The sequence below is a fragment of the Saccharopolyspora sp. NPDC002578 genome (assembly GCF_053592695.1).
In genome coordinates this window covers 1-43,212 of sequence record NZ_JBSFWJ010000056.1, presented here as the reverse complement: position 1 = coordinate 43,212, position 43,212 = coordinate 1, and the positions used below count along the sequence as shown (strand labels likewise).

General features: G+C 71.2%; 44 protein-coding genes. 32 read left to right on the top strand and 12 right to left on the bottom strand.

Annotated elements, in window-relative coordinates:
* Positions 1–148: 148 nt before the first annotated feature.
* The 3 genes from ACWD38_RS23010 (at position 149) to nusB (ending at position 2,487) form a co-directional block, all read left to right on the top strand.
* A complete protein-coding gene (locus ACWD38_RS23010) occupies positions 149–1,258 on the top strand; it encodes a M24 family metallopeptidase (protein ID WP_184478142.1) in 1,110 nt (369 codons plus the stop codon).
* 92 nt (positions 1,259–1,350) lie between these two features.
* Positions 1,351–1,917, top strand: coding sequence for an elongation factor P (efp, locus tag ACWD38_RS23005; protein ID WP_184478143.1), 567 nt, complete (start codon positions 1,351–1,353; stop codon positions 1,915–1,917).
* A 90-nt stretch (positions 1,918–2,007) separates the two neighbouring features.
* A complete protein-coding gene (nusB, locus tag ACWD38_RS23000; protein WP_184478144.1) occupies positions 2,008–2,487 on the top strand; it encodes a transcription antitermination factor NusB in 480 nt (159 codons plus the stop codon).
* 433 nt (positions 2,488–2,920) lie between these two features.
* Here nusB and bldD read toward each other — a convergent pair whose 3' ends face one another.
* Complete coding sequence (bldD, locus tag ACWD38_RS22995; RefSeq protein ID WP_009943043.1) at positions 2,921–3,409, bottom strand: transcriptional regulator BldD; 489 nt, start codon at positions 3,407–3,409, stop codon at positions 2,921–2,923.
* A gap of 317 nt (positions 3,410–3,726) precedes the next feature.
* Between bldD and pyrR the strand changes: the two genes are divergently transcribed.
* From pyrR to pyrF, 9 genes are read left to right on the top strand one after another with little or no spacing between them, the layout of a single operon-like run.
* The gene (pyrR, locus tag ACWD38_RS22990; RefSeq protein ID WP_184478145.1) at positions 3,727–4,335 is read left to right on the top strand and encodes a bifunctional pyr operon transcriptional regulator/uracil phosphoribosyltransferase PyrR; all 609 of its coding nucleotides are present in this window, start codon (positions 3,727–3,729) and stop codon (positions 4,333–4,335) included.
* Positions 4,335–5,267 carry an aspartate carbamoyltransferase catalytic subunit gene (locus ACWD38_RS22985; RefSeq protein WP_184478146.1) on the top strand — a complete coding sequence of 311 codons (933 nt, stop codon included), beginning with the start codon at positions 4,335–4,337 and terminating at the stop codon, positions 5,265–5,267. Before pyrR ends, ACWD38_RS22985 begins: the two co-directional genes overlap by 1 nt.
* The gene (locus tag ACWD38_RS22980) at positions 5,264–6,562 is read left to right on the top strand and encodes a dihydroorotase (protein ID WP_450124880.1); all 1,299 of its coding nucleotides are present in this window, start codon (positions 5,264–5,266) and stop codon (positions 6,560–6,562) included. Before ACWD38_RS22985 ends, ACWD38_RS22980 begins: the two co-directional genes overlap by 4 nt.
* The gene (locus tag ACWD38_RS22975) at positions 6,562–7,092 is read left to right on the top strand and encodes a PH-like domain-containing protein (protein ID WP_184478148.1); all 531 of its coding nucleotides are present in this window, start codon (positions 6,562–6,564) and stop codon (positions 7,090–7,092) included. Before ACWD38_RS22980 ends, ACWD38_RS22975 begins: the two co-directional genes overlap by 1 nt.
* Positions 7,089–8,210 carry a glutamine-hydrolyzing carbamoyl-phosphate synthase small subunit gene (carA, locus tag ACWD38_RS22970; protein ID WP_184478149.1) on the top strand — a complete coding sequence of 374 codons (1,122 nt, stop codon included), beginning with the start codon at positions 7,089–7,091 and terminating at the stop codon, positions 8,208–8,210. The genes ACWD38_RS22975 and carA overlap by 4 nt, the downstream gene beginning before the upstream one ends.
* Complete coding sequence (locus tag ACWD38_RS22965; RefSeq protein ID WP_184478150.1) at positions 8,210–9,367, top strand: AAA family ATPase; 1,158 nt, start codon at positions 8,210–8,212, stop codon at positions 9,365–9,367. Before carA ends, ACWD38_RS22965 begins: the two co-directional genes overlap by 1 nt.
* The gene (locus ACWD38_RS22960) at positions 9,364–9,999 is read left to right on the top strand and encodes a DUF4276 family protein (protein WP_450124879.1); all 636 of its coding nucleotides are present in this window, start codon (positions 9,364–9,366) and stop codon (positions 9,997–9,999) included. The genes ACWD38_RS22965 and ACWD38_RS22960 overlap by 4 nt, the downstream gene beginning before the upstream one ends.
* Complete coding sequence (carB, locus tag ACWD38_RS22955) at positions 9,983–13,300, top strand: carbamoyl-phosphate synthase large subunit (protein ID WP_450124878.1); 3,318 nt, start codon at positions 9,983–9,985, stop codon at positions 13,298–13,300. Before ACWD38_RS22960 ends, carB begins: the two co-directional genes overlap by 17 nt.
* Entirely contained in the window at positions 13,297–14,139 is an 843-nt protein-coding gene (gene pyrF / locus ACWD38_RS22950; RefSeq protein ID WP_450124877.1) for an orotidine-5'-phosphate decarboxylase, read from the top strand. Before carB ends, pyrF begins: the two co-directional genes overlap by 4 nt.
* Before the next feature lie 82 nt (positions 14,140–14,221).
* Here pyrF and ACWD38_RS22945 read toward each other — a convergent pair whose 3' ends face one another.
* The 5 genes from ACWD38_RS22945 to ACWD38_RS22925 form a co-directional block, all read right to left on the bottom strand.
* Positions 14,222–15,505 carry a WXG100 family type VII secretion target gene (locus tag ACWD38_RS22945; protein WP_450124876.1) on the bottom strand — a complete coding sequence of 428 codons (1,284 nt, stop codon included), beginning with the start codon at positions 15,503–15,505 and terminating at the stop codon, positions 14,222–14,224.
* A complete protein-coding gene (locus tag ACWD38_RS22940) occupies positions 15,502–15,801 on the bottom strand; it encodes a type VII secretion target (RefSeq protein ID WP_184478155.1) in 300 nt (99 codons plus the stop codon). Before ACWD38_RS22940 ends, ACWD38_RS22945 begins: the two co-directional genes overlap by 4 nt.
* Positions 15,802–15,820: 19 nt before the next feature.
* Entirely contained in the window at positions 15,821–16,231 is a 411-nt protein-coding gene (locus ACWD38_RS22935; RefSeq protein ID WP_184478156.1) for a YbaB/EbfC family nucleoid-associated protein, read from the bottom strand.
* Positions 16,232–16,437: 206 nt separating this feature from the next.
* The gene (locus ACWD38_RS22930; protein WP_450124875.1) at positions 16,438–17,364 is read right to left on the bottom strand and encodes a DUF6346 domain-containing protein; all 927 of its coding nucleotides are present in this window, start codon (positions 17,362–17,364) and stop codon (positions 16,438–16,440) included.
* 239 nt (positions 17,365–17,603) lie between these two features.
* Positions 17,604–19,187 carry an alpha/beta fold hydrolase gene (locus tag ACWD38_RS22925; RefSeq protein ID WP_221315740.1) on the bottom strand — a complete coding sequence of 528 codons (1,584 nt, stop codon included), beginning with the start codon at positions 19,185–19,187 and terminating at the stop codon, positions 17,604–17,606.
* 160 nt (positions 19,188–19,347) lie between these two features.
* On the opposite strand from ACWD38_RS22925, the gene ACWD38_RS22920 reads away from it, so the two are divergent.
* Positions 19,348–20,511 (top strand): histidine kinase, encoded by a 1,164-nt coding sequence (locus ACWD38_RS22920; protein WP_184478158.1) that lies wholly within the window; start codon positions 19,348–19,350, stop codon positions 20,509–20,511.
* Positions 20,475–21,188: a response regulator transcription factor gene (locus ACWD38_RS22915; RefSeq protein ID WP_184478159.1), complete on the top strand. Its 714-nt coding sequence runs from the start codon at positions 20,475–20,477 to the stop codon at positions 21,186–21,188. Before ACWD38_RS22920 ends, ACWD38_RS22915 begins: the two co-directional genes overlap by 37 nt.
* A 33-nt stretch (positions 21,189–21,221) precedes the next feature.
* Here ACWD38_RS22915 and ACWD38_RS22910 read toward each other — a convergent pair whose 3' ends face one another.
* Complete coding sequence (locus ACWD38_RS22910) at positions 21,222–21,434, bottom strand: hypothetical protein (RefSeq protein ID WP_184478160.1); 213 nt, start codon at positions 21,432–21,434, stop codon at positions 21,222–21,224.
* A gap of 65 nt (positions 21,435–21,499) precedes the next feature.
* Here ACWD38_RS22910 and ACWD38_RS22905 point away from each other — a divergent pair, with 65 nt between their 5' ends.
* From ACWD38_RS22905 to ACWD38_RS22890, 4 genes are read left to right on the top strand one after another with little or no spacing between them, the layout of a single operon-like run.
* Positions 21,500–22,501, top strand: a complete 1,002-nt coding sequence (locus ACWD38_RS22905) for a helix-turn-helix domain-containing protein (RefSeq protein WP_450124874.1) — start codon at positions 21,500–21,502, stop codon at positions 22,499–22,501.
* Positions 22,476–22,754: a DUF397 domain-containing protein gene (locus ACWD38_RS22900; protein WP_184478162.1), complete on the top strand. Its 279-nt coding sequence runs from the start codon at positions 22,476–22,478 to the stop codon at positions 22,752–22,754. The genes ACWD38_RS22905 and ACWD38_RS22900 overlap by 26 nt, the downstream gene beginning before the upstream one ends.
* Positions 22,748–22,972, top strand: coding sequence for a DUF397 domain-containing protein (locus ACWD38_RS22895; protein ID WP_450124873.1), 225 nt, complete (start codon positions 22,748–22,750; stop codon positions 22,970–22,972). Before ACWD38_RS22900 ends, ACWD38_RS22895 begins: the two co-directional genes overlap by 7 nt.
* 31 nt (positions 22,973–23,003) lie before the next feature.
* Positions 23,004–23,273: a DUF397 domain-containing protein gene (locus tag ACWD38_RS22890; protein ID WP_450124872.1), complete on the top strand. Its 270-nt coding sequence runs from the start codon at positions 23,004–23,006 to the stop codon at positions 23,271–23,273.
* A gap of 16 nt (positions 23,274–23,289) precedes the next feature.
* Here the strand turns inward: ACWD38_RS22890 and ACWD38_RS22885 are convergent, their stop codons facing one another.
* Positions 23,290–24,234: a cupin domain-containing protein gene (locus ACWD38_RS22885; protein ID WP_450124871.1), complete on the bottom strand. Its 945-nt coding sequence runs from the start codon at positions 24,232–24,234 to the stop codon at positions 23,290–23,292.
* Between the two features lie 73 nt (positions 24,235–24,307).
* Here ACWD38_RS22885 and ACWD38_RS22880 point away from each other — a divergent pair, with 73 nt between their 5' ends.
* Positions 24,308–25,312, top strand: a complete 1,005-nt coding sequence (locus ACWD38_RS22880) for an SDR family NAD(P)-dependent oxidoreductase (RefSeq protein ID WP_450124870.1) — start codon at positions 24,308–24,310, stop codon at positions 25,310–25,312.
* Positions 25,313–25,389: 77 nt separating this feature from the next.
* Here the strand turns inward: ACWD38_RS22880 and ACWD38_RS22875 are convergent, their stop codons facing one another.
* Positions 25,390–26,349 carry a TIGR03564 family F420-dependent LLM class oxidoreductase gene (locus ACWD38_RS22875; protein WP_450124869.1) on the bottom strand — a complete coding sequence of 320 codons (960 nt, stop codon included), beginning with the start codon at positions 26,347–26,349 and terminating at the stop codon, positions 25,390–25,392.
* Between the two features lie 228 nt (positions 26,350–26,577).
* A complete protein-coding gene (locus tag ACWD38_RS22870) occupies positions 26,578–27,318 on the bottom strand; it encodes an SDR family oxidoreductase (RefSeq protein WP_450124868.1) in 741 nt (246 codons plus the stop codon).
* A 94-nt stretch (positions 27,319–27,412) separates the two neighbouring features.
* Here ACWD38_RS22870 and ACWD38_RS22865 point away from each other — a divergent pair, with 94 nt between their 5' ends.
* The 3 genes from ACWD38_RS22865 to ACWD38_RS22855 all read left to right on the top strand — a co-directional run bounded on the left by ACWD38_RS22865 (position 27,413) and on the right by ACWD38_RS22855 (position 29,739).
* A complete protein-coding gene (locus tag ACWD38_RS22865) occupies positions 27,413–27,973 on the top strand; it encodes a TetR/AcrR family transcriptional regulator (protein ID WP_450124867.1) in 561 nt (186 codons plus the stop codon).
* A gap of 91 nt (positions 27,974–28,064) precedes the next feature.
* Positions 28,065–29,255, top strand: coding sequence for a glycosyltransferase (locus tag ACWD38_RS22860; protein WP_450124866.1), 1,191 nt, complete (start codon positions 28,065–28,067; stop codon positions 29,253–29,255).
* Positions 29,256–29,514: 259 nt separating this feature from the next.
* Positions 29,515–29,739, top strand: a complete 225-nt coding sequence (locus ACWD38_RS22855) for a hypothetical protein (protein WP_450124865.1) — start codon at positions 29,515–29,517, stop codon at positions 29,737–29,739.
* A 193-nt stretch (positions 29,740–29,932) separates the two neighbouring features.
* On the opposite strand, the gene ACWD38_RS22850 is transcribed toward ACWD38_RS22855, so the two are convergent.
* Complete coding sequence (locus tag ACWD38_RS22850; RefSeq protein WP_450124864.1) at positions 29,933–32,620, bottom strand: BTAD domain-containing putative transcriptional regulator; 2,688 nt, start codon at positions 32,618–32,620, stop codon at positions 29,933–29,935.
* Between the two features lie 351 nt (positions 32,621–32,971).
* On the opposite strand from ACWD38_RS22850, the gene ACWD38_RS22845 reads away from it, so the two are divergent.
* The 10 genes from ACWD38_RS22845 to metK all read left to right on the top strand — a co-directional run bounded on the left by ACWD38_RS22845 (position 32,972) and on the right by metK (position 42,422).
* Entirely contained in the window at positions 32,972–33,715 is a 744-nt protein-coding gene (locus ACWD38_RS22845) for an ESX secretion-associated protein EspG (protein ID WP_450124863.1), read from the top strand.
* Between the two features lie 687 nt (positions 33,716–34,402).
* Positions 34,403–35,734, top strand: a complete 1,332-nt coding sequence (locus tag ACWD38_RS22840) for an amino acid permease (RefSeq protein WP_184484994.1) — start codon at positions 34,403–34,405, stop codon at positions 35,732–35,734.
* Between the two features lie 140 nt (positions 35,735–35,874).
* On the top strand, positions 35,875–36,930 hold the full coding sequence (locus tag ACWD38_RS22835; protein WP_450124862.1) for a serine/threonine-protein kinase: 1,056 nt from the start codon (positions 35,875–35,877) through the stop codon (positions 36,928–36,930).
* Positions 36,927–37,535, top strand: a complete 609-nt coding sequence (locus tag ACWD38_RS22830) for a hypothetical protein (RefSeq protein WP_450124861.1) — start codon at positions 36,927–36,929, stop codon at positions 37,533–37,535. Before ACWD38_RS22835 ends, ACWD38_RS22830 begins: the two co-directional genes overlap by 4 nt.
* Positions 37,536–37,724: 189 nt before the next feature.
* Positions 37,725–38,033 carry a hypothetical protein gene (locus ACWD38_RS22825; protein ID WP_184478178.1) on the top strand — a complete coding sequence of 103 codons (309 nt, stop codon included), beginning with the start codon at positions 37,725–37,727 and terminating at the stop codon, positions 38,031–38,033.
* Between the two features lie 587 nt (positions 38,034–38,620).
* Complete coding sequence (gene mihF, locus ACWD38_RS22820) at positions 38,621–38,938, top strand: integration host factor, actinobacterial type (RefSeq protein WP_184484996.1); 318 nt, start codon at positions 38,621–38,623, stop codon at positions 38,936–38,938.
* Positions 38,935–39,537 carry a guanylate kinase gene (gene gmk / locus ACWD38_RS22815; RefSeq protein ID WP_184478179.1) on the top strand — a complete coding sequence of 201 codons (603 nt, stop codon included), beginning with the start codon at positions 38,935–38,937 and terminating at the stop codon, positions 39,535–39,537. The genes mihF and gmk overlap by 4 nt, the downstream gene beginning before the upstream one ends.
* A 106-nt stretch (positions 39,538–39,643) precedes the next feature.
* A complete protein-coding gene (gene rpoZ, locus ACWD38_RS22810) occupies positions 39,644–39,937 on the top strand; it encodes a DNA-directed RNA polymerase subunit omega (RefSeq protein ID WP_184478180.1) in 294 nt (97 codons plus the stop codon).
* A 13-nt stretch (positions 39,938–39,950) separates the two neighbouring features.
* On the top strand, positions 39,951–41,204 hold the full coding sequence (gene coaBC / locus ACWD38_RS22805) for a bifunctional phosphopantothenoylcysteine decarboxylase/phosphopantothenate--cysteine ligase CoaBC (protein WP_184478181.1): 1,254 nt from the start codon (positions 39,951–39,953) through the stop codon (positions 41,202–41,204).
* A gap of 45 nt (positions 41,205–41,249) precedes the next feature.
* On the top strand, positions 41,250–42,422 hold the full coding sequence (gene metK / locus ACWD38_RS22800; protein ID WP_450124881.1) for a methionine adenosyltransferase: 1,173 nt from the start codon (positions 41,250–41,252) through the stop codon (positions 42,420–42,422).
* 121 nt (positions 42,423–42,543) lie between these two features.
* On the opposite strand, the gene ACWD38_RS22795 is transcribed toward metK, so the two are convergent.
* Positions 42,544–42,975 carry an NUDIX hydrolase gene (locus ACWD38_RS22795; RefSeq protein ID WP_450124860.1) on the bottom strand — a complete coding sequence of 144 codons (432 nt, stop codon included), beginning with the start codon at positions 42,973–42,975 and terminating at the stop codon, positions 42,544–42,546.
* Positions 42,976–43,212 lie beyond the last annotated feature (237 nt).

The window sequence follows — 43,212 nt, the reverse complement described above, 5'->3', positions numbered from 1 at the left end:
TTTCCCTCGTGGCGGAGCCACTCGGGAAAAAGATCCCGCAGCGAGAGACCGACTGAGGTTCCGCCACTCGATCCCCGAAGCAGAACGACCCGTGGCGCCTTCCCGCTACGAAAGAAACAGCAGGGGGCGTCTCGTTAGGCTGGTGCGTATGCCCGAGACCCACTCCCGCCGCCGCCATGCCCTGCGCGAACTGCTCCGCGAAGCCGACCTCGACGCCCTCTTGGTGACCGATCTGCTCAACATCCGCTACCTCACCGGGTTCACCGGTTCGCAGGCCGCGGTGGTGGTGCACGCCGCCGATGAGCCGGGCGCGGAGCGGGCCACCGCGTTCAGCACCGACGGGCGCTATTCGACGCAGGCGGCCGAGCAGGTCCCGGATCTGGAGCGGATCATCGAGCGGCCCAGCGAGCTCGTGCTGGCCGAGCACGTCGCCAAGGCGCCCGACCGGTACCGGCGAACGGGTTTCGAGAGCCAGCACGTCACGGTCGACGGCCGCGATGCGCTGGCCGAGGCGGCGCCGGGCATCGAGCTCACCCGTGCCCCCGGCCTGGTCGAACGCCTCCGGCTGGTCAAGGATGCCGCGGAGGTGGACGCGATCCGGATGGCGTGCGCCGCCGCCGACCGGGCGCTGGCGGATCTCATCGAGCACGGCGGGCTGCGTCCCGGCCGCACCGAGCTGGAGGTGGCCCGCGAGCTGGAGGCGCGGATGCTGGAGCACGGTGCCGCGGGTCCCGCGTTCGACACGATCGTCGCGGCGGGCGCGCATTCCGCGATCCCGCACCACCGGCCGACTTCGGCCGCGTTGGCGGCCGGGGACTTCGTGAAGATGGACTTCGGCGCTCTGGTCGACGGGTACCACTCGGACATGACGCGCACCGTGGTGCTGGGTGCTCCGGCCGACTGGCAGCGCGAGGTCTACGAGCTGGTGCACGCCGCGCAGGCAGCGGGTCGCGGCGCGGTCCGGGTGGGCACCGATGTGCGCGACGTGGACGGGGCGGCGCGCCAGGTGATCGACGACGCGGGGTACGGCGAGCGGTACCCGCACAGCGTCGGACATGGCGTGGGTCTCGAGATCCATGAGGCACCGGCGTTGTCGCAGCGGGGGGACGGTAGGATCGAAGAGGGGATGGTGGTCACCGTCGAACCCGGCGTGTACTTGCCGGAGCGTGGCGGGGTCCGCATCGAGGACACCCTGGCCGTGCGCGAGAGCACGCCGGAACTCCTCACCTTGACGACCAAGGAGCTCGTCGCCGTCTGAGCGCGGTGCGCGTGCGGCCGACATGCAGCGGCGGCGCCGCACTCGACTCAGCGAGTCAACCGCAGCCCGCATCACATGGAGAGACCGGACACGTGGCATCCACGAACGACCTCAAGAACGGACTCGTGCTCAAGATCGACGGCCAGCTCTGGTCCGTCGTGAACTTCCAGCACGTCAAGCCGGGCAAGGGCGGCGCCTTCGTGCGCACCACGCTGAAGAACGTGCTCTCCGGCAAGACCGTGGACAAGACCTTCAACGCAGGCGTGAAGGTCGAGACCGCGAACGTGGACCGCCGCGAGATGACGTACCTCTACGACGACGGCACCGATTTCGTGTTCATGGAGCAGGACACCTACGACCAGGTCCAGGTCTCGCGCGGCGTGGTCGGTGACGCGGCGGACTACATGCTGGAGAACAGCAACGTGGTCATCGCCCGCCACGAGGGTGAGCCGCTGTACGTCGAACTGCCCGCCTCGGTGGAGCTGCACGTGCAGCACACCGACCCCGGCGTGCAGGGCGACCGTTCGACCGGTGGCACCAAGCCGGCGAGCCTGGAAACCGGCGCGGAGATCCAGGTGCCGCTGTTCCTGAACACCGGCGACAAGGTCAAGGTCGACCCGCGCGACGGTCGCTACCTGGGTCGCGTCAACACCAAGTGATTCGTTCCCGCCGCACCCGCGGCCCCGCTGGTTCGTCCGGCAGGGCCGCGGTTCGTGCCGGGCGGGGAACAGTGGAAAGAGAGATGTGAGTTGGGCTCACGGAGCAAGGCCCGCAAGCGGGCGGTGGACGTGCTGTACGAGGCCGACCTGCGCGGTCTCGACGCGGTGACGTTGCTGTCCGAGCGGCTCGCCGCGCCCGAGGCCGCGCCGGTCGGGGACTACACGGTCACCCTCGTGGAGGGCGTCGCCGGCAACCGGCAGCGCATCGACGACGTGCTCGTCGAGCACTCCGAGGGTTGGACGCTGGCCCGGATGCCCGCGGTGGACCGGGCCGTGCTGCGGCTGGGGCTCTACGAGCTGCTGTGGAGCGAGGACGTGCCGCCCGCGGTCGCGATCGACGAGGCCGTGGAGCTGGTGAAGGCGCTGTCCACGGACGATTCGCCGCGGTTCGTCAACGGCGTGCTGGGCCGCATCGCGGGTATCAGCGATCGGCTGCGCACGTCGATCCGCAACCTGGAGGCGGCCGAGGCGGCGGCGAAGGAACGCGCGGACTCCGAAGCCCAGAGCTGACCCGCGCCCATCGCGGGGTTCGCCGATCCCGGCGTCCTCCCGCGATTTCTCGCGCCGGTCCCGGTAATCGGTTTCTCGGCCACCCATGATCTTGCTGCTCCCAGTGAGCGGGCCTTTTGGTCGTCGCCTTCTCAGCGGGTGAAGTCGCAACGGCGGCAGAAGTCACGCTTGCCTTCGCCTTGCTGCCGAAGGCCGTGCCTAGCGGCGTAGCCGTGCCTTTGGGCTGCGGAGCAAGCCTGCCTTGCGGCGAAGCCGTGCTTGGATTCGCGAAGCGAATAGCCCACGTCGAAAAGCCGCTCACCGGCGGGTTCTCAGTGAGCCTCTCGCGAGGACGGCTTTTTCTTTCGTGGCGGAGCCACTTGGGAAAAAGATCCCGCAGCGAGAGGCTCACTGAGGTTCCGCTACCCGGACAACCGGGCAGAACGACTGCGTTTCACTCCTCCCGAGCGGGTCGTGCCTCGGGCGGCAGGACACCCCAGTCGATGAGCTGTTCGGTCAGCTCGCCGGGGGTCATGTCGTAGATGATGGCGAGGGATCGCAGGTCCTCGGTCCGGATGGACAGCACCTTGCCGTTGTAGTCACCGCGCTGGCTCTGGATGGTCGCCGCGTACCGGGCGAGAGGCCCGACCTTCTCGGCAGGCAGCTGCTGCAACCGTTCCAGGTTGATCACGACCTTGGTGGCCGGTTCGGCGCCGGAGGGCACCCGTCCCTCCGGGAGTAGCTCCGCGACCGGAACACCGTAGAAGTCGGCCAGTTCGGCGAGTTTCTGGACGGTGACCGCTCGGTCGCCACGTTCATAGGACCCGACGACCACGGCCTTCCACCGCCCGCCTGACTTCTGCTCGACGCCGTGCAGCGAGAGACCCTGCTGCTGGCGGATAGCGCGGAGCTTGCCGCCCAGCGCCTTGGCGTAGTCGCCCATGTGGCGTTTCTCCGTTTCATTCGCCCCGTCAGCCTAAATCGGATGCCGGGGAGGAAAGCTCAGATTGATACGGAGAGTAATGTTCGCTCGCAAGTGTCACTAGGTCAAGTTGGTCTTCGTGTGGCGGCAGGGCGAGTACTCCCACACCACCCGGACGATTGACCTCGGGACGCTGATAGCGTACAAGCCGAAGTCGGTGGTCACCTGGTGACCTGCCGATGTTCGCACCGGAGGGCGGGTGCAGGCGCATCCGGTCCACTGGGGAATCAACCATCCTTTAAGGACCCGTCCAGTGAGGCGGGGAAGGAGGCTCACCCGTGGCGTCACGCCGGCAGGCGGGCGCGACGGACCCGGCCGGGCAGCGGGAGCTGCTTTCGGCCGGTGACGTTGCGCGCACGATCGCCCGCATCGCTCATCAGATCATCGAGAAGACGGCACTGGACACCGCGTCGCACGACGCGGCGAGCGGCCCCCGCGTGGTGCTGCTGGGTGTTCCGACCCGGGGTGTGCCGCTGGCGCGGCGGCTGGCGGACCGGATCGCCGAGTTCAGCGGTGTGGAGGTGCCCACGGGCACCCTGGACATCACGCTGTATCGCGATGACCTGCGCAAACGACCTAATCGGCCGTTGGAGCCGAGCAGTCTTCCGCCGTCGGGGATCGACGGCGCGCTGGTCGTCCTCGTGGACGACGTGCTGTTCTCCGGCCGCACGGTGCGCGCCGCTCTGGACTCGTTGCGGGACCAGGGCAGGCCCAGTGCGGTGCAGCTCGCGGTCCTGGTGGACCGGGGCCACCGGGAGCTGCCGATCCGCGCGGACTACGTCGGCAAGAACGTGCCGACGTCCCGCGCCGAGGACGTCGCGGTGCGGCTGGCCGAGGTCGACGAAGCCGATTCAGTGATCATCCGGCGCGTTGAGGAGGTGCGGTGATGCGGCACCTGCTCTCCACCGAAGGCTTGGACGCGGCGACCGCGACGGCGGTGCTCGACACCGCGGACACCCTCAAGCAGACCTTGCTGGGGCGCGAGGTGCGCAAGCTTCCGACGTTGCGCGGGCGCACCGTGATGACGATGTTCTACGAGAACTCCACCCGGACCAGGGTGTCGTTCGAGGTCGCGGGCAAGTGGATGAGCGCCGACGTGATCAACGTGTCGGCGTCGGCGTCCTCGGTCGGCAAGGGCGAGTCGCTGCGCGACACGGCGCTGACCCTCTCGGCGGCGGGCGCGGACTGCGTGATCGTGCGGCACCCGGCTTCGGGTGCGGCGCACCGCCTGGCGGGTTGGCTGGACGAAGCCGGGACGCAGGTCGTGAACGCGGGCGACGGGATGCACGAGCACCCGACGCAGGCCTTGCTGGACGCGGCGACGCTGCGGGAACGCCTCGGTGAGCTCGCGGGCCGCCGGATCGCGATCGTCGGTGACCTGCTGCACAGCCGGGTCGCCCGCTCCAACGTGCACCTGCTGCGCACCCTCGGCGTCGACGTGGTGCTGGTGGCGCCGCCGACGCTGGTCCCGCAGGGCATCGAGCACTGGGGTGCCGAGGTCGTGCACGAGCTGGACCCGGTGCTGCCGGGCGTGGACGCGGTGATGCTGCTGCGGGTGCAGGCGGAGCGGATGCACGGCGGGTTCTTCCCGTCGGCCCGCGAGTACTCGATCGCCTACGGCCTCAACGAGAAGCGGCTGGCGCTGCTGCCGGAGCACGCCGTGGTGCTGCACCCCGGTCCGATGCTGCGCGGCATGGAGATCGCTCCGGCGGTGGCGGATTCGCCGCGCGCCGCCATCACCGAACAGGTCCGCAACGGGGTCCACGTGCGCATGGCGGTGCTCTACCACCTGCTCGCCGGAGAGGAGATCGCGGCATGAGCCGGGTGCTGATCAAGGAAGTCCGTCCCTACGGCGACGGTGACGCGGTGGACGTGCTGGTCGACGGCGAGCTGATCGCCGAGATCGGCGCGGACCTGGACGTCGAGGCAGACGAGGTCGTGCACGGCGGAGGCGGTGTGCTGCTGCCCGGTTTCGTGGACCTGCACACGCACCTGCGCGAGCCGGGCCGCGAGGACACCGAGACGGTGGAGACCGGTTCGGCGGCGGCGGCGCTCGGCGGCTACACGGCGGTGTTCGCGATGGCCAACACCGATCCGGTCGCGGACAACGCGGTGATCGTGGAGCACGTGTGGCGCCGAGGCCTGGAGATCGGCCTGGTCGACGTGCACCCGGTGGGCGCGGTGACGGTCGGGCTGGGCGGTGAGCAGCTCGCGGAGCTGGGCACGATGGCGCGTTCGGCGGCCGGGGTGCGGATGTTCTCCGACGACGGCAAGTGCGTGCACGATCCGCTGGTGATGCGCCGCGCGCTGGAGTACGCGAAGGCGTTGGGCGTGGTGGTGGCCCAGCACGCGGAGGAGCCGCGGCTCACGGTCGGCGCGCAGGCCCACGAGGGCGCGAACGCCGCCCGGCTGGGCTTGGCGGGCTGGCCCGCTCCGGCGGAGGAGTCGATCGTGGCGCGGGACTGCCTGCTGGCGGGGCACACCGGCGGCACGTTGCACGTCTGCCACGTGTCGACGGCGGGCACCGCGGAGATCTTGCGCTGGTGGAAGTCGCGCGAGTCCGCGGGCACCGTGTCGGCGGAGGTCACGCCGCACCACCTGCTGCTGACCGACGAGCTGCTGTCGACCTACGACCCGGTGAACAAGGTCAACCCGCCGTTGCGCACCGACGAGGACGTGCGGGCGCTGCGGGAGGCGCTGGCCGACGGCACCGTCGACTGCGTGGCCACCGACCACGCGCCGCACGCGTCGCAGGACAAGGACTGCGAGTGGTCGGCGGCGAAGCCGGGCATGCTCGGCCTGCAGACCGCGCTGGGCGTGGTGGCGCGCACGATGGTGGAGCCGGGCCTGCTGGATTGGCGCGGCGTGGCGCGGGTGCTCAGCGAGCGGCCCGCCGAGATCGCCGGACTGGCCGACCAGGGCCGTCCGATCGCGGTGGGCGAGCCCGCGAACCTGGCCGTGGTGGACCCCGACGTCCGCTGGACGGTGCGGGGTGCTGAGCTGGCGAGCATCTCGGCGAACACGCCGTTCGAGGGCGTGGAGCTGCCGGGCCGGGTGCTGGCGACGGTGTTGCGCGGCCGGATCACCGCGCACGAGGGCGAGGTGCGGCGCTGATGGAGCGGACGTTGTGGGTGCTGGCGCTGCTGTTGCTGCTGGCGCTGGTGTACTTCGGGATGCGGCGCGGCTGGCTCAACCGCAAGCGGCGGCAGACCGCGGAGCTCGCGGAGTTCCCGGTGGCGCCCGAGGGCGTGGCCGAGCAGCCGGCGCTGCTGGCCGACGCGAGCGGGTTCTACGTGGGCAGCACGCGGGCCGGTGATTGGCAGGACCGCATCGCGGTCGGCGACGTCGGGCACCGCGCGAACGCGGTGGCGCGGCTGCGCGGTTCGGGCCTGCTGCTGGAGCGGACGGGCGCGAGCGCGCTGTGGATTCCCGCGGAGTCCGTGGTGGACGCGCGGGTGGATCACAAACTGGCGAACAAGGTCGTTCCCGGTGCGGGGATGCTCGTGGTGACCTGGCGCTTGGGGGGCCAGGGCATCGACACGGGCTTCCGCGCGGATGACAAGTCCACTCAGGACGAGTGGGCGGGTGCGGTGCGGGCATTGGCGCCTGCCGCAGGACGTGACGACATGGAGGGACAGGCATGACCGCGCACACCCCGGCGGCACTGGTGCTCGAAGACGGCCGGATCTTCCGCGGCGTCGCCTACGGCCAGGAGGGCCGCGCGCTCGGCGAGGCGGTGTTCTCCACCGGCATGACCGGCTACCAGGAGACGCTGACCGACCCGTCGTACCACCGCCAGATCGTGGTGCAGACCGCGCCGCAGATCGGCAACACCGGCTGGAACGACGAGGACGACGAATCCCAGCGCATCTGGGTCGCGGGTTACGCGGTGCGCGACCCCGCCCGGGTTCCGTCGAACTGGCGCTCCCGCCGGTCGCTGGACGAGGAGCTCAAGCGCCAGGAGATCGTGAGCATCGCGGGTCTCGACACCCGCACCGTGACCCGGCACCTGCGGGAGCGCGGCGCGATGCGCGCCGGGATCTTCTCGGGTTCGGCGGTGGGCTCGGACGACGAGCTGGTGGCGCAGGTCGCGGCCTCCGATTCGATGGCGGGCGCGGACCTTGCCGGTGACGTGACCACGAGCGAGCCCTACGTCGTCGAGGCGCAGGGCGAGAAGAAGTTCACCGTGGCGGCCTTGGACCTGGGCATCAAGTCGAACACGCCGCGGATGATGGCCCAGCGCGGCATCGAGGTGCACGTGCTGCCGCTGTCATCCACTGTGGACGACCTGCTGGCGGTGAACCCGGACGGCGTGTTCCTGTCCAACGGCCCCGGCGACCCGGCGACCGCCGACCACGCCGTCGCGCTCACCCGCGAGGTGCTGTCGCGCAAGCTCCCGCTGTTCGGGATCTGCTTCGGCAACCAGCTGCTGGGCCGCGCGCTCGGCCGCGGGACCTACAAGATGCGCTACGGCCACCGGGGCATCAACATCCCGGTGATCGACGTGGACACCGGCAAGGTCGCGATCACCGCCCAGAACCACGGCTTCGCCGTGGAGGGCGAGGCGGGGGAGCGGTTCGACACCGACTTCGGCGCCGCGAAGATCAGCCACTTCTGCCCGAACGACGGCACCGTCGAAGGCCTGCGCCTGCTCGACGGCCCCGCGTTCAGCGTCCAGTACCACCCGGAGGCCGCGGCCGGTCCGCACGACGCCGCGCCCCTGTTCGACGAGTTCACCAGCCTGATGAGCGAGGCCCGCTGATGGCTCCGGGCGCGTCGATCGAGCGGCTCCGGGTGCGCAACTACCGGGTGCTGCGCGACGTGACGTTCGAGAACCTGTCGCCGTTGACGGTGCTGTTCGGGCCGAACGGCAGCGGTAAGTCGACGGTGATCGACGTGTTCGCCTTCCTGCACGAGGCGTTCACGACGAACCTGCGGCGGGCGTGGGACGCGCGCGGCCGGATGGCGGAGATCCGCAGCCGGGGATGCGACGGGCCGGTGGAGATCGAGCTGACGTACCGGCCTGGGGACGGGCTGCATCAGCGGCTGACCTACCTGCTCCGCATCGACGAAGCGGACGACGGCCGCCCGGTCGTGCTCGACGAGGCGCTCACGTGCGTAGGTGCGGGGCGGTTGCTCGACGTCGCGAAGGGGGCGGGCGTCTTCGAGGAGCGGAACGTTGCCCTGGACGGCTCGGACATGCTTGCAGCCCCGGCGCTGGGGCAGTTCGAGGACTTCCTTGAACTCGTAGAACTCCGGCGGTTCATCTCCAGCTGGTACCTGTCGCACCTCGGTGCTGGCGACCCTCGTGCGGTAGCTGAAATCGGTCCGCAGGAGCGGATTTCGGGCAGCGGCGAGAACCTGCCGAACGTGCTGCGGTACCTACGCGAGCAGCACCCGGGCCGCCTCGATCAGATCCTTAAGGCATTGCGTCAACGGGTGCCGAACCTGGAGCGGATCGAGCCGGAAGAGGTCGACGGCAGGCTGGCGTTGCGGCTGAAGGACCTGCCGTTCGACGAGCCGATCTACGCAAAGTTCGCCTCCGAGGGCACGCTGCGGCTGCTGGCTTATCTGATCGTTCTGCACGACCCCGTCCCCGCGTCGATCGTCGGGATCGAGGAGCCGGAGAACCAACTGCACCCGAGGTTGCTGCACGGGCTGGCCGAGGAGTGCCGATCGGCCGCTCAGCGCAGTCCCTTGCTGGTCACGACCCATTCGCCGCAGTTCGCCGACGCACTCCGCTTGGAGGAACTGTGGGCTTTGCACCGCGGTTCCGATGGTTTCGCGCTGGTGACCAGGGCGAGCGAGATCCCGCAGGTCGTCGCGATGGCGGAGTCGGGCGGGACTCTCGGCGATCTCTGGATGGAGGGCTACTTCGGCGTCGGTGACCCGCTGGATCCCCCTGGACGGGACGGATGAGCACGGCGAACCTGGAGGTGCTGGTCGAGGAACCGTCCGCGGAGGCGGCGCTGTCCGCGCTGTTGCCGAAGATCGTTCCCGTGACGCCGTGGCAGCTGCGGGTCTTCCCCGGCAAGCAGGGGCTGCTGCGCCGGTTGCCGGCACGGCTGCACGGGTACTCCGCGTGGGCTCCGGCCACCGGAACGCGGCTGGTGCTCCTGCTGGATCGGGATCGCGACGACTGCTTGGAGCTCAAGACCGAGGTCTCCAAGATGGTCGTGGACGCCGGGTTACGCGTCGCGTCCGCGACGGAACCGGCCGGGACGGTGCTGCCCAGGATCGTCGTGGAGGAGCTCGAAGCCTGGTTCCTCGGCGACGTTCCGGCCTTGCGAAGCGCCTTTCCCCGGCTGCCCGCCGGGCTCGCCCAGCGTGCGAAGTACCGCGATCCGGACGGGATCACCGACACCTCACGGGTCCTCGAATCCCTGCTCCAGCAACACAACTACCACGTCAGCGGTCTGCAGAAGCTGGCCCTCGCGCATGAAGTGGCCCCGCACATGGACGTGGACAACAACAGCTCGCGCAGCTTCCAAGTCTTCCGGGACGGACTGCGTCGCCTAGCAAGTGAGGGAACTGATGTCCAAGCGCACTGATATCAAGCACGTCATGGTGATCGGTTCCGGGCCGATCGTCATCGGGCAGGCCTGCGAGTTCGACTACTCCGGTACGCAGGCGTGCCGGGTGCTGCGGGAGGAGGGGCTGCGGGTCAGCCTGGTCAACTCCAACCCGGCGACGATCATGACGGACCCGGAGTTCGCCGACGCCACCTACGTGGAGCCGATCACCCCGGAGTTCGTGGAGAAGGTCATCGAGGCCGAGCGCCCCGACGCGCTGCTGGCGACCCTCGGCGGTCAGACCGCGCTGAACACGGCGATGGCCCTCGACGAGCGCGGCGTGCTCAAGAAGTACGGCGTGGAGCTCATCGGTGCCGACATCGAGGCCATCGAGCGCGGTGAGGACCGGCAGCGGTTCAAGGACATCGTGCGTTCCATCGGCGGCGACGCGCCGGAGAGCGCCGTGTGCAAGTCGATGGACGAGGTCCGCGAGTTCGTCGCCGAGCGCGGCCTGCCGGTGGTCATCCGCCCCAGCTTCACCATGGGCGGCCTGGGCTCCGGCATGGCGCACACCTCCGAGGACCTGGAGCGGATGGCCACGCTGGGCCTCACCGAGTCCCCGGTGCACGAGGTGCTCATCGAGGAGAGCGTGCTCGGCTGGAAGGAGTACGAGCTCGAATTGATGCGCGACCACGCGGACAACGTGGTCGTGATCTGCTCCATCGAGAACATCGATCCGATGGGCGTGCACACCGGTGATTCGGTGACGGTGGCCCCGGCGATGACGCTGACCGACCGCGAGTACCAGCACATGCGCAACGTCGGCATCGACGTGCTGCGCGAGGTGGGCGTGGAGACCGGCGGCTGCAACATCCAGTTCGCGATCCACCCGGAGACGGGGCGCATGGTCGTGATCGAGATGAACCCGCGGGTGTCGCGCTCCTCGGCGCTGGCGTCGAAGGCGACGGGCTTCCCGATCGCCAAGATCGCCGCGAAGCTGGCCATCGGCTACACGCTCGACGAGATCAGCAACGACATCACCGGCGAGACCCCGGCGAGCTTCGAGCCGACGCTGGACTACGTGGTGGTGAAGGTGCCGCGGTTCGCCTTCGAGAAGTTCCCCGGCGCGGACCCGGCGCTGACGACGACGATGAAGAGCGTCGGCGAGGCGATGTCGCTGGGCCGCAGCTTCCAGGAGGCGCTGGGCAAGGCGCTGCGCTCCATGGAGACCTCGCGGATCGGCTTCTGGACGAAGGACGACCCGGAAGGCGCGACGCTGGAGTCCACTCTGGACGACCTGCGCACCGCGCATGACGGCAGGCTCTACGCGGTGGAGCGCGCGCTGCGGCTGGGCGCGAGCGTGGCGCAGGTGCACGAGGCCTCGGGCATCGACCCGTGGTTCGTGGACCAGATCGCCGCGCTGGTGGAGCTGCGCGCCGAGCTCTCGGCGGCCCCGGTGCTGGACGCGGACCTGCTGCGGCGGGCGAAGCGCTCCGGTCTGTCGGACCGCCAGCTCGCCGCGCTGCGCCCGGAACTGTCCGATGAGGACGGCGTGCGGTCGCTGCGGCACCGCTTGGCGGTGCGGCCGGTGTACAAGACGGTGGACACCTGCGCGGCCGAGTTCGCGGCCCGCACCCCGTACCACTACTCGGCCTACGAGCTCGACCCCGCCGCGGAGTCGGAGGTCACCGAGCAGCGCGACCGTCCCAAGGTGATCATCCTGGGTTCGGGCCCGAACCGCATCGGCCAGGGCATCGAGTTCGACTACTCCTGCGTGCACGCGGCCACGTCGCTGCGCGACGCCGGGTTCGAGACCGTCATGGTCAACTGCAACCCGGAGACGGTGTCCACGGACTACGACACGGCGGACCGGCTGTACTTCGAGCCGCTGACGTTCGAGGACGTGCTGGAGGTCGTCGAGTCGGAGCGGGCCTCCGGCGAGGTCGTCGGCGTGATCGTGCAGCTCGGCGGCCAGACGCCGCTGGGCTTGGCGCAGCGCCTGGCCGACGCCGGAGTGCCGATCGTGGGCACGCCGCCGGAGGCGATCCACCTGGCGGAGGAGCGCGGCGCGTTCGGCGACGTGCTGCGCAAGGCGGGCCTGCCCGCGCCGAAGTACGGCATGGCCACGTCGTTCGACGCGGCCAAGCGCATCGCCGACGAGATCGGCTACCCGGTGCTGGTGCGCCCGTCGTACGTGCTCGGCGGCCGCGGCATGGAGATCGTCTACGACGAGGCGTCGCTGGAGAACTACATCGCCCGCGCCACCGAGGTCACCCCGGAGCACCCGGTGCTGGTGGACAACTTCCTCGACGACGCCATCGAGATCGACGTGGACGCGCTGTGCGACGGCACCGACGTGTACCTGGGCGGCGTGATGGAGCACATCGAGGAGGCCGGCATCCACTCCGGCGACTCGGCTTGCGCGCTGCCGCCGATCACGTTGGGGCGCCAGGACATCGAGAAGGTGCGCGAGTCCACCAAGGCCATCGCGCACGGCATCGGTGTGCTGGGCCTGCTCAACGTGCAGTACGCGTTGAAGGACGACGTGCTCTACGTGCTGGAGGCGAATCCGCGGGCGTCGCGCACGGTGCCGTTCGTGTCGAAGGCGACGGCGGCACCGCTGGCGAAGGCCGCGTCCCGCATCATGCTGGGCGCCAGCATCTCCGACCTGCGCGGCGAGGGCGTGCTGCCCGCGACGGGCGACGGCGCGGACCTGCCGATGGACGCTCCGGTGGCGGTGAAGGAGGCGGTCCTGCCGTTCCACCGCTTCCGCACCCCGGAGGGCCACGGCGTGGACTCGCTGCTGGGGCCGGAGATGAAGTCGACCGGCGAGGTGATGGGCATCGACGTCTCCTTCGGGCAGGCGTTCGCGAAGTCCCAGTCCGCCGCCTACGGTTCGCTGCCGACTTCGGGCACCGTGTTCGTGTCGGTGGCGAACAAGGACAAGCGTTCCATGGTGTTCCCGGTCAAGCGCCTCGCCGACCTGGGCTTCGAGATCCTCGCGACCGCCGGGACCACGGATGTGCTGCGGCGCAACGGGATTCCGGCCAAGGAGGTCCGCAAGCACAACGAGTCCGGTGCGGACCGCGACGTCATCGACCTGATCCGCGCCGGTGAGATCGACATGGTCGTGAACACCCCGTACGGCAATCCCGGTCCGCGCGTCGACGGCTACGAGATCCGCACGGCCGCCGTGTCGCGCGACATCCCGTGCATCACCACGGTGCAGGGCGCCGCGGCGGCGGTGCAGGGCATCGAAGCCGGCATCCGCGGCAGCATCGGCGTGCGCCCGCTGCAGGCGCTGCAGGCCGCGCTGCGCCAGGGCGGTGAGCGCCGGTGACGGTCCGGGCCGGTTTCGGGCGGCGGCTGGCCGATTCGGTGGCCGCGCGCGGCGCGCTGTGCGTGGGCATCGATCCGCATCCGGCGCTGCTCAACGCGTGGGGCTTGGAGGAGAGCCCCGCCGCGTTGGAGCGGTTCGCGATGACGGCGGTGGAGGCGCTGGCCGGTGAGTTCGCGGTGCTCAAGCCGCAGTCGGCGTTCTTCGAGGTGTACGGCTCGGCGGGCGTGGCGGTCCTGGAGAAGGTCGTCGCCGCGTCCCGCGAGGCCGGCGCGCTGGTGCTGCTGGACGTGAAGCGCGGCGACATCGGTTCGACGATGACGGCGTACGCGAACGCCTACCTCGACGAGCACTCGCCGCTGGCGGCCGATGCGCTGACGGTGTCGCCGTACCTCGGTTTCGGTTCGCTGGCACCGGCATTGGGCATCGCGGAGCAGACCGGGCGCGGCGTGTTCGTGCTGGCCCGCACCTCGAACCCGGAGGGCGCGGCGCTGCAGCGGTCCACTGCGGACGACGGCCGCACCGTCGGCCAGTCCATCGTGGACGCGGCAGGGGAGAACAACGCCGGGGCCGACCCGTACGGCTACGTGGGCGTGGTCGCCGGGGCGACGATCAAGCCGGGCGAGCTGGACTTCTCCCGCCTGAACGGCCCGATCCTGGCCCCCGGCCTGGGAGCCCAGGGCGCCACGGTGCAGGGCCTGCGCGCCACGTTCGGCGCGGCCCTGCCCTCGGTCCTGCCCGCCACGGCCCGAGACGTACTGCGCCACGGCCCGTCCGTGGCGGACCTGCGCTCGGCGGCGCGCAGGGTGCGGGACGAAATGGGTGTGCTGCTGGAGTCCTGATTTCGCGGCACGAACGGCCCCGTCGATCCTCGGATCGGCGGGGCCGTTCGCATGTCCGGGGAAGTGCCGGGGCACCTCGGCGTCACTTCGGGAAGTGCTCTTCCGCGGAGGGGATGGTGCCGGACAGGCGGTGCGAGGTGTCGTAGTAGTTCGTGCCGTTGTCCTCGTCGTAGGTCTGCTCGTGGTACTGCTCCGAGCCGAAGGCGCCGCGCGCGAGCTGGCTTTCGCCCGTACGGACGTCTGACACGGCCTCCGCCGTTTCGCGGGCGGCGGCGTTGTTGACGCTGCCGCCTTCCCGCCACAGCGTGGCGTCGTCGACGAAGGACTTGGTGGCGTTCTGCGCCGAGCGGCCCAGGTCGTCGGCGTTGCCCATCAGCCCGACGCCGCGTCCGCCGAGTTGTTCGGCGCTCTTGCCGAGGCCGGCCGCCGCGTCGGCGCCGCGCGTCCCGGCGGTGCCGAGCGCTTCGCTTCCCCTGCCGACGGCGCTCGCGGCGGAGCCCGCCGCGTCCGACGCGCGGGAGGTGGCCTGCCCGGCGGCGGTGGCGGCTCCGCCGAGTCCCGGCGAGGCCGGGAACACCTTCGCTCCACCGGTGGTGAGCTTGGCGCCGACCTTCGCGCCCGCCTCGGCCATGTCGTCGAGGGCCTTGGCCAGGTGCGTTCCGGCTTTGCCGAGCTTGCCGAGCAGCTGGCTGATCTTCGTGGCGATCTTGGACAGGGTCATCCCGATCCGTCCGGCCGCGTAGCCGAGGTAGCCGGCGACGGTCGCGCCGAAGCTGATGACGGAGCCGGCGAGCGCGGCCAGCGCGCCCTTGATGAGTTCGGCGACGATGGCGGCGATGATGTCCCGGATCAGGCCGCGGCAGGTGGCGACCATGGTGCCCGCGGTCGCCATCGCGCCGGAGGCGGTGCCCGCGCTGACCGACATGGCTTCGACGCCTTCGGCGAGTTCCGCGGACCGCTGCCGGTAGGCGTCGCAGGCCTGGCCCTGCCACTCGGCGCAGTCCGACTGGACCTGCCCGGGGATCTCCGCGGCCAGCTTCTCCAGGTCGGCCTTCACCTGCTGCCAGGTGTCCGCGCCCGCTTTGATCGCGTTCGGATCGCCCGCGAGGAAGTCGAGCACTTCGCGCAGCGGCGCGAAGTGCTCCATGAGCCAGCCGACCCCGGCGGCCAGCGCGGAACCGATCGGGTCGATGGCGGTGATCAGCCCGTCCAGCGCGAGCACCCCGGCGCTGGCGGCGAACTCGCCCCAGTCCTCGTTGTTGAACGCCGTCCAGGTCGCCCGAGCGGAGTCGACGATCCCCGCGCCCGCCGTCACGGCGCCGGATTGGACCGCTTCGCTGCCGGTGTCGGTGAACATCCCGGTCATATCTGCACCTGCCCGAGATCGTCGGAGTTCTTGTCGTCGATGTCCTGGTAGTCGGTCGCGGTCGCGCTCACCCGATCACCGAGGTCGCTGGTCAGCTCGGAGAACTTCTGGATCTCGGCGGCGGCCTGCTGCGAGGTCTGCCGGGCCTGATCCGCGAAGAGCTGGCCCACCAGGCCGAAGCTGTCGACGCCGAACGAGACTCCCGCGCCCTGCTGTCCTGCCGCGGCGATGTCGCCCGCGAGTCCGGCGAGCCATTGCGAATGCGTGGTCAGCCGCGCCGGCATGACGTTGAACATGGTCTGCTGCTCCCGTTGATCAGCGAAGGTAGCTTCGCGGCGGCTCGTCGTCGAAGTCCGGATCGTCGTTGCGACTCGCGGCGCCTTCGTCCGGTTCCGCGGGGAGCTGAGTTCGCAGGAATTCCATCGCCGAGGCGCCCGCGAACGGCTCCACGGTCTGCGCGACCTTGTGCGCGACCGCGCCCTGCGCTTGCGCGGACAGCCGCAGGATCGCGGCGCGCAGCTCGGACGGGCCGCGCTGCATCGAGCTCCGGTCGAACTGCACGTCCTGGAGCGCGCCGTTGGAGCCGACGGTGACGGAGACGCCGCCTTCGGTGGCGGTTTCGGTGAGCGAGCCGAGCTGCTCCTGGATCTGCTGGGACTGCTGCACCATCTCGTCGGCGCGGGTTTGCAGCGATTCCAGGAATTGCTGCGGTGACTGCTGATTCATGTTGTTTCCCCAGTGTCGTGCTTGGTGCGGTGCGGCCTCGTGCCGGTTGAGGCCGGACCGGGTCCATCGAGATCGACGATCCGAGGGACCCTGATGGTTCCCCCGAATCCCGGAGGATTCTTCGCGGCAGGACGGACCGACCGGCACGAGCGCCCCCAGCGCTCGCGTCCATCCTCGTGCCACGGCCGTTCGGGCGTGCTCCGGGGTCAGCTCAGGGCGCGCAGGCGCCCCGCGACGAGTCGGCCGCGGACGCCGAACCCGGCGGCGACCAGCGGCAACGCGGTGAGCGCGACGATCCCGGTCGCAGGCTGCCCGCTGAGCAGCCCGCCCACGACGCCGACGACGCCGAGCCCGAGCAGCAGGTTCGCGCGCAGCAGCAGCCCGCCGGTGGCGATGGGGGGTTCCCGGTCCGGGTAGCCGTGGCGCCGCCGGGCGATGGCGAACGCGGCGCCGACGGCGAGGAACGCGTGACCGGCGATGATCACGACCACCGGCGACCAGGTCAGGACGTCGAGCGAACCGCTGCCCAGTCCGCCCGCGATGACCAGCCACCACCCGGCGGCGAGGATCGCGGGCGGCCAGATCCCCAGCCGGGCCCGCCTGCGGCGTTCCGGATCCGGGCCGTGCGGCGGGATTCCGGGGATGCGGACTCCGAGCAGCGCCAGCCCGAGCAGCGGGACGAACAGCGCCCAGCCCAGCGCGGCGGGCGCGGCCGGGTCGGCGATGACGACGTTGCTGCCTCGGTTGTCGAGCTCGCGGCGTTCGACCGGGGCCGGTGTCGTGCGGTTGTCCGGGGTGAGGTCGGAGAACTTGAAGGTGCGCTGCTCGGTGGAGCCGTCCTCCCAGGTGACGGTGGCGTCGCAGACCCACCACCAGCCCAGGCCGGACATGCTGACAGGGCCGACCCGCTCGCACCGGGTGGCCAGCGCCGTGCCGCGGTCGGTGGGCGTGCCGTCGGTCGTCGTGATCCCGGTGGCGCCCATGACGGTGTGGAACACCAGCAGCACCAGCAGCCGCACCACGATCTGCGAGGCGATGTACCCGAGGCGCCCGCCCCGGCCCGAGTCGTCCGGCTCTCGCGGTGCACGCCGCGGCTCGGTGTGTCCGGGCAGCATGTCGTCGGAAGGTGCCACGTTCGCGTCCTGTTCCCCCAGTGTCGCCTGCGGCGCGAACGTAACAGGGCGGTGTCCGGGGACGGCGCGGGACCTGTGCGAGCGGTGGCCGGGTTTCGGATCCCACTTCCGAGCGGGCGGCGGTCCGCCGGGGCGCGCGACCTGCCCGGCTTTCGACGGCATGACGGCGCGGGCAACGATCCGCCGGATCGTCGCCCGCTTCAGCCCGTCGTCACGCTGCCGGTGCGGAGCTCAACCGCTCATCCGGCGCACCGCGCGCCCTCGGGCGGCGTGCGCGAGGTCTCCAGGTAGTCGGCGACGATGCCGTCGACGCAGGCGTTGCCGCCGAGCAGGACGGTGCCGTGGCGGGCGACGTCGACGGTCAGCAGGCTGCTGCCGAGCGTCTCGGCCAGGTTCACCCCGCCCTCGTACGGCGTCAGCGGATCGCCCGTCGCCGCCACCGCCAGGGTCGGCGGCAGGCCTTCGATCCCTTCGGCGTAGGGGATTCCGAGGGTCGGCCGCACCGGCCAGTCCTCGCACCCGTCGTGGGCGTCGACCACCGGACGACCCGGGTCGGTGAAGGGCGCGGCCGCGTAGACGGCGCGCTTCAGCGCGGTCTCCTCGGCCGGGGTCCGGCGGTCCTCGTCGAGGCAGTTGATCGCGAGGTTCGCTTCGAGCGCGTTGCTGTACTTCCCGTCGGGTGCACGGCTGGAGGCGGCGTCGCGCATCGCGAGCAGCATGTCGCCCCTGCCGCTGGTGAGTTCCGTGAGGCCTTGCACCAGGACCGGGTAGGCGGCTTCGTCGGCGAGACCGGTGATCGTGGCGTCGATGGCGTCGTTGAACGTGAGCCGCCGGCCGTCGAGTGCCGGGACCGGAGCGTCCAGCAGGGGCCGCACGATGTTCTGGAAGTTCTCGGTCGCCCGCGCGGGGTCGGTGCCCAGCGGGCATGCCGGGCCGGTGGCGCAGAACGCGGCCAGCTCGTCGAAGCTCCGCTGAGTCACCGTCATCTGCGCCTCGAACCGGTCGAGGGTCTTCGCCGCCGGGTCGAGCGGCCCGTCGAGGACCAACGCGCGGACGTTCTCCGGGAACATCTCGGCGTAGACGGCGCCCAGCCGGGTGCCGTAGCTCTGCCCGAGCAGGTTCAGCTTCTCGTCGCCGAGCACCTCGCGGATGATGTCCAGGTCCTGCGCGGCGTCTCGGGTGCCGACGTGCTCCAGCACATCGGAGCCGCCCGATCGCTCGGCGCACTGATCGGCCAGGTCGCGAGCCTGCTGCTCGGTCCAGTCCACGGCGCCGAACCGCAACAGCATCGTCAGCGCGCCGTCTTCGCGTTCGGCGTCGGTGAAGCAGTCCAGCGCCGGGGTGGACGCACCCGTTCCGCGCGGGTCGAATCCGATCAGGTCGAACTTCTCGCCGATCGGGCTGGTGGTCAGCGGATCGGCCAGCATGGTCGCCGCGACGCTCATCCCGGACTGGCCGGGCCCGCCCGGGTTGTACTGCAGGGAGCCGATCCGCTCGCCGCGAGCCGGGATGCGCAGCATCGCGATCTGCGCGGTCGGCCCCTCCGGCCGGTCGTAGTCCAGCGGCACCTCGACGCGGGCGCACTCGAACCCGGGGTTCGCGAACGCCTCCCGATCTCCGTCGGTGGTGGCGTAGTCGGCGCACGGGCCCCACGCGGGTTCCTGGTCGTAGAAGCGCGCCAGCTTCTCCGGTGCCACGGCCGCCTGGGGCAGGGAGGGCAGGGGCGGCTTGGCGGGCAAGGGCGGGTGATCGCACCCGGTCGCCAGCAGCAGCAGCGGTAAGGCCACCGCCGCCAACGACGATCGGGTCACACGTGACAACACTTGCTTCTCCTCTGCTCCAGGCCGGGTTCGACGTGGACGGTAGGGCGGCCTGCCGCGGGCGCGGATCGGTCGACGGCATCGGATCGCCCGACCAAAGTCGGAGCGGAGGGAGCCATGAGGGGGAGGTGGTCACGCGCGGCCGGTACCTACGCTCGGCACGGTGGACGGCACAGCAGGAGATCGGCGGGGGGCGCTCCGGAACCGGATCGTCGATGGCGGGCTGGTCGTGCTCACGGCCCTGGTCGGGTTCCTCCCGGCGGTGAACTGGTGGGAGGCCCCGCCGACGATGCCGCTCTGGGCGCTGCACCTGGACTACGCGATCGGCGCGCTCGGGTGCCTCGCGCTGTGGTGGCGGCGCCGCTTCCCGCTGGTGCTCGCGATCGTCCTGGTCCTGCTGAGCACCGTCTCGCTGTTCGTCTCGGCGGCGTCGCTGGCCGCGCTGTTCACCGTGGCCGTGCACCGTTCGGCGCGGGCGACAGCCGTGCTGGCGGTGGGCAATCTGCTGTCGTTCGGGGCTTTCCTGCTGGTGCGTCCCGAACCGACGACGTCGCTGTCGATGCTGATCGCGCTCCAGGTCACGATCATCATCTGCGTGGCCGTGTCCGGTCTGCTCGTGCGCAGCAGGCGGCAGCTCATCGCGTCGTTGCGGGAGCGGGCCGCCGCGGCGGAGGTGGCGGCGCGGCTGCGGGCCGAGCGATCCCAGCACGAGGCGCGGGAGGCCCTCGCGCGGGAGATGCACGACGTGCTCGGTCATCGGTTGTCGCTGCTCAGCGTGCACGCGGGCGCGTTGACCTACCACCGCGGCGCGTCGGACGAGGAGATCGCGCGGGCTTCGGAGGTGGTGCGCGAGAACGCGCACCGCGCGCTGCAGGACCTGCGCGAGGTGATCGGCGTGCTGCGCGCCCCGGTGGGCGAGCTCCCGCTGCCGAACGTGGCGGACGTCGTCGAGCTGATCGACGAGAGCGAGCGCGCCGGAACCCCGGTCGATGTGCAGGACGCCTGCGGTGCGACGACCGGTGGCCTCCCGCTGCCCGCGACGGTGGGCCGCACGCTCTACCGGTTCGTCCAGGAAGGCCTGACCAACGCCCGCAAGCACGCGCCCGGTGCGCCCCTCGTCCTCCGGATCACCGGCGAACTCGGCGACCACGTGGCCGCCGAGCTCATCAACGAGCCGCCGCCCGCACCCTCCACGCGGCCCCTCGGTTCCGGGGAAGGGCTGCGGGGGCTGGGCGAGCGGGCCGCGCTCGTCGGCGGGCGGCTCGACCACGGCCCGACCGCGTCCGGCGGATGGCGGGTCGGGGTGTGGCTACCGTGTCCGGCGTGAGCGATTCCGAACCGCGCATCGACGTGCTGGTCGCCGACGACGATCCGATCGTCCGCTTCGGCCTGGTCATGATGCTGCGAGGCGCCCCCGACGTGCGGGTGGTCGCCGAAGCGGGCGACGGCGCCGAGGCGGTGGAGCTGGCGGATCGCCACGCGCCGGACGTCGTGCTGATGGACATCCGGATGCCCGGCACCGACGGGCTCGAAGCGACCGAGACGCTGCGCCGCCGCCGGCGGGCACCGCAGGTCGTCGTGCTCACCACGTTCGACGCCGACGCGCACGTGCTGCGCGCCCTGCGGGCCGGGGCGGCCGGTTTCCTGCTCAAGGACACCCCGCCGGACGAGCTCGTCCTCGCCATCCGGCAGGTCGCGCAGGGGCGTCCCGTGCTCTCCCCGGAGGTGACCCGCCGGCTCATCGATCGCGTAGCCGGGGGCGAGCAGGACACCCGTCGCGACGCGGCACGCCGCAAGCTCGCTCCGCTCGCGGACCGCGAACGGACCGTGGCGATCGAGATCGGCGCCGGGCGCTCCAACGCGGAGATCGCCGCCCGCAACCACATCGGCCTGGCGACGGTCAAGACCCACGTGTCGGCGATCCTGACCAAGCTCGACCTCAACAACCGCGTGCAGATCGCCCTGCTCGTGCACGACGCGGGTCTGGACTCGCCGCAGTCGTGACGCGGCGAACCCCGGAAGGAGGCCCGGCACCGGTCAACGCGAGCAGAGGGCTTCGACGATGGTCTCCGCGTCGGCCTGGAACGCCATGTCGAGGTAGTAGAGCTTGTCGGCGAGCTCGCCGAGCTGCTCCTTCATGGCCTTGATCTCCACATCGCCTTGGGTGATCGCGATGCTCTGGCACCCGAGCGCGATCGTGATGCCACCCGTTCTCGCCGTCGCCGGAATTTCCCAAGTGGTGTCGGACATTGCGCCTCCCAAAACTCGAATCCTGTTGGTGTGCAGACCTTCGAGAGTTCCCGCGGTGGCACGCAATGAGTCTTTCGAGTGATCATGCTGGCTTGCCACGCCGGCAACTGGTGAAGCTGTCCCCGAGATCGACAGAAGGGGACACCATGAGTGCGGGAAACGCCGTTCCAGTCCGAACTCGCCGCGTCGCGAGCCGAATCCGCCAGCTCCGGGAACGCAGCGGACTGGGGGCTCAGGAAGTGTCGCAGGCGCTCGGGATTTCGATGAGCAAGATCAGCCGGATGGAGTCCGGCCATCGCGGCCTCAACGCCGACGACGTCGCCGCCATGCTGGGACTTTACCGCGTGCCCACGGCGGAGCGGGCAGAGGTCCTGGAGCTGGTGCGCCACGGCGGCGACCGGAACTGGTGGAGCGTTCGGCCAGGTGATCCGGAATCGGTCGTCAGCGCGTGGGGCACGATCAGAAACTTCGAGTATGAAGCTACTTCGTTGAGCGTCTACCAGACGATGTTCGTGCCGGGGTTGCTTCAAACGCCTGATTATGTGGCAGCGGTCGCTGACGCGGTGGCCTCGTTGAATCCATCTGTTGATCTCGACGCGCTGCTGAAGCAACGGGTTGAACGGCAAACTCTGCTGCTCAGCTCACGTCAGTTCGAGTTCTTGATCGAAGAAGCGGTGTTGCAACGCCCAGTTGGCGGTGCGGAGGTGATGTATCACCAGCTCCGGCGAATCGCTGCTGTCGCGGCGCGTCCGAACGTGAACGTGCAGGTGCTGAAGGTCGGAGTCGGTGCACATGCAGGAATCGATGGGCAGTTCTCCCACTTGGAGTTCGCTGATCACGCCGACCTTGTGCTGTGCGAAAACATCGGATCCTCGTCATACGTCGAGGAGGCCAATATCGTTGCTGACGCGGCGGAGGTTCTGCGTCGGCTCCGGAAGACCGCGCTACCCACGGACGAGTCGGTCGAGCTGATCAGGTACACCGCCGATCAGTGGTACCAGCACGCTGCCGTTGGAGGAAGCCTTGAAACGGAACAACTTGATGGCTCTGCGCTGGAAAAAGAGTAGCTACAGCAGCGCAACGCGCACCTGCGTCGAGATCGCACGCTCCGATCGCGCCGTCGCTGCGCGGGATTCGAAGAATCCGGACGGCGGTGTCCTGCTGTTCGGTGCGGCATCATGGACATCGTTCCTGAATGGCATCCGCACGGGCCGATTCGGTGGCGGAGATTGTGCTCCGGTTCCGCAAGACCGCGCTATCCCCGGAGGAGTCGGTCGAGTTGGCCAGACACACCGCCGATCGGTGGTATCAGCATGGTGAGGTTGGAGGAAGCCTTGAAGCGGAACGACTTGATGGCTCTGCACTGGCGAAAGAGTAGTTACAGCAACGGAACGCGCACCTGCGTTGAGGTCGCACGCGCCGATCGCGCTGTCGCTGCGCGGGATTCGAAGAACCCGGATGGCGGTGTCCTGCTGTTCGGTGCCACCTCCTGGTCCTCGTTCCTGCACGGCGTTCGCGAAGGCCGCTTCGACGGCTGAACTCGGATCGAGCGACGGGCAGGAGAAGACGATGGCCGCACTGGATCCATCCACCCTCCGGTGGCGGAAGAGCAGCCGGAGTACGAACTACACGAACTGCGTCGAGATCGCCCATCTGGATTGGCGCAAGAGCAGCCGCAGCAGCAACTACGGCAACTGCGTCGAGGTCGCCCGCACTGATCACGCCGTCGCGGCCCGCGACTCGAAGGCTCCCGACGGCGGAGTCCTGCTGTTCGGCGAGGGCTCCTGGTCGTCGTTCCTGCGCGGTCTTCGTTCGGGGCGCTTTGATCCCCTAGCGTGAAGGCGGGGTGGTCAGGTCACGCTCGCTGCTGGTCGGGGCGGACTGGCTCAGCTCGGATCCGACTCCGGTACCGCAGTGGTGATTCGCCGACTTCTCGTTTGAACGCGGTGCTGAAGGCGCTCTCCGAGGCGTAGCCCAGTTCGGTCGCCAGTGAGCCGACTCGGGTGTCGCCGTCGCGGAGAGCGCGTTGTGCCAGCAGGATCCGCCAGCGGTGCAGGTAGGTCAGCGGCGGCGTGCCCGCCGCGGTGCGGAAGCGTTCGGCGAAGGTCGTGCGCGACATCGCTGCGGCCTGCGCCAATTCCTCCAGGCCCCAAGGCTTTCCGGGGTCGGCGTGCATGAGGTCCAGCGCGGGGCGCAAGCGTTCGTCGGCCAGCGCCTTGAGCCAGCTGGGAGGGAGTTCGGTCTGGTCGACGTAGGCGCGCAGCACCTCCAGCAGCAGGAGCTGGCAGTGCTGCCGGACGGCGAACGCGGACCCCATCCGGTCTTGGCGCACCTCCTCGAACAGCCGGTAGATGCCTCCCCGCAGGTTCGTCGCCGACACGCCCGATCCGCGCACGTGCGCCAGCGGCGGAAGTGCTTGCAGCAGCAGTGCGTCCCCGGTCGGGTTGAGGTCGATGCGCCCGCCGATGAGCACGTCGTCGGTGCCGAAGTCGGCGCCGCTGAGGTGCGGGGAGGGGAAGCCTTCCTCGGGTGAGATCTCGCGGGGCGGCCCGTCGCCGGTGCCGCCTTCGGCGTGCAGCCAGGAGCGGTTGTTCAGGATGGCGACGTCGCCGGGTTGGAGCTCGATCGGCTCGTCGACGCCGTCGGTGCGCACCCGGGCGCGGCCGGAGACCATCGCGAAGAACTTCAGCGGGGTCTCGACGGCTCCGCTCGCCACCCACGGGCCCCGCGTCGCGAACCCGCCCGAGAGCAGACCGCGGACCTCGACGAGTTCGAAGATCTCGGACAGCTGATCGACCATGCCCGTACTCTCGCGCAAATAGTCCGGACCTTCAATGATTCACAGTACGAGCACGCGTGCTTAGCGTGGTCGTATGACGCACAAGCAGCACCCCATCGGAACTGGTTTCACCGCCGCATCGACGGCGGACGAGGTCCTCGACGGCATCGACCTGTCGGGCAAGAACATCATCGTCACCGGCGGCCACGTCGGGCTCGGCTTGGAGACGACCCGGGCGCTGAGCAAGGCCGGCGCCTCCATCACCGTGGGCTCGCGGAACCCGGAGCGGGCCGCGCCCGCGCTCGCCGGGATCGAGCGGGTCGAGATCGACCGGCTGGACCTCCTCGACCCGGTGTCGATCGAAGCCTTCGCCGCCCGCTACCGGGACTCCGGCCGCCCGCTGCACGCCCTGCTCAACAACGCGGGAATCATGGGCGGGCCGCTGGTGCGGGACGCGCGCGGCTACGAATCGCAGTTCGCCACCAACCACCTCGGCCACTTCCAGCTGACCCTCGGTCTGCTGCCCGCGCTGCGCGCCGCTCGTGGCGCCCGCGTCGTCAACCTGACCTCCGGCGGCCACCGGATCTCCGGCATCCGGTGGGACGACCCGCACTTCGCCACCGGGTACGAGCCGATGCTCGGCTACGGCCAGTCGAAGACGGCCAACGTCCTGTTCGCCGTCGAACTCGACCGGAGGTGGGCCGCCGACGGGATCCGGGGCTACGCCGTGCATCCCGGAGTCATCATCGGCACGGACCTGGGCCCGTCCCGGCCCGAGGACGGCGAGGCCGTGCCGGAGGACCAGCTGCGGGCGATGGGACTCATCGACGACGCCGGTCGGCCGATCATCGCCCCGGAACGCGGGCGGAAGACCCCGCAGCAGGGCGCGAGCACCAGCGCCTTCGCCGCGACCAGTCCGCTGCTCGCCGACCTCGGAGGTGTCTACCTGCTGGACAACGACATCTCCGCGCTGGACGTGCCGCGGCCGATCGACTTCGGAACCGACCAGGAGATCACGGCCGAGGTCGTGCCGCACGCGGTCGACCCCGAGTCCGCGCGGCGGCTCTGGGAGCTCAGCGAGCAGCTGCTCACGGCGTAGTCGCCGGGGCGGGGCCGCCGCCGGGCGGGACTGGGATCGGGCGACGTCACGGGCGTTCGCGACGTCCAGGAGCCGCCTCACCAGGTCGCTGCGTCGTCCTTCAGCGCTCCCAGGAGTCGCCAGGTCCGGCGGCGGTCCTCGTCGCCGGTGAGGTCGGTCTGGGTGAGGGTGATCGCGGTGGCCCCGGCTTCGGCGTAGGCGCGGATCCCGGCGGCGACGGTGTCCTCGTCCCCGGCCAGCAGCAGGTCGGCGGCCTCGTTCGCGCCGGACTGCTCGATCGCTCGCCGGTAGGACGGCACGGAGTCGTAGAAGCTCATCTGCCGCTGCGCGCGGGCACGTGCCGCGGCCACGTCGTCGGTGACGACGGCGGGGATCGCGGCGACGATCTGCGGGGCCGGTCGGTCCGCTCGTCGCGCGGCCTCGTTGATCTGCGGCGCGATGTGCTCGGCGATGGCCTTCGGCCCGGCGAGGAAGGGCAGCGTGCCGTCGGCGAGCTCGCCGGTGACGCGCAGCGCCTGCGGGCCCATCGCGGCGACGATCACCGGGATCCGCGTTTCCGCACCGGGCACCGCCGTCGGCAAGGACGGGCGGGCGACCAGCGTCTCGCCCTCGAACGGATCGTCGCGGCCGTCGAGCAGCGGGCGGAGCGCGCTCAGGTGCTCGCGCAAGTGCTTGATCGGCGGCGGATACGGCACGCCGTAGGCGGGTTCCAGGAGGGCCTTCGCGCCCAGCCCGACGCCGAGCCGGAAACGTCCGCCGGTCGCCGCCTGCGCCGTCTTCGCGGCGGAAGCCAGCAGCAGCGGATGCCGCGGGTAGAGGGGCACGATCGACGGGCCCACTCGGACCCCGGGCACCTCCCGGCCCACCGTTGCGCTCACCGCGATCGCGTCGTAGTCGAACATCTGGCCGAACCACACCGCGTCGGCACCGGCGCCCGCCGCTTCGGCCGCGAGCCGCACGGCTTCGTCGATCACGTTGTCCGCGCCGGCCGCGAAGGTGGACAGCGACACCCCGAGTTCCATGCTCGCAACGAACACGGCCCCACCGACCGTTATTCCGCCCCGGCGGCGGAATCCGCGCTCCTACTCCGGACGGGTCACGTCCAGGCCGTGGCGGGTGAGGCGGGTCGTGAGCAGGCGCGCGAGGTAGTGCGCGCGGAGCGCCGCGCGTACCTCGATCAGCCGCCGGGAGCGCGTGGAGCGGGGACCGCACCGGAACTCCGCGCTCGGGAGGCCCGTTCCACGCCAGCGGGCCTCCCGCCCGGACTAGCCCTGCTTGGTGGGGCGGATGGTCAGGTCGCCGATCTCGACGTCGTCGGGTTGCTCGACGGCGAACGCGATGGCGCGGGCCACGGCGTCGGGGCTGAGGCCGAGCTCCGCCATCGTCTGCTGCGCCTGCTGCCGCTGCTCGGGGTCCTGCACGTGGTCGACGAGTTCGGTGCGCACGAACCCCGGCGAGATGGAGGTGGTGCGCAGGACGCCGTCGGTGGATTCCTGGCGCAGCGCTTCCAGCACGGTGCGGACTGCGTTCTTGGTGCCCGCGTAGACGGCCTGTGACGGGACGATCTTCAGCCCGGACGTCGACACGGTGGTGACGAGATGTCCGCGGCCCTGCTCGCGGAACACCGGCAGCGCGGCGGCGATGCCGTGCAGCACGCCGCGCACGTTGACGTCGATCATCTGGTCCCAGTCGTCGACGTCGAGGTCGGCCACCGGCGCGATCCGGGCGACTCCGGCGTTGGCCACCAGCACGTCGAGGCGCCCGAACCGGTCCACGGCCAGCGCCACCAGCCGGTCGAGGTCGGCGCGGTCGGTGACGTCGACGTCGAGCGGTTCCGCCCGGCCGCCTTCGGCGCGGATGCGCGCCACGAGCGCGTCGAGCCGGTCGGTGCGCCGGGCGCCGAGCACGACCGCCGCACCGCGGTTCGCCAACTCCAGGGCGGTCGCCGCGCCGATGCCGCTGCTGGCTCCGGTGATGGCGATGATCTTGCTGTCCAGTCCGCTCATCGGGACCACTCCTCTAAACTGACAACTGTCCGGTTATGGCGTCGACTGTACCGGACAGTTGTCCGTTTGTTCCGGGGAAGGTCGAGGAGGCGCTGTGTCAGGTCGGGAACGCAGGTCGGACGCGGTCGCCAACCGCGACCGCATCGTCGAGGTCGCACGGGCCGAGCTGAGCGAGTCCAACGGCGCCGTCGCCGACCTGAAGCTGCACCGCGTCGCGAAAGCGGCCGGCGTCGGGCAGGGCACGCTCTACCGGCACTTCCCGACGCGCGAACACCTGCTCGCGGAGGTGTACCGGCACGAGCTGACCCAGCTCGTCGACGCGGTCGCGCCGCTGCTGGCCGAACACGCCCCGCTACGCGCGCTGACCGGCTGGATGCAGCGGCTGATCGAGTACGTCCGGGTCAAACGCGGTGTCATGGCGGCGATCGAAGCCTCGGCGTGGCACGACCTGCACGCCGACCAGGGCCATCGGCTCGACGAAGCGCTCGAAGCGCTGCTCGACGCGGGCCGAGCCTCCGGCGACCTGCGCGCCGAGGTCGACGCGGCCGACGTCCTGCTCCTGCTGGGCGCGCTGGCGCGCATCCCCGAAGCGGAGTGGGACGCGCGGGCGCACACCGCCGTGACCGTCATCGTCGACGGCCTCCGCCACCGCTGACGGGCGGCCGTTCCGGTGGTGCCGCAGTCGATTCGCGCGTGGTCGCGCCGGAATCCGGGCACGCTGGTGGCCGACGCCGGAGGGGGATCGGATGCGGGTGTTGCTGGCGACCATCGGGTCGCGGGGTGAGGTGCAGCCGGTGGTGGCGCTGGCGCTGCGGCTGCGGGCGCTCGGGCACGACGCCCGGGTGAGCGTGCCGCCGGATTTCCGGGACCGGATCGAGGATCTGGGGATGCCGGTCGTCGACCTCGGGCCGCGGATGCGGGCGGCGGAGTCCTGGGACCTGTCGTCGCCCGACGGCAAGCGGCGCGCGGCGCAGGAGGCGGTGGCCGCGCAGTTCGGCACGTTGCGGGAAGCCGCCCGGGACTGCGAGGTCCTGGTGGGGTGCGGGGCCGTGATGGTCGCCGCGCGTTCGGTGGCGCAACTGCTGGGGATCGGCCACGTGCACGCGCAGTTCTGCCCCGCCACCTTGCCGTCGCCGCACCACGCACCGGCGCCGTGGCCAGGTTGGCCGCAGGACGCGGCCGGAGATCACCGCGACGCGTGGGCCGCCGACGCTCAGCGCTGGGAGGACACCTGGGGCGCCGCGCTCAACGCGCACCGCGTCGACGCCGGATTGGCTCCGGTCGAGGACGTGCGGGACCACGTCCTGACGGATCAGCCTTGGCTGGCCGCTGATCCGGTGCTGGGGCCGTGGCCCGAACCCGGTGATCCCGGCGTGGTCCAGACGGGCGCCTGGCTCCTGCCCGGTGGCGGGCCGCTCCCCGTCGCGGTCAAGTCCTTTTTGGACGATGGTGCGCCGCCCGTCTACTTCGGACTGGGCAGCATGCCCGCTCCCGGTGGTGACGTAGGGCGGGTGGTGCTCGCGGCCGCGCGGGAGGCCGGACGCCGGGTGATCGTGTCGCGGGGATGGGCGGAACTCGACCTCGATCGCGGCGGCGACCTCCTGGTGGTCGGCGAGGTCGACCACCAGGTGTTGTTCCCGCGGGTCGCCGCCGTCGTGCACCACGGCGGGGCGGGCACGACCACCACCGCCGCGCGGGCCGGCGTGCCGCAGGTCGTGCTTCCCCAGGTCTACGACCAGCACTACTGGGCCCGGCGTGTTGAGGACCTCGGCATCGGAGCCGCGCACCCGGCGGGGATGCCGACTCCCGCGTCGCTGCTCGACGCGCTCGAACGCGCCTCGCGACCGGGCGTGCGAGCTCGCGCCCGTGCCGTCGCCGCCGAGGTGCGCACCGACGGCGCCCGGGTCGCGGCGGAGCGGTTGGCGGGCGGGAGCTGACGCCGCGTCCGGGGCGGGACGAACGGGCACGCTGCGCGGTCGTTCGGGTAGTTCGCCGCCGCGCCTGGATCTCCCGCTGGTGTCCGGGATTCCTCGCGGTCGGCCCTTGGTAAGGGGAACCCCGCCGGAAATCGGCCGCCGCTTGCGTTTCCGGTGGGCACGGCCGTGGTTGCGCCATGTTCGAGGAGCACCGATGACGGTGCGGACGACGAGGCACCGGGTCGAACGATCCGGTGCGGTGATCGGAAGAAGGACGTTGATGAAGAAGTTCGCGACCGGCGCGCTGCTCGGTTTCGGGATGCTGGTGGCCACCGCGGCCCCCGCCGCGGCCGTCGGCTGGTACTACACGGGTTACTGGTACCCCTCGGCCGCCGCGTGCGAGCAGGGCTACCAGGACCTCGTGAACAACCCCGGCGGCGCCGACCTGCCGCACGAGTGCCGGCACACCGGCGTCGGCGTGTACGAGCTCTGGCGCGTCGGCTGACACCTGCGGTGACCGCATGATTCGGCGAGGCCTCCGCCGCGAACCGGCACGAGGCTTCGCCGAACGCAGTGATCTCGATCAGCGCCGTCGCGGTGCTGATCCTCCGGCTGGCGGGGTGAACGGACCGTTCGTCCAATGCCGTTGGGCGAACGGTCCGTTCACTCCCGTTCTGTTCGTCCCGCGGGCTCGGCCGTTACTCTCCGGAGAGCTCGTCGCGGGCGTGGTCGCGCGGGAGGCGGATCTTCGAGTAGAGCCTGCCCGCGCGGATCAGGTGCGGAGTGGCGGCGCTGCGTCCGCGCATTCGGTGCAGGGTGATGGCGATCGACCGGTGGTGCCTGGCCTGGTAGACGACGTCGTCGAGTTCGGCCGCGGTGTCCAGGCCGCGGTGGAACAACCCGAGGGCCTGCTCGTGCTGCTCGTAGTGGTGCAGCGTGCTGCCGATGACCAGCAGCAGCCCGGAGGTCGGCGCCCGCTCGGTCTCGTCGGTGAGCAGCCCCACGGAGTCGCGCAGCGCGTGGAACGCCTCCGCGCGGCGGCCGAGCTCGTGCCGGGCGAGCGCGGTGATGATCATCGCGGTCGACTCGGCGACCTGGTCGTCCACGGACCGGGCGATCTCGGCGGCGGCGGACACGCTCGCCATCGCCGCCGGCGGGCGGCGAGCGGCGAGCTGGAACGAGCCGAGCCCGAGCAGCGCCCGGCACTCGTCGTGCCGATCACCCCGGGACAGCCGCACCGCCTGCTCGCCGTGCAGCAGCGCGCCGCCGACCTGTTCGCGTTCCGCGAAGTTGATGCCGAGCCTCAGGTGGAACCGCATCACCGCGCGGGATTCGCCGGATTCGCGCGCCGCGACGAGCCCGCTCCGCAGGATTTCGGCTTGACCGTGCAGATCACCGACGTGGTGGTGGAAGCGCTCCAGGCTCGACGCGAGCCGCCACACCAGGTCGTGGTGGCCCTCCGCGCGGGCCAGCCGCAGGGCGTGGTGCAGGTTGTGCTCCTCGGTCCGGAAGTACCGCAAACCTGAACCGGGAGAAGGGAGCTGGTCGGCCGTCAGGTCGGGTGACCACCAGAACCGGTCGGCGAGGCTGCGGTGCGCGCCCGCGGCGGTGCTCGCGTAGTGCTCCAGCAGGCGCGCGACCGCGAGGTCGCGCTCCCCCGCACCCGACTCGTCGAGCGACGCCGCCGCCAGCCGCACCAGCTCATCCCGCGCGTACCGGTCCGGGCCGGTTTCGCGCAGCAGGTGCAGGGCCATCAGCTTCTGCAGCGCCCGCCGGGCCTCGGGCGCCGTGGCACCGGCGAGCGCGGTCGCCGCGGCACCGTCGATCTCGGGCCCGGGATGCGCGCCCAGCAGCCGGAACATGCGGCCGCTCGGGGCGTCGAGCTCGCGGTAGCTGGACTCCAGCGCCGAGCGCACCACCGGGCCCGCCTCCGGCAGCGCGAGCCGGTCCAGCCGGTGCTGCTCCGCGGCCAGCGCGTCGGCCGCCGCTCGGACCGTGCCCTGGTCGAAGCGGGTCGCGGCGATCCGCAGCGCCAGCGGGGAGCGGTCGCACGACTCGGCCAGTTCCGCCGCCGCGTCCGGCTCGGCGGCGACCCGCTCGGCGCCGAGCACGCGCTCCAGGAGGGCGATCGCCTCCGGGAGTTCCAGCGCGGGCACCGGAATCCGCACGGCGCCCTCGGTGACGGCCAGGTCGTCGAGCCTGCTGCGGCTCGTCACCAGCACCGCGCAGCCCGGCGCCCCCGGCAGCAGCGGCCGGACCTGCGCGGCGGAACGGGCGTCGTCGAGCAGCACCAGCACCGAGCGCCCCGCCAGCAGCGAGCGGTACAGCGCGGCCCGCTGCTCCACCTCCGGCGGGACCGCGTCGTCGGGCACGCCCAGCGCGCGCAGGAACCCGGCCAGCACCCGGCCCGGTTCGGTGGCCGCACCGGCGCCGAAACCGCGCAGGTCGGCGAACAGCTGCCCGTCTGGGAACCGCGCGGCGACCCGGTGCGCCCAGCGCAGCGCCAACGCCGTCTTGCCGATCCCGGCGGCCCCGACCAGCACGCGCACGGCTCCGTCGGCGGGCGGACCCGCGCCGAGGCGGTCGAGTTCGCGGGTGCGGCCGGTGAAACCGGTCAGCGGCCGGGGAAGTTGCGCCGGAACGGGCGCCGCGGCGGGGCGTTCGTCGACTTCGAGCACGGTGTGGAACGCCTGCCGCAGCGCGCGTCCCGGATCGAGGCCGAGTTCGTCGGCGAGCCGCTGCCGGGTGGCGTGGTAGACCTCCAGCGCGTCCGCTTGCCGGCCCGCGCCGTGCAGCGCCAGCACCAGCAGCCGCACCAGCGGTTCGCGCAGCGGTCGCAGCTCGACGGCGCTGCGCAGCGGTGCGACCGACTCCTCCGCGCGGCCGAGCCGGTGCAGCCGCGTCGCCAGGTCCTCGGTCGCGGCGACCGCAGACTCGTCGGCCCGGACCGCGAGCTCCCTGCGCAGCGACTCCAGCGGGACGTCGGCCAGCACCGGGCCGCGTCGCAGCGCCAGGGCTTCGCGCAGCAGCTCGACGGCCGCCGCGTCGGTCGCGCCGCGCGCCGCCACCAGCAGGTCCTCGAACCGGGTCAGGTCCAGCAGCGAGCGGTCGGCGAGCAGCTGGTAGCCGGGGGAGCGGGTGACGAGCTCGACGCCGTCGCCGAGGGACTTGCGCAGCTGGGCGATGTGGCCCTGCAGCGCGGCTTTCGCCGTTCGCGGCGCGGCGCCCTGCCACACCACGTCGATCAACCGCTCGCCCGGCACCACCGTGCCCAGCTGCCCGGCCAGCGCGGCCAGCACCGCGCGGCGCTTCGCGGCCCCGAGCACGACCGCGCCGCCGTCGCTTCGCAGCAGTTCGACCTGCCCGAGCAGGCGGATGCGGATCACTGGACCTCCGGTGGACGAACCGCCCGGGTCGGCCGCTCCGAGCGCGTTGGCGCGACGTTGGCACCAGATTAGCCGGATCCGTGATCATGGTTGAGTGATCGGGAGCGAAGGGGAGACGTGCCCGTCCAGGCAAGGGAGGGGCATGGGCGAGCACGACGTTCCCGGCGCGGGATCCGCCTCGTGGCGGTGGATCTCGCCGGGATCCGAGCGGTCCGCGGTCGAACCGAGCACCGGATCCGGTGCGGGCGCAGCGACCCGCGGACCGCTCGACAGCCGTCCGCGGTGGGTGGAGGCCGCTCCGGCGCCCCGAGGGGGTGGCGCCGGAGCGCTTCCGGTGGGGCGGGGCCCGCGATGACCGCGATGACCGGTGCGGATTTTGTGCTGTCCACCGCGGAGTTCGACCTCCTCGGCGGCGAGCTGGGAGTGCGGCGCGCGCCGTTCCCGCTGGCGGTGGCCAGCGTCGGCGCGAGCGTGCCGGAGCGCGCCGCGCGCACCGCCGAGGCGTACCGGGCGTTGCACCGGCGCGGGCTCGCGAACGGGGGCGCCCTAGCCGCGCGCCCCGCCGCGCTGCTGCGGATGCTGGTCGACCCGCCGGCCGCGGTGCACCACGCGGGTTGCGGGGATGGTCCGCTCCCGGCGCTGGCGGCGACCGACGGGCGCACCGGGGTGCTCGGCAGGATCGTCGGCGACGAACTGCGGGTGATCGAGATCCGGCCGACCGAGCTGGCGGTGTCGATCGTCGGCGTGCTGCCACGGGGTGCGGCGGCACCGGGCCGGGCGCTGCGGCGGATCCCGCGCGAGGCGCTGCCGGTCGTGACGGGGGAGCCGGGTGCGGGAGGCCGCGCCGAGCTGGTGCGGGCCGGGATGTCCGAGCGCAACGCGGTGGCACTGCTGGGATTGGTGGCGCGACGTCGTGGCGGCGGGAGTTTCGGGGTGGTCCGAGGTGCGCGCGCGGCCGGCTCCGAGGTGAGCTGGTTCGACACCCACCGGGGCCGGTACCTGGTGGCCGCCGACGGGCCCTGGCTGAGCATCGCCCCGGCCGACGATCAGCGCATCGCCCGCCGGGTCGCCGAGCTGATGTCCACAGTGGCCTGACGGGTCGGCGGTTCTCGCCAAGGGCCCGTCGCGTGCGCCCTGCCGCGCTCGGCGCACCGCCGCCGAGTTAAGAATTGATTTCGGTGGGGGTCGAGAATTGCACCGGAGTGGATCGAATGGGCGTCCGGTATTCGACTCCCGCCGGATTCAACACCGCGCCGGCGAGGTTGACTCCGGGTGAACGGCTCGGGTACCCAGTGTTCCGGGAAATCCCTCACCGGACGAGGTTCGGGCCTGTGCCCTGCGGGTTCGACTGCGAGTTCGTGACCTAGGGAAACATGCGCGGACTGCGACTTTCATTACACTTTCACCCCGGAAATACTGCTCAATTCGGGTGATGCGCTGTGGATCTTGACAACGCAGCGTGTGCGCTTCACCATTCCGTCCCAAGCATCGGAACGGGTTGTGCGCGCCGCTGAAACGTGGTCGCCCGGCCCGGTGCGCCCCGAGAAAGACCCCTCCGCGCCGGCGACTCCGCGCATCGAGGCGAACCCCCGAGCGTCCGGACCGACGACCCTGAGGCGTCGCGAGCAACCACGCGGACCGACCGCGTGGACGAGCAGAACGGAAATTCCGGGCACCGTGAGCCAAGAAACCCTCCAGACCGGCGGCGACTCGGGCGGGCAGCCGCCCGTCGACGCCGGGGACGCCGGCTACAGCAAATCGCTGAAAGCACGGCACATCAACATGATCGCCATCGGTGGCGCGATCGGCACCGGGCTCTTCCTCGGTGCGGGCGGCCGGCTCGTGCAGGCCGGGCCCGCCCTCGCCATCGCCTACGCGGTGTGCGGGCTGTTCGCGTTCTTCGTGGTGCGCTCGCTCGGTGAGCTCATCCTCTACCGTCCCTCCTCCGGCGCTTTCGTGTCCTACGCGCGGGAGTTCATGGGCGAGAAGGGGGCCTACACCGCGGGCTGGATGCACTTCCTGAACTGGTCCACCACCGGCATCGCCGACATCACCGCGATCGCGCTCTACGCGCACTTCTGGGCGATGTTCTCGCCGATCCCGCAGTGGGTCCTGGCGCTGATCGCCCTGGCGATCGTGCTCGCGCTGAACATGGTCTCGGTGCGGCTGTTCGGCGAGATGGAGTTCTGGTTCGCCATCGTCAAGGTCGGCGCGCTGGTCGTGTTCATGCTCGTCGGCATCTACCTGATCGTGACCGGCCACGCCATCGACGGCCACCAGGCCGGGTTCTCGATCATCTCCGACAACGGCGGCATCTTCCCGGCCGGGATCGTGCCGGTCGTGCTGATCATGCAGGGCGTCGTGTTCGCCTACGCCTCGGTCGAACTCGTCGGCGTCGCCGCGGGTGAGACCGAGAACCCCGAGAAGATCATGCCGAAGGCGATCAACTCGATCATGTGGCGGATCGGGATCTTCTACGTCGGTTCCGTGGCGCTGCTGACCATGCTGATGCCGTGGAGCTCCTACAAGGACGGCGAGAGCCCGTTCGTCACCGTGCTGGCCAACCTCGGCGTTCCCTACGCCGGTGACGTGATGAACCTCGTGGTGCTGACCGCGGCCATGTCCAGCCTCAACTCGGGGCTGTACTCCACCGGCCGCATCCTGCGCTCCATGTCGCTGGCCGGATCGGCGCCGAAGTTCACCGGCGCGATGAACAAGAGCCAGGTGCCCTACGGCGGCATCCTGCTCACCGCCGCGGTCTGCGTCGTCGGCGTCGGGCTCAACGCGGTCGTGCCGGAGCAGGCGTTCGAGATCGTGCTGAACTTCGCCTCGATCGGCATCCTCGCGACCTGGGCGATCATCGTGCTCAGCCACCTGCTGTTCGTGCGCAAGGCCAACCGCGGCGAGGTCACGCGGCCGAGCTACCGGCTGCCGTTCTCCCCGTACATCGAGTACGTCACGCTGGCCTTCCTGGCTTCCGTCGTGGTGCTGATGGGCTTCGACGAGATCGGGCAGATCACCCTGATGGCGTTGCCGCTGATCCTCATCGCGCTGGTCATCGGCTGGTTCTGCGTCCGCGGGCGCATCGACATGTCCGCGATGGAACGCGAGTAGTTCCGAGCGAGGTCAGCGGGCCGTCCGACCGGCAGGTCGGGCGGCCCGTCGCCGTTTCGCGACGCTGGAGTGATCCACCGGGGCCCCGCTTCGGTTAGGGTTCCCGGCGGTTGATCGAAGTGGACCGTTCGGAGGCCCGGATGACGGACGCGGCACCGCCGCTGCTGGCCGGTCGGTACCGGCTCGGCAGGCGCTTGGGGCGCGGTGGGATGTCCGAGGTGTACCGCGCGGTGGACACCCGGCTGCAACGACCGGTCGCGGTCAAGGTGTTCCGCTCCAACGCCGACGAGTCCTCCCGCCGCCGCTTCGAGGACGAAGCCCGGCTGCTGGCCCGGTTGAGCCATCCCGGCCTGGTCACCGTGCACGACTTCGGCGCGGAGTCCGGCGACGGCGAGCCCTTCCTGGTGATGCAGCTCGTCGAGGGCCGCACCCTCACCAACGTCATCGAATCGGGCACCGTCGAGCCCGAAGACGTCCTCGAACTCGGCAGGCGGATCGCCGTGGTGCTCGCGTACGTGCACGAGAACGGCATCGTGCACCGGGACGTGAAGCCGTCCAACGTGCTGATCACCGACGACGAGCAGGTCTTCCTCGCCGACTTCGGCATCTCCCGGCTCGCGGACGCGGTGGGCCGGATGACCGACTCCGGCATCATCATGGGTTCCGCGCACTACATGGCGCCCGAGCAGGTCCGCGACGAGGAGATCGGCTACCCCGCCGACCTGTACTCGCTGGCCCTGGTGCTGCTGGAGTGCCTCACCGGCCGGGCCGAGTACGACGGCACCAAAGCCGAGGCCGCGGTGGCGCGCCTGACCCGCAAGCCGCGCATCCCCGAGTCGTTGCCCGAGCCGCTCGCCGGGACGCTGCGCGCGATGACCGCCGACGACCCCGACGACCGGCCGTCGGCGGCCCGCTGCGTGCGGCTGCTGTCCGGGGAGATCAGCCCGTCCGCGGCGAAGCCGGAGGTCGACCCGACGCTGCCCGTGGAGGCGGCCGGTGAGGAACCCGCCCGCCGCCGGAGGTGGTGGCCGTGGCTCGGGGTGCCGATCGCGGCGGCGGTCCTCGGCGCGGTGTTCCTGCTGCTGCCGGTGGAGAGCGCGCCGGACCTGCCGATGCCGCCGCCCGTCACCGGGCCGCCCGGGGTGGACCGGCTGCCCGCGGACCTGGCGAACCTGACCGAGCTGGTGGACGAATGAGAACACCACTGTGGACCGTTCTGGCCGCGCTGCTGCTCAGTTCGTGCAGCGGTGCCCCGCGAACGCTCGTCGAACCGGACGTGCGCGCCGCGCTGAAGGCGGCCGTGTCCGAAGTGGACAGCGCGGCGCGGCGGCACGACCGGGTGGCGTCGGAGTTCGCGCTCGCGGAGCTGACCAGGGGCATCGCCGAGGCCCAGGCCCGCGGCAGGTTGGACCCCGCCTACGCCCGCAGCCTGCTGACGGCCGCCGACCGCGTGGCCGAGGACGTCGCGACCCTCCCGCTGCCCGCACCGCCGCCGCCCGTGGTCGTCACCGTGCCCGGGGAACCGCCGGCGCCGGGGCAGGTGGTCACGGCGCCCGGTACGACGGTCAAGGCGCCGCCGGACGCGACGTTGCCGCCGGGGCAGGCCAAGAAGCAGACCGAGGCGCCGCAGCAGCCGGTGCCGAACTCGCCGGGAAGTCCTCCGGCGAACGAGCAGAACGGCCAGAGCGGGGACAACGTCGGCACCGACCAGTCGCAGAACGGCCAGGGGAACGCGAACGGCCGGGGGACCTCGGGCGACCAGGGCGACTCGGACGGTCAGGGCGACTCGGGCGGTCAGTGAAGCAGCGGCCGGAAACGCCCTTCTCCCGCGCCGGGCCACCGCCCGCGAAGTGGATCTTCACTGGGAAAGCCCTGGGTTGTCGTGCTACGAAACCTTGTCGGCTCCGGCCCTCGTTGCGCTAACGTCGGGCGCACTGGGATGGAGCTGCCGGCGGCGCGATGGTGCCCCGGCGACAGCGAGGAGCGGTCGGTGCACGACGACATGGGGGCGTGGCGGGTACGAGGCCCGCGAGATCCGCACAGCGGCGAACCGAGGTCCTGCGTCGAGGCCGTGTGGGCGGAGGTCATCCGGGCCGCGACGGCCGCGGCGGACCCGATCATCCCCGAGCAGGCCGGTTGTTCCCCGTTCTGCTTGGACGTGCCGGAAGACGGCGCCGCGGCTCATCTCGACGGCGCGGGCGAGGAGTGCTGGGCCGGTTCCATCAAAGGAGATCCGGGCTTCTTCGACGGCGATCTCTGGGGAGTCGCGCTGCCCGCGGCGGGCGAGCGCGAACACTGACGGGCGCCCGGAGCGCGGTGCGCGCGCTCCGGTCGACGCGCCGGGTGGGGGCTCATCGCGGTGCGTCCTCCGAGGCGGTGCGGTGCTGGCGGGGAGCGGGCCGCTCGCGCGGCGACCTGCGCGGGAACGCGCCCGACCATGATCATTTCATTGCCGTCCGAGCGGGCTCGGGCCGGGCCCGGCTGCGGCGCCGTTCGAGGGGTCGAGTACGAATTCCGGGCGGGATCGGTGAAAAAAGCCCGGCAAGATCGGGGGGAAGTCGGATTCGATCTTGATCGACTTCCCGTCGCCGTGGTATCGGTCTCCCCGTGACCTGCGAGGACGCACCCAGCGTCGCTCAACCGCCCGGAAATCGGACAGATCGGAAGAGTTTTCTCCCAGGTTAGTGCACTTCAGCGCCATTGTTGGTAGTAGTTGCAGCGACCCGAGTGTTCGTGCACCCCTTGTACGAACCGTCCGAAGGGTCAGGCGGCGGGATCTTCCCCGAAACGCCCGCTCGACAAGCCGGACCCGCGTGGAACCCGGTGGGCGGGAGTCGGTACCGTCGCCGCACCGATCAAGAGAAACCCCACATCACGGAGGACATGGTGGCCCTTCCCCAGCTGACCGAGGAGCAGCGGGCAGCAGCTTTGGAAAAGGCGGCTGCCGCCCGTCGCGCCCGAGCCGAGCTCAAAGAGCGCCTCAAGCGCGGTGGAACCAGCCTGGCAGAGGTCCTGGACACCGCCGACAACGACGAGGTCTTGGGCAAGATGAAGGTGTCCGCGCTGCTTGAGGCCCTTCCCGGCGTGGGCAAGGTCCGCGCACAGCAGATCATGGAGCGGCTGGAGATCGCTAACAGCCGCCGGCTCCGCGGGCTGGGTGAGCGTCAGCGCAAGGCGCTGCTCACCGAGTTCGCCGCCGAGTGATCGACACCCGTACCGGTGTCGAGCCGGGGTCGGTCCGTCAGGACGGGCCCCGGCTCACCGTCGTTTCCGGGCCTTCCGGCGTCGGGAAGTCCAGCGTGCTGAACGAGCTGCGCGAGCAGGCACCGGAGATCTACTTCAGCGTTTCGGTGACCACCAGGCGCCCCCGCGCGGGCGAGGTGGACGGCGCGCACTACCACTTCGTCGGCGTCGCCGAGTTCGAGCGGATGGTCGCCGCGGGCGAACTCCTCGAGCACGCGCGGTACGCGGGCAACTACTACGGCACGCCCCGCGGGCCCGTCGAGCACGCGCTCGCCGCCGGTCGCGACGCCGTGCTGGAGATCGAACTGCAGGGCGCCCGGCAGGTGCGCGAGTCGATGCCCGAGGCGCGGCTCGTGATGCTGCTGCCGCCGTCCTGGGAGGAGCTCGTGCAGCGGCTCACCGGGCGCGGCACCGAAGATCCCGAGGTCGTCGAGGCCCGCTTGCAGACCGCGCGGGAAGAGCTCGCCGCCGAACCGGAGTTCGACGACACCGTGGTCAACGCCGATGTGCGGTCCGCGACCAGCGAATTGATACGATTGGTGACCGGTCGCCGGGTCTGAGCCCGTGCTCGGATGCCGGACCGGCGCCAGCCGTCGGCCGAGCCGAGTCGCCGCGGTCCACGCGCCGGCGCCCACCGCATTCTTCGTTCAGAGCAGGAGCCACCACGTGACCACGCCCAACGCGCTCGCCGCCCTCAACACCCGGTCCTCGCTGACCTCGCCGGAGGGCATCACCAACCCGCCGATCGACGACCTGCTGGAGCAGGTCAGCTCGAAGTACGCGCTGGCGATCTACGCGGCCAAGCGCGCCCGGCAGATCAACGACTACTACGCCCAGCTCGGCGAAGGCCTGCTGGAGTACGTCGGACCGCTGGTGGAGCCGGGCCCGCGGGAGAAGCCGCTGTCCATCGCGCTGCGCGAGATCCACTCCGGCGTTCTCGAGCACACCGAAGGCGAGTGAGCCGGAACTCCCCGTGACACAGCAACCTTCCGGGCGTCGCCCGCGGGTCGTGCTGGGCGTCAGCGGCGGCATCGCGGCCTACAAGGCCTGCGACGTGCTGCGCCGGCTGACCGAATCCGGTCATGACGTGCGGGTGGTGCCCACCGAGTCGGCGTTGAACTTCGTCGGTTCCGCCACCTTCGAGGCGTTGTCCGGGCATCCGGTGCGCACCGGGGTGTTCACCGACGTCGACCAGGTGCAGCACGTGCGGCTCGGTCAGGAGGCCGAGCTCGTCGTGGTCGCGCCGGCCACCGCGGACCTGCTCGCGCGCGCCGCGCACGGCCAAGCCGACGACCTGCTCACCTCGACGCTGCTCACCGCGAGGTGCCCGGTGCTGATGGTGCCCGCGATGCACACCGAGATGTGGGAGCACCCGGCGACGCGGCAGAACGTGGCGACCTTGCGCTCCAGGGGAGTGGTCGTCGCGGAACCGGCCAGCGGCAGGCTCACCGGCAAGGACACCGGCAAGGGCCGGTTGCCGGACCCGGTGGAGATCGTCGACCTGGGCCGGTTGCTGCTGTCCTCGGCGTCCGCGCTGCCCCGGGACCTGGAAGGCCGCCGGGTGGTGATCTCGGCGGGAGGCACCCGGGAGCCGCTGGATCCGGTGCGGTACCTGGGGAATCGCTCGTCCGGTCGGCAGGGCTACGCGTTGGCGCGGGTCGCCGCGCACCGCGGTGCCGAGGTCGTGCTGATCTCCGCGCACACGGCGGACCTGGTGGAACCCGCCGGAGTGCGCGTGGTGCACGTGGGCACCGCCGAGCAGCTGCGGGAATCGGTGCTGGCCGAGTCGCAGGGGGCCGACGCGGTCGTGATGGCCGCGGCGGTCGCCGACTTCCGGCCCGTCGACCTCGCCCAGCACAAGATCAAGAAGGTGGACGCGGACCCGGCGCCGGTGAAGCTGACCCGGAACCCGGACATCCTCGCCGAGCTCGTCGAGCGGCGCCGCGACGGCGAGCTCGACACCGGTCTGATCGTCGGTTTCGCCGCCGAGACCGGGGACCCGGACACCCCGGTGCTCGACCACGGCCGCCGCAAGCTCGACCGCAAGGGCTGCGACCTGCTGGTGGTGAACACCGTCGGCGACGGCAAGGCCTTCGAGATGGAGGACAACGCGGGCTGGCTGCTGTCCACCGACGGCACCGAGACCCCGCTGCCGCACGGCGCGAAGTCCCTGCTCTCGGCGCGGCTGTGGGATGCTGTGACCCGGCGGCTCGGCGAGCGGAGCTGAGTCCGGGCCGCACCCGTTCTCCCAGGGGGTGGGATCGTGCGGCGGCTGTTCACCAGCGAATCGGTGACCGAGGGGCACCCGGACAAGATCTGCGACGCGCTCAGCGACGCGGCGCTGGACGCGCTGCTCGCGCAGGACCCGCTGTCCCGCGTCGCCGTGGAGGCGATGGTCACCACCGGGCAGGTGCACATCGCGGGCGAGGTCACCAGCGAGGCCTACGTCGACATCCCCGCGCTCGTGCGGGAACGCGTGCTGGAGATCGGGTACGACTCCTCCGCGAAGGGGTTCGACGGGAACTCCTGCGGCGTGAACGTCGCCATCGGAGCGCAATCGCCCGACATCGCGCGCGGCGTGGACCGCGGCTACGAATCCCGCGTCGAAGGGCTCGACGACGAGGTCGCGCGGCAGGGCGCCGGAGATCAGGGGCTGATGTTCGGCTACGCCTGCGCCGACACCCCGGAACGCATGCCGCTGCCGATCGCGCTGGCCCACCGGCTCGCCCGGCGGTTGGCGCGGGTGCGCAAGGACGGGTTGCTGCCGCACCTGCGCCCGGACGGCAAGACGCAGGTGACCGTCGAGTACGCCGGGGATCGGCCGGTGGCGCTGGACACCGTGGTCGTGTCCGCCCAGCACGCGGCCGACGTCGACCCGGCCCGGCTCGACGCCGAGGTGCGCGAACTGGTCGTCGCCCCGGAGGTCGCCGGGCTGGAGCTGGACGAGTCGGGGATGCGGGTGCTGGTGAACCCGACGGGGCGGTTCGTGGTGGGCGGGCCGATGGGCGATGCCGGGCTCACCGGGCGGAAGATCATGGTGGACACCTACGGCGGCATGGCCCGCCACGGCGGCGGTGCCTTCTCCGGCAAGGATCCGTCCAAAGTCGACCGATCAGCGGCGTACGCGCTGCGGTGGATCGCGGGCAACGTCGTGGCCGCAGGGCTCGCGGAGCGCGTCGAGGTGCAGGTGGCCTACGCCATCGGCGCCGCGGCCCCGGTCGGGTTGTCGGTGGCGACCTTCGGCACCGAAACCGTTGCGCCGCAACGGATCCAGGACGCCATCGGTGCCGTGTTCGACCTGCGGCCCGCTGCGATCATCCGCGATCTCGGCCTGCTGCGGCCGATCTACGCGCCGACCGCGGCCTACGGGCACTTCGGGCGCACCGAGCTCGACCTGCCCTGGGAACGCGCGGACCGGGCCGCCGCGTTGCGCGCCGCGGTCTGATCACCGCCTGTCTTTGATCTTGCCTTCCCGGGTGAGCGGGGTCGGTGGTCGTTGTCTTGTCCGGAGCCGCTGGGGTTCCGCTACCCGACCCACTGCTCGAGCCGAGATCAACGGCAGGCGGTCAGCTCCAGCCGTGGATCGAGAACGGGACTCCGGTGCGCAGCGCCCGGATGCCCAGCGCCGCGTACCCGATCATCGGTTCGGGCAGCGCGTCCACCGGGAACCAGTCGAGGCCGTGGCACTTGGCGGGCTCGCGGTTCGACGGCTCCCCGTCCCAGCGGGCGGTGCGGAAGAACAGCCCGAACCGCGGCTCCTGGCCGGAGCCGGTGATGTGCACGGTGTGCACGTGCGCGAGGTCCGCCGGGTCGATCCGCACCCCGACCTCCTCCCACGCCTCGCGGGCGGCGGCGGAGAGCACGTCCTCACCCGCGTCGACCTTGCCCGCGGGCAGGTGCCAGCAGCCGTCGAAGGCGTCGCCGCGGCGCTTGCTGAGCAGGACCCGGTCCTCGCGCACCAGCAGGACGTGGGCGTCGACGAGATGTCGATCAGGCATGCGCGGAAATCCTCACCCTCGGCCGGAGACGGGGCCGAAGCCTACTGCCTGCCTTTGATCTTGTCTTTCCAGGTGAGTGGCGTTGTCGGTCGTTGTCTTGTCAGCGGCGGAGCCGCTGAGCAGTGATCAGCCTGAGCAAGAAGACCACCGGCGGGTTCTCAGCGGCTTCCTCGCGAGGACAGCGATTTCGCTGTGTATGGACATACATGAGAAATCGATCCCGCAGCGAGGAAGCCG

What these genes read in the sequence shown, in the direction of transcription:
- ACWD38_RS23010 (WP_184478142.1), top strand. Translation starts at nt 149, where the DNA reads ATGCCCGAGACCCACTCCCGCCGCCGCCATGCCCTGCGCGAACTGCTC.
- bldD (WP_009943043.1), bottom strand. Translation starts at nt 3,409, where the DNA reads ATGGGCGACTACGCCAAGGCGCTGGGCGGCAAGCTCCGCGCTATCCGC.
- ACWD38_RS22985 (WP_184478146.1), top strand. Translation starts at nt 4,335, where the DNA reads ATGCGGCACCTGCTCTCCACCGAAGGCTTGGACGCGGCGACCGCGACG.
- ACWD38_RS22980 (WP_450124880.1), top strand. Translation starts at nt 5,264, where the DNA reads ATGAGCCGGGTGCTGATCAAGGAAGTCCGTCCCTACGGCGACGGTGAC.
- ACWD38_RS22975 (WP_184478148.1), top strand. Translation starts at nt 6,562, where the DNA reads ATGGAGCGGACGTTGTGGGTGCTGGCGCTGCTGTTGCTGCTGGCGCTG.
- carA (WP_184478149.1), top strand. Translation starts at nt 7,089, where the DNA reads ATGACCGCGCACACCCCGGCGGCACTGGTGCTCGAAGACGGCCGGATC.
- ACWD38_RS22965 (WP_184478150.1), top strand. Translation starts at nt 8,210, where the DNA reads ATGGCTCCGGGCGCGTCGATCGAGCGGCTCCGGGTGCGCAACTACCGG.
- ACWD38_RS22960 (WP_450124879.1), top strand. Translation starts at nt 9,364, where the DNA reads ATGAGCACGGCGAACCTGGAGGTGCTGGTCGAGGAACCGTCCGCGGAG.
- carB (WP_450124878.1), top strand. Translation starts at nt 9,983, where the DNA reads ATGTCCAAGCGCACTGATATCAAGCACGTCATGGTGATCGGTTCCGGG.
- ACWD38_RS22945 (WP_450124876.1), bottom strand. Translation starts at nt 15,505, where the DNA reads ATGACCGGGATGTTCACCGACACCGGCAGCGAAGCGGTCCAATCCGGC.
- ACWD38_RS22940 (WP_184478155.1), bottom strand. Translation starts at nt 15,801, where the DNA reads ATGTTCAACGTCATGCCGGCGCGGCTGACCACGCATTCGCAATGGCTC.
- ACWD38_RS22935 (WP_184478156.1), bottom strand. Translation starts at nt 16,231, where the DNA reads ATGAATCAGCAGTCACCGCAGCAATTCCTGGAATCGCTGCAAACCCGC.
- ACWD38_RS22915 (WP_184478159.1), top strand. Translation starts at nt 20,475, where the DNA reads ATGGCGGGTCGGGGTGTGGCTACCGTGTCCGGCGTGAGCGATTCCGAA.
- ACWD38_RS22910 (WP_184478160.1), bottom strand. Translation starts at nt 21,434, where the DNA reads ATGTCCGACACCACTTGGGAAATTCCGGCGACGGCGAGAACGGGTGGC.
- ACWD38_RS22905 (WP_450124874.1), top strand. Translation starts at nt 21,500, where the DNA reads ATGAGTCTTTCGAGTGATCATGCTGGCTTGCCACGCCGGCAACTGGTG.
- ACWD38_RS22900 (WP_184478162.1), top strand. Translation starts at nt 22,476, where the DNA reads ATGGCTCTGCGCTGGAAAAAGAGTAGCTACAGCAGCGCAACGCGCACC.
- ACWD38_RS22895 (WP_450124873.1), top strand. Translation starts at nt 22,748, where the DNA reads ATGGTGAGGTTGGAGGAAGCCTTGAAGCGGAACGACTTGATGGCTCTG.
- ACWD38_RS22890 (WP_450124872.1), top strand. Translation starts at nt 23,004, where the DNA reads ATGGCCGCACTGGATCCATCCACCCTCCGGTGGCGGAAGAGCAGCCGG.
- ACWD38_RS22885 (WP_450124871.1), bottom strand. Translation starts at nt 24,234, where the DNA reads ATGGTCGATCAGCTGTCCGAGATCTTCGAACTCGTCGAGGTCCGCGGT.
- ACWD38_RS22880 (WP_450124870.1), top strand. Translation starts at nt 24,308, where the DNA reads ATGACGCACAAGCAGCACCCCATCGGAACTGGTTTCACCGCCGCATCG.
- ACWD38_RS22870 (WP_450124868.1), bottom strand. Translation starts at nt 27,318, where the DNA reads ATGAGCGGACTGGACAGCAAGATCATCGCCATCACCGGAGCCAGCAGC.
- ACWD38_RS22860 (WP_450124866.1), top strand. Translation starts at nt 28,065, where the DNA reads ATGCGGGTGTTGCTGGCGACCATCGGGTCGCGGGGTGAGGTGCAGCCG.
- ACWD38_RS22855 (WP_450124865.1), top strand. Translation starts at nt 29,515, where the DNA reads ATGAAGAAGTTCGCGACCGGCGCGCTGCTCGGTTTCGGGATGCTGGTG.
- ACWD38_RS22845 (WP_450124863.1), top strand. Translation starts at nt 32,972, where the DNA reads ATGACCGCGATGACCGGTGCGGATTTTGTGCTGTCCACCGCGGAGTTC.
- ACWD38_RS22840 (WP_184484994.1), top strand. Translation starts at nt 34,403, where the DNA reads ATGATCGCCATCGGTGGCGCGATCGGCACCGGGCTCTTCCTCGGTGCG.
- ACWD38_RS22835 (WP_450124862.1), top strand. Translation starts at nt 35,875, where the DNA reads ATGACGGACGCGGCACCGCCGCTGCTGGCCGGTCGGTACCGGCTCGGC.
- ACWD38_RS22830 (WP_450124861.1), top strand. Translation starts at nt 36,927, where the DNA reads ATGAGAACACCACTGTGGACCGTTCTGGCCGCGCTGCTGCTCAGTTCG.
- ACWD38_RS22795 (WP_450124860.1), bottom strand. Translation starts at nt 42,975, where the DNA reads ATGCCTGATCGACATCTCGTCGACGCCCACGTCCTGCTGGTGCGCGAG.